This is a genomic window from Stenotrophomonas sp. STEN022, from assembly GCF_056760155.1.
Genome location: NZ_JBRREG010000033.1, coordinates 1 through 43,647 on the forward strand (window position 1 = coordinate 1; position 43,647 = coordinate 43,647).

38 protein-coding genes are annotated in these 43,647 nt (G+C 63.5%); 16 read left to right on the forward strand and 22 right to left on the reverse strand.

Translation table 11 applies throughout. The annotated features are described in order from the left end of the window. Nucleotides 1-215: 215 nt before the first annotated feature. The 6 genes from pstS to ACVOMF_RS09020 all read right to left on the reverse strand — a co-directional run bounded on the left by pstS (nucleotide 216) and on the right by ACVOMF_RS09020 (nucleotide 5,705). The gene (gene pstS, locus ACVOMF_RS08995; protein WP_481508972.1) at nucleotides 216-1,235 is read right to left on the reverse strand and encodes a phosphate ABC transporter substrate-binding protein PstS; all 1,020 of its coding nucleotides are present in this window, start codon (nucleotides 1,233-1,235) and stop codon (nucleotides 216-218) included. Between the two features lie 117 nt (nucleotides 1,236-1,352). After that, nucleotides 1,353-2,132, reverse strand: a complete 780-nt coding sequence (locus ACVOMF_RS09000; protein ID WP_481508973.1) for a PA3715 family protein — start codon at nucleotides 2,130-2,132, stop codon at nucleotides 1,353-1,355. A 266-nt stretch (nucleotides 2,133-2,398) separates the two neighbouring features. Then, the gene (locus ACVOMF_RS09005) at nucleotides 2,399-3,607 is read right to left on the reverse strand and encodes an OprO/OprP family phosphate-selective porin (protein WP_481508974.1); all 1,209 of its coding nucleotides are present in this window, start codon (nucleotides 3,605-3,607) and stop codon (nucleotides 2,399-2,401) included. Nucleotides 3,608-3,776: 169 nt separating this feature from the next. Beyond that, the gene (gene nth / locus ACVOMF_RS09010) at nucleotides 3,777-4,418 is read right to left on the reverse strand and encodes an endonuclease III (protein ID WP_481509006.1); all 642 of its coding nucleotides are present in this window, start codon (nucleotides 4,416-4,418) and stop codon (nucleotides 3,777-3,779) included. Between the two features lie 137 nt (nucleotides 4,419-4,555). Next, nucleotides 4,556-4,915, reverse strand: coding sequence for a hypothetical protein (locus ACVOMF_RS09015; protein ID WP_481508975.1), 360 nt, complete (start codon nucleotides 4,913-4,915; stop codon nucleotides 4,556-4,558). A gap of 7 nt (nucleotides 4,916-4,922) precedes the next feature. After that, a complete protein-coding gene (locus ACVOMF_RS09020; RefSeq protein WP_481508976.1) occupies nucleotides 4,923-5,705 on the reverse strand; it encodes an enoyl-CoA hydratase/isomerase family protein in 783 nt (260 codons plus the stop codon). Between the two features lie 168 nt (nucleotides 5,706-5,873). Here ACVOMF_RS09020 and ACVOMF_RS09025 point away from each other — a divergent pair, with 168 nt between their 5' ends. Further along, nucleotides 5,874-6,575 carry an FKBP-type peptidyl-prolyl cis-trans isomerase N-terminal domain-containing protein gene (locus ACVOMF_RS09025; RefSeq protein ID WP_313169427.1) on the forward strand — a complete coding sequence of 234 codons (702 nt, stop codon included), beginning with the start codon at nucleotides 5,874-5,876 and terminating at the stop codon, nucleotides 6,573-6,575. Between the two features lie 378 nt (nucleotides 6,576-6,953). On the opposite strand, the gene ACVOMF_RS09030 is transcribed toward ACVOMF_RS09025, so the two are convergent. Together ACVOMF_RS09030 and ACVOMF_RS09035 are read right to left on the reverse strand one after the other, a co-directional pair. After that, the gene (locus tag ACVOMF_RS09030; RefSeq protein ID WP_481508977.1) at nucleotides 6,954-8,639 is read right to left on the reverse strand and encodes a PA domain-containing protein; all 1,686 of its coding nucleotides are present in this window, start codon (nucleotides 8,637-8,639) and stop codon (nucleotides 6,954-6,956) included. After that, nucleotides 8,636-9,067 (reverse strand): post-PEP-CTERM-1 domain-containing protein, encoded by a 432-nt coding sequence (locus ACVOMF_RS09035; RefSeq protein ID WP_481508978.1) that lies wholly within the window; start codon nucleotides 9,065-9,067, stop codon nucleotides 8,636-8,638. The genes ACVOMF_RS09030 and ACVOMF_RS09035 overlap by 4 nt, the downstream gene beginning before the upstream one ends. 331 nt (nucleotides 9,068-9,398) lie before the next feature. Between ACVOMF_RS09035 and ACVOMF_RS09040 the strand changes: the two genes are divergently transcribed. From ACVOMF_RS09040 to ACVOMF_RS09050, 3 genes are read left to right on the forward strand one after another with little or no spacing between them, the layout of a single operon-like run. After that, nucleotides 9,399-10,202: a CoA pyrophosphatase gene (locus ACVOMF_RS09040; RefSeq protein ID WP_481509007.1), complete on the forward strand. Its 804-nt coding sequence runs from the start codon at nucleotides 9,399-9,401 to the stop codon at nucleotides 10,200-10,202. Beyond that, nucleotides 10,199-11,101 (forward strand): sulfurtransferase, encoded by a 903-nt coding sequence (locus ACVOMF_RS09045; protein WP_481508979.1) that lies wholly within the window; start codon nucleotides 10,199-10,201, stop codon nucleotides 11,099-11,101. Before ACVOMF_RS09040 ends, ACVOMF_RS09045 begins: the two co-directional genes overlap by 4 nt. A 59-nt stretch (nucleotides 11,102-11,160) precedes the next feature. Next, nucleotides 11,161-12,090 (forward strand): DUF1684 domain-containing protein, encoded by a 930-nt coding sequence (locus ACVOMF_RS09050; protein ID WP_481508980.1) that lies wholly within the window; start codon nucleotides 11,161-11,163, stop codon nucleotides 12,088-12,090. A gap of 19 nt (nucleotides 12,091-12,109) precedes the next feature. Here ACVOMF_RS09050 and ACVOMF_RS09055 read toward each other — a convergent pair whose 3' ends face one another. Next, entirely contained in the window at nucleotides 12,110-12,673 is a 564-nt protein-coding gene (locus ACVOMF_RS09055; RefSeq protein WP_481508981.1) for an N-acetylmuramoyl-L-alanine amidase, read from the reverse strand. Nucleotides 12,674-12,724: 51 nt separating this feature from the next. Between ACVOMF_RS09055 and ACVOMF_RS09060 the strand changes: the two genes are divergently transcribed. Together ACVOMF_RS09060 and rlmKL are read left to right on the forward strand one after the other, a co-directional pair. Beyond that, nucleotides 12,725-13,252, forward strand: a complete 528-nt coding sequence (locus ACVOMF_RS09060) for a hypothetical protein (protein WP_481508982.1) — start codon at nucleotides 12,725-12,727, stop codon at nucleotides 13,250-13,252. Between the two features lie 132 nt (nucleotides 13,253-13,384). Then, entirely contained in the window at nucleotides 13,385-15,523 is a 2,139-nt protein-coding gene (rlmKL, locus tag ACVOMF_RS09065; RefSeq protein ID WP_481508983.1) for a bifunctional 23S rRNA (guanine(2069)-N(7))-methyltransferase RlmK/23S rRNA (guanine(2445)-N(2))-methyltransferase RlmL, read from the forward strand. Between the two features lie 222 nt (nucleotides 15,524-15,745). Here rlmKL and ACVOMF_RS09070 read toward each other — a convergent pair whose 3' ends face one another. From ACVOMF_RS09070 to ACVOMF_RS09085, 4 genes are all read right to left on the reverse strand, one after another. Further along, nucleotides 15,746-16,075 (reverse strand): DUF3325 domain-containing protein, encoded by a 330-nt coding sequence (locus tag ACVOMF_RS09070; RefSeq protein WP_481508984.1) that lies wholly within the window; start codon nucleotides 16,073-16,075, stop codon nucleotides 15,746-15,748. Next, nucleotides 16,072-17,694, reverse strand: a complete 1,623-nt coding sequence (locus tag ACVOMF_RS09075) for a PepSY-associated TM helix domain-containing protein (protein ID WP_481508985.1) — start codon at nucleotides 17,692-17,694, stop codon at nucleotides 16,072-16,074. Before ACVOMF_RS09075 ends, ACVOMF_RS09070 begins: the two co-directional genes overlap by 4 nt. Continuing rightward, a complete protein-coding gene (locus ACVOMF_RS09080; RefSeq protein ID WP_481508986.1) occupies nucleotides 17,691-18,017 on the reverse strand; it encodes a DUF3649 domain-containing protein in 327 nt (108 codons plus the stop codon). Before ACVOMF_RS09080 ends, ACVOMF_RS09075 begins: the two co-directional genes overlap by 4 nt. A 109-nt stretch (nucleotides 18,018-18,126) precedes the next feature. Beyond that, nucleotides 18,127-20,349: a TonB-dependent siderophore receptor gene (locus ACVOMF_RS09085; RefSeq protein WP_481508987.1), complete on the reverse strand. Its 2,223-nt coding sequence runs from the start codon at nucleotides 20,347-20,349 to the stop codon at nucleotides 18,127-18,129. A gap of 525 nt (nucleotides 20,350-20,874) precedes the next feature. Here ACVOMF_RS09085 and ACVOMF_RS09090 point away from each other — a divergent pair. Both ACVOMF_RS09090 and ACVOMF_RS09095 read left to right on the forward strand, forming a co-directional pair. Next, nucleotides 20,875-23,262 (forward strand): TonB-dependent receptor plug domain-containing protein, encoded by a 2,388-nt coding sequence (locus tag ACVOMF_RS09090; RefSeq protein WP_481508988.1) that lies wholly within the window; start codon nucleotides 20,875-20,877, stop codon nucleotides 23,260-23,262. Nucleotides 23,263-23,264: 2 nt separating this feature from the next. Then, nucleotides 23,265-24,569, forward strand: coding sequence for an aminotransferase class V-fold PLP-dependent enzyme (locus ACVOMF_RS09095; protein ID WP_481508989.1), 1,305 nt, complete (start codon nucleotides 23,265-23,267; stop codon nucleotides 24,567-24,569). 163 nt (nucleotides 24,570-24,732) lie between these two features. On the opposite strand, the gene ACVOMF_RS09100 is transcribed toward ACVOMF_RS09095, so the two are convergent. The 4 genes from ACVOMF_RS09100 to ACVOMF_RS09115 are packed head-to-tail and all read right to left on the reverse strand — an operon-like array spanning nucleotide 24,733 to nucleotide 28,022. Then, entirely contained in the window at nucleotides 24,733-26,019 is a 1,287-nt protein-coding gene (locus ACVOMF_RS09100) for a DUF445 domain-containing protein (protein ID WP_481508990.1), read from the reverse strand. Nucleotides 26,020-26,022: 3 nt separating this feature from the next. After that, on the reverse strand, nucleotides 26,023-26,451 hold the full coding sequence (locus ACVOMF_RS09105) for a hypothetical protein (RefSeq protein WP_481508991.1): 429 nt from the start codon (nucleotides 26,449-26,451) through the stop codon (nucleotides 26,023-26,025). Further along, a complete protein-coding gene (locus ACVOMF_RS09110) occupies nucleotides 26,448-27,092 on the reverse strand; it encodes a DUF5671 domain-containing protein (RefSeq protein ID WP_481508992.1) in 645 nt (214 codons plus the stop codon). Before ACVOMF_RS09110 ends, ACVOMF_RS09105 begins: the two co-directional genes overlap by 4 nt. Before the next feature lie 51 nt (nucleotides 27,093-27,143). Further along, complete coding sequence (locus tag ACVOMF_RS09115) at nucleotides 27,144-28,022, reverse strand: ParB N-terminal domain-containing protein (RefSeq protein WP_481508993.1); 879 nt, start codon at nucleotides 28,020-28,022, stop codon at nucleotides 27,144-27,146. Between the two features lie 155 nt (nucleotides 28,023-28,177). Between ACVOMF_RS09115 and ACVOMF_RS09120 the strand changes: the two genes are divergently transcribed. Continuing rightward, nucleotides 28,178-29,680, forward strand: a complete 1,503-nt coding sequence (locus ACVOMF_RS09120) for an aldehyde dehydrogenase (RefSeq protein WP_481508994.1) — start codon at nucleotides 28,178-28,180, stop codon at nucleotides 29,678-29,680. Between the two features lie 199 nt (nucleotides 29,681-29,879). Here the strand turns inward: ACVOMF_RS09120 and ACVOMF_RS09125 are convergent, their stop codons facing one another. Further along, entirely contained in the window at nucleotides 29,880-30,314 is a 435-nt protein-coding gene (locus ACVOMF_RS09125) for a PepSY domain-containing protein (protein WP_481508995.1), read from the reverse strand. A gap of 580 nt (nucleotides 30,315-30,894) precedes the next feature. Then, nucleotides 30,895-31,530, reverse strand: a complete 636-nt coding sequence (locus tag ACVOMF_RS09130) for a hypothetical protein (protein WP_481508996.1) — start codon at nucleotides 31,528-31,530, stop codon at nucleotides 30,895-30,897. 172 nt (nucleotides 31,531-31,702) lie between these two features. Between ACVOMF_RS09130 and ACVOMF_RS09135 the strand changes: the two genes are divergently transcribed. Then, on the forward strand, nucleotides 31,703-33,001 hold the full coding sequence (locus ACVOMF_RS09135; protein WP_481508997.1) for an MFS transporter: 1,299 nt from the start codon (nucleotides 31,703-31,705) through the stop codon (nucleotides 32,999-33,001). Nucleotides 33,002-33,136: 135 nt separating this feature from the next. On the opposite strand, the gene ACVOMF_RS09140 is transcribed toward ACVOMF_RS09135, so the two are convergent. From ACVOMF_RS09140 to ACVOMF_RS09150, 3 genes are all read right to left on the reverse strand, one after another. Further along, a complete protein-coding gene (locus ACVOMF_RS09140; protein ID WP_481508998.1) occupies nucleotides 33,137-33,598 on the reverse strand; it encodes a bacteriohemerythrin in 462 nt (153 codons plus the stop codon). 121 nt (nucleotides 33,599-33,719) lie between these two features. Next, complete coding sequence (locus tag ACVOMF_RS09145) at nucleotides 33,720-35,048, reverse strand: GGDEF domain-containing response regulator (protein ID WP_481508999.1); 1,329 nt, start codon at nucleotides 35,046-35,048, stop codon at nucleotides 33,720-33,722. A 125-nt stretch (nucleotides 35,049-35,173) separates the two neighbouring features. Next, nucleotides 35,174-36,466 carry an NAD(P)/FAD-dependent oxidoreductase gene (locus ACVOMF_RS09150; RefSeq protein ID WP_481509000.1) on the reverse strand — a complete coding sequence of 431 codons (1,293 nt, stop codon included), beginning with the start codon at nucleotides 36,464-36,466 and terminating at the stop codon, nucleotides 35,174-35,176. 168 nt (nucleotides 36,467-36,634) lie between these two features. Here ACVOMF_RS09150 and ACVOMF_RS09155 point away from each other — a divergent pair, with 168 nt between their 5' ends. The 6 genes from ACVOMF_RS09155 to ACVOMF_RS09180 all read left to right on the forward strand — a co-directional run bounded on the left by ACVOMF_RS09155 (nucleotide 36,635) and on the right by ACVOMF_RS09180 (nucleotide 43,528). Next, nucleotides 36,635-37,399: a gamma-glutamyl-gamma-aminobutyrate hydrolase family protein gene (locus ACVOMF_RS09155; RefSeq protein WP_481509001.1), complete on the forward strand. Its 765-nt coding sequence runs from the start codon at nucleotides 36,635-36,637 to the stop codon at nucleotides 37,397-37,399. Continuing rightward, nucleotides 37,396-38,790 carry a glutamine synthetase family protein gene (locus ACVOMF_RS09160; protein ID WP_481509002.1) on the forward strand — a complete coding sequence of 465 codons (1,395 nt, stop codon included), beginning with the start codon at nucleotides 37,396-37,398 and terminating at the stop codon, nucleotides 38,788-38,790. The genes ACVOMF_RS09155 and ACVOMF_RS09160 overlap by 4 nt, the downstream gene beginning before the upstream one ends. Nucleotides 38,791-39,010: 220 nt before the next feature. Next, a complete protein-coding gene (locus ACVOMF_RS09165; RefSeq protein ID WP_481509003.1) occupies nucleotides 39,011-40,135 on the forward strand; it encodes a polyamine ABC transporter substrate-binding protein in 1,125 nt (374 codons plus the stop codon). A 497-nt stretch (nucleotides 40,136-40,632) separates the two neighbouring features. Then, on the forward strand, nucleotides 40,633-41,763 hold the full coding sequence (locus tag ACVOMF_RS09170; protein ID WP_481509004.1) for an ABC transporter ATP-binding protein: 1,131 nt from the start codon (nucleotides 40,633-40,635) through the stop codon (nucleotides 41,761-41,763). Continuing rightward, nucleotides 41,760-42,686 carry an ABC transporter permease subunit gene (locus ACVOMF_RS09175; RefSeq protein WP_481509005.1) on the forward strand — a complete coding sequence of 309 codons (927 nt, stop codon included), beginning with the start codon at nucleotides 41,760-41,762 and terminating at the stop codon, nucleotides 42,684-42,686. The genes ACVOMF_RS09170 and ACVOMF_RS09175 overlap by 4 nt, the downstream gene beginning before the upstream one ends. Beyond that, complete coding sequence (locus ACVOMF_RS09180; RefSeq protein ID WP_296253173.1) at nucleotides 42,683-43,528, forward strand: ABC transporter permease subunit; 846 nt, start codon at nucleotides 42,683-42,685, stop codon at nucleotides 43,526-43,528. Before ACVOMF_RS09175 ends, ACVOMF_RS09180 begins: the two co-directional genes overlap by 4 nt. Nucleotides 43,529-43,647: the final 119 nt, after the last annotated feature.

Sequence of the window (43,647 nt, forward strand, 5' to 3'; positions counted from 1 at the left end):
GGCCACGGGCGGCGGGGGGGGCGGCCGAGGCCCTGCAGGCCGGCGCATTCCGGGGCGGGGGTTTTCCCGGGGGCGCCGCCCCCTGGCTTGGCTCGGCTCTACATGGGCTTCTTCATTTCCGGCTTCGCGGCTGACGCCGTTCCTACAAAAAAAAAGCGCGGATCACCTGATCCGCGCTTGAGACGACGAGGGAGAGGGTCCCGCCGGCTCTTTACTCAGTAGCGCAGGTTCTGCTGCCAGTAGGTTTCGATCTGGCGGACCAGCGGGTCCGGCAGCGGCACGTAGTCCAGCTGACGGGCCTGGGCGTCGCCGTTGGCGTAGATCCAGCGGAAATATTCGACGGCGGCCTTGGCGCCTTCAGCCGTCTTCGGCTGCTTGCGCATCAGGATGAAGTTGGTGGCGGTGATCGGCCAAGCCTGCTCACCCGGGGCGTTGGTCATCACCAGGTAGAAGTCACGTGCGTTCGCCCAGTCGGCGCTGGCGGCAGCGGCCGAGAAGGTCTCGTCGCGCGGCTGTACGAAGTTGCCGGCGGCATTCTTCATGCGCGAGAAGGTCAGGCGGTTCTGCAGGGCGTAGGAGAACTCGACGTAACCGATCGAGCCGCGGATCTGCTTGACGTAGGCGGCCACGCCTTCGTTGCCCTTGCCGCCGATGCCGACCGGCCACTGGACGCTGGTGCCTTCACCGACGGTGGTCTTCCAGTCGGCATTGACCTTGGACAGGAAGTTGACGAAGTTGAAGGTGGTGCCCGAACCGTCGGAACGGTGCACGACGGTGATCTTGGTGTCCGGCAGGGTCAGGCCGGCATTGAGCGCGGCGATGGCCGGGTCATTCCACTTGCTGATCTTGCCCAGGAAGATGTTGGCCAGGGTCGGGCCATCCAGCTTCATTGCACCGGCTTCAACGCCCGGCACATTGAGTACCGGCACCACGCCGCCGATCACCGACGGGAATTGCACCAGGCCGGCCGCAGCCAGTTCTTCCGGCTTCAGCGGGGCATCGGACGAACCGAAGTCAACCGTGTTGGCCTTGATCTGGGCAATGCCGCCACCCGAACCGATCGATTGGTAGTTCACCCGCTTGCTGGTAGCGGTGTTGTAATCCGCCGACCACTTGGACATGACCGGGTAGATGAAGGACGCGCCGGCGCCGGTGACATCGGCAGCGTTGGCGGCGAACACGGACGACGCAGCGAGGATGGCAACGGCTGCGCGCGATTTGATGGCGTGGATCACAAGTGGCTCCTGGGAGGTGTGAATGTGCGGTGAGTTCCGCCCGGCGCCTATTCCATAACCATTTGATGACAATGCAGCGTCTGTCACATGACGTTCAAATGACAATGACGCCTGTCATCAGAATGTTGCTTTGATCTCGCTGGGTAGCGGGTAGCTGCGACCCTTCGGCTGAAGCTTGAAACTGCGAACGGGGTGGTCCTCGCGCGCTTCACTGCACGTGCCAGCGGCATCCTCGCGGTTGACGGTGCTGGCGCTGCGCTCGCGTACGGTCAGCGTGGCCCAGCCCTGCGCCGGGGCGGAGCCAACCTCCAGCGTGCGCTTTGTTTCATGGAACTCGCCGGCACAGCGGGTGTCCCATTCGCCACCGCTGCTGGAGGTGACGATCTGTTCGGTAATCGCCTCCAGCTTGCTTTCGTTGATCACCAGCAGCTGCAGGCGGGTTTCGCTGAAGGGGTTGGGCTGCGAAGAATTGCTGCGTGAGCTGCGGATACCAAACGCGCGCACGCTGGGTGAGAGGTTGTAACGTGCGGTATCCAGGCTGACGCTGTCGACATGGATGGCATCGCTGCTCATCACTTCGGGCAGGCGGATGCTCGCGCGTGGGCGCAGGCTGGTGCTGTCGACCACCAATACATCGAGGTCGCCTTGTTGCACCTCGCCGTTGAATTCTTCCGGGCCCAGCACCGGCACCGCGATCAAGGTTAGGGAGGTATCCGCCGGCCAGACGCGGCAAGCGCCACGCTCGGCGTCGATGGCCCAGCCGGGGCGGTCGGGCAGGGTGGCCGTGTTGCGTTGCTGGTACGCCTGGGTTATGCGTGCAACGGCATCATCGCCGCAGTCTTGGGCGAAGCTGGTGAAGGGTAGGCAGAACAGCAGTACGAGCAGACAGGTGCGCATGGGTCCGTCCAGTAGATGCGCCGCTGAGGTTCGTTGTGGGAGCGGCGTCAGTCGCGAAGCTTACACATCTTCAGCTTTTGGAAGTGCTCGTGCCCCGATGTTGTGGGAGCGGCGTCAGTCGCGAAGCCGACACATTTACGGGTTGAGGCAAGCGCTTGCGTACAAACGACGCCAACTTCGCGGCTGACGCCGCTCCCACAAAGAAAACCTGTTGAAACGACGAACGCCCCTTGCGGGGCGTTCGTGGTGTTGCATGCAGCCGATGTTTACCAGAAGAACTGCAGGCGCGCTTCCAGGATGTCCGGCTTATCGCTGACGAACTTCTTGTCCTTGGCGACGTACTTGTTGCTGTCGACCATCACATAGTTCAGCGAGGCCTTGAAGTTGGAGCGCCAGTACCAGTTGGCACCGACGGTCCAGATGTCCATCTTGCCACCGAGCACACCATCCACCAGCGGGGTGCCCCCGACCACGGCCGGGGCCTTCAGGCCGCCGTCGTTCAGATCGATGTGGTCGAAGCGTGCGCCCAGCTGCCACATGCCACGGCCCGGCTCATCCGGCAGACCCAGGCTCGGGGTGCCGCCCTTGTAACCCCAGGTCTCACCGGTCACGTTCCACACGCCGCTGATGTAGTAACCGTCGGTGCTGTAGTTGTCGTGGTCGTAGCGCTTGGCCTTGGAGCTGTAGTACTCGCCCTGGGCCTTGAACGGGCCGCGCACATACATGGCTTCGGCGCCGATGGTGCTCAGGCGGTCAGTGTCTTTCAGGTCGCCGCTGTCGACCAGACGCACGGTGGCCAGGTCGGCGTTCGGGCGGGCGCGCAGGCGAAGCAGGTCGGCGTCGGTGTCATAGTCGACGTAGCTCAGGCCCAGGTGCAGGATGTTGCCCTTTTCGTTGATCGGGGCGAAGGTACCGCGCACGCCGTAGCCGCTGCCATGGGCCAGGTCACGGGTCAGCTCGCGGCCGAAGGCCGAAGCGGTGACCGACCAGTTGGCATCGCCAACGCCGTAGCCGACGCCGAGGCGGCGGGCAACTGCGTAGGTGTTGGTGACGGTGGCCTTGGAGATGAAGTCGTTGTTCTTGGTGCTGGACAGTTCTTCCAGGCTGTTCGGCTGCTTGTACTGGCCGGCCTGCAGGAAGTGGTTGCTGTTGCCGCCCAGCTTGTACTTGACGTTGGTGTCCAGGAACTTGTCGGCCTTGGCGTCGTAGCCGACCACCCACTCGATGTTGCCCGGACCCTTGCCCTTCAGCACCAGCTCGGCGCGGCGCAGTTCGAACTCGCTGTCCTTGCCGTTCTTGGCGACGCCGTTCAAGTCGGCCTTGTCGTTGCTGAACCAGTTGCCGTCGGCCTGGACCAGGCCTTCAAACGTGATTTCGGAACCGCCAATAACGTCGATGGCGACTTCAGCGTGTGCAGCCGGCGCGAACAGTGCAGCAGCCACGGCCGCAGTGAGGAGTTGGCGATGCAGTTTCATTGGGTGGGTAGCCTTGCAGGCAGTTGGAGGTTGCTGCGAAGGCTAGGGCGTAAAGATTGCGTAAATGTGACAGTTCGGCGACCAGCTTCGGCCCTGTGGCACAAGGGCCTGCGTATTGGGCCTTGGAGCTGTTACCGGAAAGTGTCGTGCAGATGGCAGCCGCCGACGCTTACGCAGCGTCGGCGGTCTTGTCCTTGAAGTGGCAAAGGTCGCGGATCACGCACTGCGGACAATCCGGCTTGCGCGCCTTGCAGACATAGCGCCCGTGCAGGATCAGCCAGTGGTGCGCATCCTGCAGAAATTCTTCTGGAATCACCTTCATCAGGCCGTCTTCGACTACCCGCACATCTTTGCCAGGGGCAAGCCCGGTGCGGTTGGAGACGCGAAAGATATGCGTGTCCACCGCCATCGTCGGCTGACCGAAGGCGGTATTGAGCACCACGTTGGCGGTCTTGCGGCCAACCCCGGGCAGGGCCTCCAGTGCGGCACGCTCGGCCGGCACTTCGCCGCCGTATTTCTCAACCAGGATCGCGCAGGCGGCAATCACGTTCTTGGCCTTGGCGTTGAACAGGCCGATGGTGGAGATGTACGGCTTCAGCCCCTCTTCGCCCAGGGCAAGAATGGTCTGGGCGGTATTTGCCACCGGGAACAATTTGCGGGTGGCCTTGTTGACGCCGACATCGGTGGCCTGCGCCGACAAGGTCACCGCTACCAGCAGCTCGAACGGCGAGCTGTATTCCAGCTCGGTGGTCGGGTGCGGGTTGAGCTCACGCAGGCGTGTGAACATCTCCAGCACTTCGCCGGCATTCATGCGTTTGCTACCACGTGTGGACGTGGCTTTCACCGCTGCGGGCTTTTTTGCCGGGGCTTTCTTTACCGCGATCTTCTTGGCGCCGATCTTTTTTGAGGCGGTGTTCTTCGTCGTTGATTTTTTCACTGCCACTGCCTTCATTTACCCGGCTTTTCTGCGGCGCGCGCCTTGGCCCGCGCCAGGATTGCCGCCGCCGCCGAGGGCAGGGCAGGCTTGCTGTCTGCTACCGGCGGTGGCGCACGACGCGCTTGCCGCTCGGCATCGCGGCGTTCAAGTCGCGCGGCGCGGGCGCGATAGCGCTCACGTGCAGCCCAGGCTGTGCGCAGCTGCTGCTGGGCCTGCTGCAGTTGCTGTGGCAGCTGCGGGTACGCAGGGTCCAGCAGCTCGTCGCCGGGCTGTGGCAGGTAGTCCATCAGCCCGGCGCGTAGCGCCGCATCCAGATCATCGTCCAGTACGAATTGCAGCAGTTGGCGTGGCGTGGCGCTTGCGTTGGACATGGACAACTCAGCGATTCTTGAATTCCGGCTTGCGGCGTTCCAGGAAGGCGCTGGTGCCTTCGCGCATGTCGTCGGTGGAGAACACCAGGCCGAACTGTGCGCTTTCGTATTCCAGTCCTTCCTCGATAGCGCACTCACCGCCGACGTTGATCGCGTCGAGGATGCCGCGCAGCGCCAGCGGTGCCGCGGTCGCCAGCTGCTCGGCCAGCTTGGTGGTCTCTGCTTCCAGTTCGGCGGCCGGGACCACGCGGTTGATCAGGCCCAACTGCTGGGCGCGCTCGGCGCTGATCGGTGCGCCCAGCAGGCAAAGCTCCAGCGCAGCCGCACGGCCGGCCAGGCGCAGCAGGCGCTGGGTACCGCCAAAACCCGGTACCAGTCCCAGATTGATCTCCGGCTGGCCGACCTTGGCGCTGTCGGCGGCGATGCGCAGGTGGCAGGCCATGGCCAGCTCCATGCCGCCACCCAGTGCGAAACCGTTCACCATTGCGATGACCGGCTTGTTCAGGCGCTCGATGCGACGCATCAGGCGCTGCCCGACCAGCGAGAAATCACGGCCCTGAACCGGGGTCAGGGTGTTCATCTCGGAAATATCCGCCCCAGCAACGAAGGCTTTACTGCCTGCGCCAGTCAGGATCACCACTCTCACGTCTTCAGCCAACGCCGCTTCGGCAAATGCCGCATCCAGCGTTTCCAGGGTCAGCCGGTTGAGAGCGTTGAGCTTCTCCGGGCGCTGCACGGTGATGGTGCGGATGCCTGCATGGGTGCTGGTCGAAACCGGTGACTCGGACATGGGTGAAAGCCTCAAAACGTTAAAAAAAAGTAATGAATGGAACTCTTTCAATCGGCGACGGTCATAGCTGGGCGTCGTCAGTGGCGGACAGCCTTTGTGACGGCTATCCTAACCCGTCGCCTCAGGCGGCATGCTTGCCCTGAGACACCATTCCTGGAGAACTGTTTGATGAAGTTGCGTTCTATCGCGGTCGCCGTGGCCGCCCTGGCCGTCACCGGCACCGCTTTCGCCCAGGACATCGCGTCCGAAAAGGGCAAGCTGAGCTATTACTTCGGCTATGACTACGGTAACAACCTGGCTGAGCTCACCGGCCGTGGCGAGCAGCTGGACATCGCTTCGGTGGTGAAGGGTCTGCAGGATGCCTACGCCAAGAAGCAGCCGGCGATCACCGCCGATCAGCTGAAGCCGGCCGTTGAAGCCTTCCAGCGTCGCGAGCAGGGCCGTGCCCAGGCTGCCAAGGCTGAGTACGAAAAGGCCGCCGCTGAAAACAAGACCCGCAGTGACCAGTTCATTGCCGCCAACAAGGCCAAGGCCGGCGTGCAGACCCTGGCCAGCGGCGTGCAGTACCGCGTGATCGAAGCCGGCGCCGGCGCCAAGCCGACCCAGGCCAGCACCGTTGCATTGGAAGTTGCCGGTCCGTTCCCGTACGGCCAGCGTCCGACCGAAGCTCGTCCGGCACAGTCGATTCCGTCGATCAAGCTGAGCGAAGTGGAAATGGCTGCCATGCGCGAAACCCTGCTGCAGATGCCGGCTGGCGCCAAGTGGGAAGTGACCCTGCCGCCGGACAAGGCCTACGGTGCCGACCCGCGCACCCCGTTCCCGCCGAACGTGGCAGTGCAGTTCGAAATCAAGCTGGTCAGCGTCAAGTAAGCGTAAACCAGTGATGCAACAAGAAGCGCCGGTGGCAACACCGGCGCGTTCTTTTTGCCTGGAATGCGCACTCGATGCCGGTAGTGCCGAGCCATGCTCGGCAAGGGCTTTACCAGTGACACCAGCAGGAGCGCTTCATCAACGATCAGCCCAGTGCAGGCGCGCAACCGGCCAAGGCGGCAGTAGCCGACCATCGCAAGCTGGCTTGTTGCAGGCCAGGTAGCTTTCAGTGTTGTGCAAAAAAGAAGAGCCGACGCCATCAAGGCGCCGGCTCTTTGTTCACCATCCAGTGCTGTTTCTGGACGAGCTGCTGGTTTCGCTTGTAGAGCCTCTGCCGAGCATGGCTCGGCACTACCGGCAATCCCTGCTCGACTGGATTTACGGCGACGTCACCTTGGCAGCGCATGTGCGGATGCCAGCCTGCTCAACGGTGTTGATCAGGTTGACGGCTTTCAGCGAGGCAGCGGTGTCGTTCATGCAGCGCAGATAGAGCGCACGGTTGCCGTTGGCCGTCGTGCGGCACAGGCGGTCCTGTGCCTGCACATTGGCGCCTGCGATCAACCCAGGGTTCTTGAACAGCTTTACCCCCGTATCGCAGCTACCGATGCGTGCAGTGCCGGCATTCAATTCCCAGCCTTCATCGACAAACGCCGCCAAGGTGAGGTCAACCATGCGCCCCGCGTCGGTATTGGGGCTGTTGGCTGGCTCCATCAACGCATCGGGGATCAACACACTTTCAAAGTGTGAGAACGTCGAACCGCCGGCAACCACTGCTGGTGCGTAGAGCAGCGGCCGTCCGCTGGCGTCGGCACCAGCGTAGCGTCCGGCGACCTGCCCCAGCGCTGCGGTCAATGCTGTACCAGCCTGAGCCGCTGCCTTGATCAGGTTGGCATCGGCGAGATTGACGCTCAGGGTTGGGATGGTGGCATTGACGCTGGGATCTTCCGCCATGCCTGGTGCGGTACCCGGATCGCCGGAGCTGGCGACGTTGCCGATGATCGCCGCTACCGCGCCTGCTGCCTGGGCATTGGCTGCCTTGATCTCGAATGCGCAGCCGCCGCGGTTGATGTAGGCGACCTTGCCGCTGAGGCTGCCGGCGGGAACTGCCTGACATGCATCGGCGGTGTCGCCGCTGCCATCGTTGGCGATGATGACCGCGCCGGAGAAGTTTGCGGGAGTGGCCGGTGGTCCGAACGATGCGGTACCGAAGAACTGCGTGACCACGTTGCTGCCGTTGACTGACAGTACTACCGCAGGGTCAAGCCACAGTGGCGTCTGTGCCCTGGTGGTGGGGCCATTCCATGCCGGTGCGCCACGGGTCTTGATTGCGGTGGCACGCAGTGCGTTGGTCATGCCGGTTTCGGTGAAACGTTTGCCGGACAGGTTGTCGAAGGCGTTCTCGGTATAGACGTCCGAGTAGCCGTAGTACTGTGGAATGCCGATGCGCGCTCCCAGCAGGCCGGTGTTGTAGTCGACGAAGCCGGAAAAGCCCAGGCCATGGCCGATTTCATGCATCACCACGTCGAGGAAGCTGACCCGGTTGTCAGGTGCCTTGCCGTCCAGCCCGTAGTACCAGCCCGAGCCGGTCATGCACGGTGTGCCGTCCGGATTGCTGCCGCCCAGATTGTTGTTGAAGCGGCTGGTGATGTCGGTGCCGTTACTGGCAATGGTGATGCGGCTGCCATTGAGGGCGTTGGCCAATGGGGCGTGGTAGATCATGCCCAGCGCGGTCCCGGTCGGTGGCGTGGTAGCGATCCACGAGGCGCCGGCCGAGCCCAGGGTGCCGCCGGTAGCCGTGCAGGTAAGGTCCTGGAAGCTGGCACCAACGAATGTTTCTACGTCGCTCTGCAATACCGCGCCCCACAGATCGGCGGCGAACTGGTAGACGATGCGGCGTTGCTCGCCCACCGTCTTGCCGGGATTGCCGCCTTCCGGTGCACGCAGGGTGGGGTCGTTGAGTCCCTTACCAGCAGGGTCCTGGTTGATGGGAGTGATGATGGCGGCGTGCGCGGTGGCGCCGAGCAGGCAGGTGCCGATGACGGCCGAAAGCAGCAGCGTCTTCATTCGGACACCTCCTGTCTGCCATGGGAAAGCGGGTCGCCGTTCTCCAGGATCCGCACTTCGCCCGTGGCAGTGCGTTCGATGCTCAACGAGTTGAGCGCGGACAGGGGCAGGTCGGCCGTGCTCATGCCGTTGCTCTGCAGGCGCACGGTCTTGGCGGCATCGGTGCCGGTCTGTGGAATGCGCGCCCAGGCGGCATTGGCTCCGGCGGCGCTGCGGCTTGCCGAGGGCATTGCGTTTGCCTTGTCGGAAAGTGCGCGGATCTCGGTATCGGTGAGTTTGCGTAGCTTGCCGGTCTTGGCATCGATGCCGGCGACCATGCCGCTTTCGGTAGGGGTGCTTGGGTTGCCGTCCGTTGGCGGCTCATGGGCCTGTACAGAAAGGCTGGCGGACAGTGCCAGCGCCGATAACAACAAGGAGGGTTTTGCCATTCTCATTTCCGAGCTCCGCTTACAGAGTGAAAAGCGATAAGGCTCCATCCATATGCGTGCGAAGCAGGCGTCCCACAGCCACGCTGATCGAACGCGCGTCACGCGCATTGGATGGTTCGTGTTCCCCCTGCCGGCAACTGGAGTGTGCCCTTAGATGAACCTCCGCTCAACCATAGTTTGATGGGGGTCACATAATGAATGGGTATGGGAGTTGCCCGATCCGCTGAATCGGTCCCCATTGCCATCCGGACAATGCAACTTCCTTGCTGGCAAAGGCGGGTAACTGGTCCGGAAGTGCGCCTCGCGTTACGCTTACGTGATGTCGGAATTGATGGATGCACCTGCTCGTGTCATCTCCAGCCCCTGTATTGGCATCTGCGCGCTTGATGAGCAGGGCTATTGCCGTGGTTGCTGGCGCAATGGTGCCGAGATCGGTGCTTGGATGCGCATGAGCGAGGACGAGCGGCGGCGGGTAATGATGCAGGAGCTGCCAAAGCGCTCACGTGATGCGCTGGCATTTGCCGAGCAACTGCAGGGCCGTGATCGGCTGCAGCAGGCCTTGATGCCACTGACCAGGACACCAACCGGGCCAGGGTGGAATCGTTCGGAACTGGAAGACCTGCTGCCGCCCGGGCCGCCGGTGGAAGCGGCAGTATTGGCGGGCCTGGTGCCGCGCGCGCAGGGTACGCAGGTGATCTTGACTCGCCGTACCGAAGCATTGCGCAACCATGGCGGACAAGTCGGGTTTCCCGGTGGTCGCATCGAAACCGTCGACCGCAATCCGCTGGCAGCTGCATTGCGCGAGAGCGATGAAGAAATCGCGTTGCCGCGCAGCCAGGTATTGGCCTTGGGTTACCTGGACCCATTCATCACCATCACTGGCTTCCGGGTGACGCCGGTGGTCGCGGTAGTGGACCCTGCGTTCATCGCACGTCCCGAACCCGGTGAAGTGGCCGAGGTGTTCGAAGTGCCGTTGGATTACCTGATGGATCCGGCCAATCTACGCCAGGTGGATATCGAGCATGGCGGGCGTATTCGTCATGTCATGGAGTACAGCTGGCCCGGACAGCGCATATGGGGGGCGACCGCAGCCATCCTCTACAACCTTCGTCGTCGTTTGGAGCAGGTGGGATGAGCCAGGTTGGCGTTTCGTGGACCACGCTGGTGGATGTATCGGACCTGGCCAATACCCTGGCACAGCCCGAATTGCGCGTGGTCGATGCCACCGCCACCGCCAGCACCGCGGTGCGGGTGATGGATGCGCGCTATTCATTGGCGGACAAGCACGCAGGTGCCGCTGGCTATGCGGCCGCACATATTCCCGGTGCGCTCCATGCGGACCTGGAGAAAGATCTGTCGGACATGCGCAAGAAGGGGCATGGCCGGCACCCGTTGCCGGACAGTGAGGTTTTTGCCGAACGTCTGGGACATTGGGGTATCGCGCCTGATACCCAGGTGGTGGTCTACGATGCCGCCGATGGCAGCATGGCGGCGGCGCGCCTGTGGTGGCTGCTGCGCCTGATCGGCCATCACAAGGTCGCCGTGCTCGATGGGGGGCTGGCTGCTTGGCTGGCGGCAGGGCACGCGGTTGATGCGGCCCCGGTTGTGGTGCCTGCATTGCCGGCCTATCCCGGTCGGTTCGACATGACCCAGGTAGTCAGCGCCGATGAGGTGCAGTCGCGCTTGTCGCAGACGCCTGCATGGCTGCTGGACGCGCGTGCAGGTGAACGCTACCGCGGCGAAGTCGAGCCCCTGGACCGGGTAGCCGGGCATGTACCCGGCGCGCTGAACCGGCCGTTCGGCATGAACCTGCGTGATGGTCGTTTCCGCCCTGTGCAGGAGCTGCGCGCCGAACTGGCGCCGCTGTTGTCCGGGCAGGCACCGGCGCAGATGGCGGTGATGTGTGGTTCGGGCGTCACCGCCTGTCATCTCGCTTTGGCGTTTGCGCATGCCGGAATGCCCGGGTTGCGTGTGTTCAGTGATTCCTGGAGTGGCTGGTCCAGCGATACGGGCCGACCAGTCGCTACAGCTTGAGTGATCAGTACGCCGCGAGTGGGCGCGGTGCCGATGGGTATGAATGCTTCGGGGGAAGCGTGCGTTCATTGAAATGGCTGGGCCTGGCGCTGTTGATGGCGGTTCTTGGTGCATGCGATGCGCCGGGCAACGGCTTGTCCGGCGATGCAGCGCGTCAGTATCTGCGCGAGGTTGAACAGTGGCGGACGCAGCGACTGGCAGAACTGCGCGCGCCCGATGGCTGGCTCAGCTATACCGGCTCGGGCCGGCTCAAGGCCGGCGCTTACCGGGTCGGCAGCGCCGCGGCCAATGATGTGGTGCTGCCCAGTGGCCCTGCGGAGCTGGGTTTCCTGCAGGTGGACCGTGACGGCGAAGCCATCTTCACCGCAGGTAGCCGCGCGGGTGCTCGGATGAACGGTCAGCCGCTGCAGCGGACGGTCTTGGTTCCCGGGGTCGCTCATGTCAATGAGGCCAGCCGCGTTCAAACGGGGGATTCGGAGTTCTATCTGGTGCGCACCGGCAGCATCCTGGGCTGGCGATACCGCGACCCGCACTCGCCGCGGCGCTTGGCATTTACGGCTATCGAGCACTTTCCGGTCGACCCGAAATGGAACATCAGCGCGCAATGGCGGCCGTTTCCGGCGCCCAAGCAGGCAGTATTGTTGACCTCGATCGGTACCCCGCTGCCGGCCGTCGTGCCAGGCGAGGCGGTGTTTGAGGTCAATGGGCGCAGCTATCACCTGCAGCCGGTGCTGGATGAGGCTGCGCCGCCATCACGGCGCTTGTTCTTCCTGTTGTCGGACCGCACCAGCGGTCGCGAAACCTATGGCGGTGCACGTTATGTCTATGCCGCGATGCCCACCGACGGGGTGGTGCAGTTGGACTTCAATCGCGCCGAAAACCCGCCCTGTGCGTTCACCCCGCACGTGGTCTGCCCGATTGCGCCGGCCATCAACCGGCTGGATCTTGCGGTGACAGCCGGCGAGAAGTTCCAGTATCTGCCGCAATAAGCGGCGGCCACGGAGTTGCTCAGCCCGGCAACTGCTGCAGGTCGATTGCCCGCAGCACCAGTTCCCATGGGAACATCGGGCCCGGATCGAGCTTGCGCTGCACGCTGAGCCCGGGGTCATTGCTGGCCGGTTCCAGTGTGGTATCCAACTGTTCATGGCCGGCGATGTAACGCAATGACGGCACTGCTTGCGGCAGCCACTCCAGCAATCTCACCAAGGCGGCGATCTGTGCTTCCGGGTAGGGCTCGCTCATGGTCTGGTTGTTGGAGTCGAACCAGTTCGGCCAGCGCCCGCGGTTGACCAGCTCGATGCCGATCGAGCGCGGATTGATGCCGCGCACGTGGTGGGCGACGCGGTCCAGGGCGATGTATTGCTGGATGCTGCCGTCGCGGTCGATGTAGTAATGGCCGCTGTTGCCGCTGCCGTTGTCGTAGAGGGCGCGCTCCCCGTATTCGCGCGCCGTCGCCAGATCCGGCAATTCGGTGCAGTGGATCACCACCAGGTCGATATCGGCGGGCTTGCGCTGCGCCAACTGGCGTTCGTAGGGCAGCGGCTTGGCAATGATGGGGGGCGGCAGGTGCATGCGTGGATGCTAGCATTCACGCATGATTTCCCCCACGACTTGCCGCCAGCCATGAGCCGCGGCCACTGCATTCTGTCGCACGGCTTCGAGAGCGGCCCGGACGCCACCAAGGTCACTGCGCTGGCCGATGTGGCCGAACGTCTGGGCTGGAGCCACGAACGTCCGGATTACACCGACCTGGACGCCAAGCACGAGATCAGCCGGGTCGGCGACGTGCCGGCGCGGCTGCAGCGGCTGGTCGAACGCGCGGCTGAGATGGCCGCACGCGGCCCGCTGGTGCTGGCCGGGTCCAGTCTGGGCGCCTATATCTCGGCGATCACCTCGCTGCAGGTGCCGGTCGCCGGGCTGTTCCTGATGGTGCCGCCGACCACGATGGGGCCGATGCCGGCGTTGGATGCCGCGGCGGTGCCGATCAGCGTGGTCCACGCCTGGAATGACGAGCTGATCCCCGCCGCCGATGTCATTGCATGGGCGGCCGAGCGCAAAGCGCGGCTGCTGCTGGTCAATGACGGCCACCGCCTGATGCGGCATGTGGACGCCTCCTGTGAGGCATTTGAGGCCTTGCTGCGCGGTTTGTGAACGCGGCCGCTGGCTGAATCCGACGGCGCGACGGGCAACTGCCTACAATAGCGGCCTTGGATGCCCCGGGGCTGGCCACCGTGCCTGCCCGTCTGGCCGGCCCGATTCCCTTTCTGAAAGTTGATATCTCCCGTGAATTTCTTTGTTTCCTGCGCCAAGGGCCTTGAATACCTGCTCGCCGACGAACTGCTGGCGATGGGCCTGCCGCGGGCGACCGCCACCATTTCCGGCGTCAATGCCGAGGGTGAACTGCGCGATGCGCAGCGCGTGGTGCTGTGGTCACGCCTGGCCAGCCGCGTGCTGTGGCCGCTGCAGGAATTCGAGTGCCCGGACGAGAATTCGCTGTATCAGGGCGTGGCGGCGATGCCGTGGGACCAGCACATCACCCCCGAGCTGACCTTGTCTGTGGACGCGCATGTATCCGGTACCGCCATCACCCACGCGCGCTTTGCCGCGCAGCGGGTCAAGGACGGCGTGGTCGACAGCCTGCGTGACCAGGGGATGGAGCGGCCGTCGGTGAACGTCGAGTTCCCGGATGTGCGCATCAACCTGTCGCTGCGCAAGGGCAGGGCGACGATCTCGATCGACCTGGGCGGTGGCCCGATGCACCGTCGCGGCTGGCGCATGGCACAGAACGACGCGCCGTTGAAGGAAAACCTGGCCGCCGCTGTGCTGCTGCGCGCCAACTGGCCGAAGATCCACGCCGAAGGCGGTGGCTTGCTCGATCCGATGTGCGGCAGCGGCACCTTGCTGATCGAAGGCGCCTTGATGGCTGCCGACGTCGCGCCGGGCCTGCAGCGCCATGGCAGCATCCCGCCGAGTCGCTGGCGCGGTTTCGACCAGGCGCAGTGGAAGGAGCTGATGGCCGAAGCGCGCGCGCGTGAGCAGGCCGGTCGTGCTGCGCTCAAGCAGGTCATCCATGGCAGCGATATCGATCCGCAGGCCATCCGTGCGGCCAAGGAAAATGCCGAGGTCGCCGGCGTCAGCGAGGCCATCTGGTTTGGTGTGCGTGACGTGGCCGATGTGCAGGTGCCGCCGCAGGAAACCGGCTGCGTGGTCTGCAACCCGCCGTACGACGAGCGTCTGGCCGCCGATACCGTGCTGTATCGCCGTATCGGCGATGCGCTCAAGCGGGCGGTGCCGACCTGGCGCGCAAGCCTGCTGTGCGGCAGCGCCGACCTTGCCTTTGCGACCGGCCTGCGCGCGGCCAAGAAGTACCAGATGTTCAATGGCGCCATCGAGTGTGCGCTGATCGTCTGCGATCCGATTGCCGTGCCCGAGCGCGAGAACGCCGGCCAGCCGCGCGAGCTAAGCGAGGGCGCGCAGATGGTCGCCAACCGCCTGCGCAAGAACCTGAAGAAATTCAAGAACTGGCTGAACCGCGAAGGTATCAGCTGCTTCCGCGCCTACGACGCCGATCTGCCGGAATACGCGGCAGCCATCGATGTTTACCGCGAAGACGGTGGCAAGAACCGCACCTTCCTGCATGTGCAGGAATACGCAGCCCCGGCCACCATTCCGGATGTGGACGTGCGCCGTCGCCGCAACGAGCTGCTCGCTGCGGCCCGCGAGGTGTTCCAGGTGCCGGCCGAGCAGGTCGCGCTGAAGTCGCGCGAGCGCGGCAAGGGCGGCAGCAAGTACGGCCGCTTCGAGCAGCGTGGCGAGTTCATCCTGGTGCGTGAGAACAACGCGCTGCTGCGTGTGAATCTGTTCGATTACCTGGACACCGGCCTGTTCCTCGACCACCGCCCGCTGCGCACGCATATGGCGCAGGAAGCCCGCGGCAAGCGCTTCCTCAACCTGTTCTGCTACACCGGTGTTGCCAGCGTGGAAGCGGCGGTTGCTGGTGCCAGCTCGACCACCAGCGTGGACCTGTCCGGTACCTACCTGCAGTGGTGTGCCGACAACCTCGCGCTCAACGGCAAGGGCGGCAGCCAGCACACGCTGGTGCAGGCCGATGCGGTGACCTGGCTGGAAGCGGAGAAGAACCGCTACGACGTGATCTTCTGCGACCCGCCGACCTTCTCCAACTCGGCGCGCGCTGAAGACTTCGACATCCAGCGCGAGCACGTGCGCCTGCTGCGTGCAGCGATGGATCGTTTGACGTCCGATGGCGTGCTGTACTTCTCCAACAACTTCCGTCGCTTCAAGCTGGACGAGAACGCGGTTGCCGAGTTCGCCATCTGCCGCGAAATCTCCGCACAGACCATCGGCCCGGATTTCGAGCGCAACGCCCGCATCCATCGCGCCTGGGAACTGCGCCGGGTCTAAGCCTTGGCAATGCCGGCAGCCTCACCTGTAGTGCCGAGCCATGCTCGGCAGAGGCTTTCCAAGCAATGCGAACTGTAGTGCCGAGCCATGCTCGGCAGAGGCTTTCCAAGCAATGCGAACTGTAGTGCCGAGCCATGCTCGGCAGAGACTCTCCCGATAACGCCCCAGCCGAGCATGGCTCGGCTCTACCAGGCTCTTTCTTCAACCGAGCATTGCTCGGCCCTACAGGCTTGCCGCCGCCATTCCTACGACCGGCAGCGCCCACGCCAACGGCGCAATCCAGCGCGGCCGGTAAGGGTACAGCCCGAACGCCAGCAGCAGGCCGGCGAGTGTCATCGCCCCCAGCCACCACACCGGCCCCATTGCCCAGCCGTTGCGCCAGACGCACAGCACGAACGCCGCGGTCAGCAGGCTCCAGCCCAACCAGCGCCACAGCCGCATGCGTGCGGCGCTGGCGCAGGCCTTGCCGTGCAGCTCCAGCTGATGCTTCTCCATCGCCAACGACAAGGCCGCAAACGCAGCGAACGACAAACCCAATGCAAGCAGCATCATGCGCTTGCCTCCGCAGCGACAGTGGCTTGTTGCCGGCGCTTCTTTTCGGCGGCACTCAATGGCGGCTGCCAATGCTGCATGCGCCAACCGCAGTACGCCAACATTGCGCCGAAGGCGACCATGGTCAGGTCGAAGCTCGCCAATACCCAGTCACCTGCGGCAATGGTTGCGCCAAGATGCGCATCCGTGGTCGAGGCATTGAGCAAGGGAATCAGCGCGAACAAGGCTGCGCCGACATACAACTGCCAGGCCCACATCATCCGCTTGGGCCAGATGAACGCCGCCAGCAGGGCAGTGCCCCAGGCCCAGAAGAACACATTGGCCTCTGCAGCCGAACGTTCGGCCAGTTGCACAGGCAGCAAGCGATTGCCCCAGAAGTAAGCGGCGAAGGCAATCGGCAGGCCGGCGACGGCACCAATGTTCAAGGCATCGACCAGGCGCAGGCCGAAGCCGGTCTTGCCGGATTTGGCATGTTTGGGTCGTTCCTTCACCGCCCACAGCACCACGCCACTGGCCACCATCAGACAGCCGATCAGGCCAGACAAGAAGAACAGGGCGCGCAGGCCCCAGTCAGCAAAACGTGCGAGATGCAGGCCATACATCACGCCGCGCGTCTGCGTTGCGCCACCAGCATTGGGACTGGCTTCCAGAAGTTCGCCACTGACTGCGTTGTAACGCAGCGACGGCGTGTCTATGGACAGGCGTTTGCCATCGCGCTGCTGGATGTCCACAACGGCATTGGCAGCGCCGGGGCGGTACACGGTGAAGCCGGCGATATCGGCGCCGTTCCACTGTTTGCGCGCGCTGTCCATCAACTGTTGGATCGGCACTGGCACCGCCGTGCCTTGGCCCGGTGATTCGACGTCGGCCATGCGTGCGAAGGCTTCACTGAAGAACGCATCTTCATCCTTGGGATAGGCCGTGCTCACACCCCATGGCAGGTACATGAGCATCAAGGTGACGATGCCGGTGTAGGTGATCATGGCATGGTACGGCAACGCCATCACGGCGCTGACGTTATGGAAGTCCAGCCATGAGCGCAGACCTTTCTGCGGACGGAAGGTGAAGAAGTCCTTGAAAATCTTCTTGTGGGTGATGACGCCGGTAATGATCGCCACCAGCATGAACATCGCGCAGAAACCCACGATGTAGCGTGCCCATACCACCGGGATGTAGTGCAGGTCGAAGTGCAGGCGATAAAAGAAATCGCCGCCACGGGTTTCGCGTGCGGTGACTTCGTTACCGGTATTCGGGTCGACGCTGGCATCCCCGAAGCGGCCACCACCACGGCGTCGGCGCTTTTCGCCTTCGACTGGCGGCTTGACCATCGATTCCGGGTTACGCCAGAACATGCGCAGCGCCGGGTTGCGGGTGTCGGGCAGGGTGACGCTCCAACTCTCGGCCTGTGGTGCCTTGTGCTGCAGGAAGCTGAGCGCGCGGCCGGCGGCATCGTCGGCGCTGACCGTGCTGCGTGGCAGCTCCGGGCGCATCCAGCGGCTGATTTCCTCGCGGTAGTAGCTGGCGGTGCCTGCCATGAAAATCAGCAACAACAACCAACCGACCAGCAAGCCGGTCCAGGTATGCAGCCACGCCATCGACTGGCGGAATCCGTTCTTCATGCCGCAGCTCCAAACCACTGTGTGCCCAACCACAACAGCGCGGTCGGGATCAGGATGCCGATCCAGGCAAGCAAAGCGCTGCGGGTAGCAAACGCCCACAATGCGGCGCAGGCGCATAGCACGATGGCGACCAGCATGCCGGTCAGTACCGCTTGGCTGCGGGCGATGGGCAGGGCCACGGCGAAGAACATCGAGCACGTGGCGGCCAGTGCGTAGCCGCCGACGATGGCGGCAAGCGAGCGCGACAACACGCCCAGCCATGGGCGTGCGAAGAAACTGCCAAAACGGGAGTACCAGGGGCTGGCGAGAGGCGTGCTGTCCACGGGAACCTGCAAAGTCGGATCAATACGGACGCCACCGGCGTTGCCGGTGGCGAGGGATAGGTCGGCCTTCCTTGGCCGCCACTGCGAAGCAGTGGTTTCCCTGGAGGGATTACAGCTTCCAGCGCAGGCTCAAACGCACGTTGCGCGGCTCGCCCCAGTTGACGCCGTCATAGAAGCCGACGTTGCTGTAGTACTTCTTGTCGAGCAGGTTGTTGATGTTCAACTGCGCCGAGAAGTTGTCGTTGAACTGGTAACCGGCGAACGCGTTGAGCAGTACTACCGCGTCCTGGGTGATCGGCGATTTGTAGCGCTTGCCACTGGTGATGTAGTCCTCAGCGGGACGATTGCTCATGCGCCAGATCTCGCTCTGCCAGGTGGCGCCGCCGCCCAGCGACAAGCGACTCCAAGCACCGCCCGGGCGCCAGCTGGTGTTGAGGCGGAAGGTGTTGACCGGGGTGGTGGTGCTTTGGCGTACGCCATCCTTGTTGCGGATGACGGTGTGGGCATAGCCGGCCGAAAGGTTCCAGTGTTCGCTGATGCTGCCCTGGGCTTCCACTTCCCAGCCCTTGACCTTGTTGCCCTTGCCGGTTGAGCGGTAGGCGGTGGAGCCATCGGGCAAGGAGTTCTCCGGCACCGAATCATCGACCTCGGCGACGTTGTCCTTGACGCCCTTGAACAAGGCCGCCGATGCGTTCATCCGGCCGTCGAAGAGCTCGGCCTTGACGCCGGCTTCCCACATGTCGCCAACCACCGGTTCCAGGTAGTTGTTGTTCTTGTCGCGGTATTCCTGCGGCTGGAAGATGTCGGTGTAGCTGGCGTAGGCGCTGAACGATTTGCTGAAGTCGTAGATCAGGCCGGCGTAAGGCGTCAGCGAATCATCCGGCTTGTAACCACCTCGGTCGGTGCCCAGCAGCTTGCCGGACGCGTCGCGTTCGTATTCCCAGCTACGGGTTTCCCAGCTGCCGTAGCGTGCGCCGAGCACCGCCATCAGTGGATCGGCAAGCTGCAGGCGAGCAGCAACATAGGCGGCGCGCTGCTTGAGCTGATCCTGCGAGGACAGCCAGTTGTAACGATTGACCTGCAACGGCGCCACGTCGCCGGTCCAGTGGCGCCAATCCGGTACCTTGTCGTAGCCATCGGCGTAATCGAAGTCCGAGCCCGGCACTTCGCCCTTGCGCACCGACTGGCCAAGGCCGACCACCAGCTCGTGCTCGCGCCCGAACAGCTTGAACGGGCCGCCGGCATTGAGGTCGAATACCTGCATGTCACCGCGCTCGCCGAAGGCACCGATGTAGGCGGTTACGCCGGTACCATCCGGGCGCGGGTAGCCAGCAGCGCCGTACCAGACGTTGCCTTCGGTCTCGCGCTTGGAGCGGGTGTAGCTGGCCTTGATCGCCCAGTCGTGGCCCAGGCTTTGTTCGAGTCTTGCGAATGCGGTCTTCTCCACGATCGGCCAACGGCTCCAGCGTGCCGAGAAGTTTGTCGAGCGCGGCAGCTTGGCCGGTTTGCCATCGACGCCCCAATACGGGACCACGCCCCATGTAACGCCTGAGGTTTCCGGCGATTGGTATTCGTAGCCGACTTCCAGCAAGGTGCTGTCGCTCAGGTCAGCCTGGACGATGCCGTAGAACACATCTTTGTCGAGCCTGTAGACGTCGCGGAACGAATCGCTCTGCTGCTTGGCGGCGACGATGCGTGCGCGCACGCGGCCATCCAATGCGATCGGGCCACCGATATCCGCTTCAAGGCGCTGGTTGCCCCAGCGGCCGAGCATCAGGTTGGCGCTCATCGCGAACTCGTCGGTGGGGCGCTTGCGGACGTAGTTGATGGTGCCGGAGGGATCACCTGCGCCGGTCGTCAAACCGGTGGCACCGCGGACCACTTCGATGCGGTCATAGATGACGCTGTCGTTGTTGGTCTTGATGTAGCCGCCGAAGGTATTGAGCATGCCATCAACCTGGAAGTTGTTGATGGTGTAGCCGCGCGAGACGAAATTGATGCGTTCGCTGTCGGTGACCGCCACGTGCACGCCGGTGACCTGGCCCATCACGTCGGACATCGCATACAGACCCATGTCGTCCAGGCGCTGGCGGATAAGCACGGTGACCGACTGCGGAGTGTGCCGCAGCGACAAATCCAGCTTGGTCGCGGTACGCGCCTGCTTGACTGTGTACGACGTGGGGATATCGGCGTCGGCGACGACTTTCACCGTATCCAGATTGGTGGCGGCAGGCGCCGCGTCCTCCGCCCATGCGGAGGCGGCGCTGCAGAGGGCGACAGAAAGTGCGGCGGCCAGTAACGCGGGCTGCGGCAAGATGGGACGGGAGGACATGGTGGATTCCTGTTGGGCAAAAGGATTGCCAACCACAGGAATCGCCCACGGTGCAGTCCACGCCATGCGTGGATGCCCCGGGTAGTGTCGCTCCCGCCAGCTGGCCTGCATGCACGACGCAGCCGGCTACGGCCCGCGTGGCATCAGTTCGGATATCGGGGGTACACGGGGCGTGGCGGGATGGAGTGAAACATCCATGTCGCACGAGGCTGGGCGTACTGCCTAGGTGGTAACGATAATTGTTCGCATTTAATTAAGCAAGCGGATGTGTCATTGCCGCTCGCAGGCTTGTGCTCTCGTTGCCATGCGGATTCAACGAGTGCTACGGATCACGTCATGTGGTGTCGATGCGGTGGGCACACACCGATTGATGACGTTCGCAAGCAACAACGGCGAACGTCTGCTTGCTTCATTCCGCAGCGCTACGCGCTGTATCTGTCATCGCCGGGCAATACGTTGTTACGAGAATGCGAAGCTCCCCGCAGGCACTTGCCTGAAGCAGTCTTTCGAATTCCGGAGCAGCCAGTGAAGCGTTGTGCGTTGTCGATTGCAGTTGGATTGGTGGTACTTGGTGGCGTGGCAAGCGGAGCGCATGCGCAACAGGTGGAGGCAGCGCCAGCAGCAAAGGCGACCAACCTCGACGCGATGATCGTCACTGGTACGCGCGGTTCCAATCGCACCCAGTTCGATACGCTGGCACCGGTGGATGTGTTCTCGCAGGAAGAAATCCAGGGCATCGAGTCGTCTGATCTTGCCGACGTGCTGGCGCAGCTGGTGCCTTCGTTCGTGGTGCAACGCATGCCGATGAATGACGGGCAGGTGTTTGTGCGACCTGCCACGCTGCGTGGCCTGTCACCGGATCAGACCCTGGTGCTGGTCAATGGTCGCCGCTTCCATCGCTCGGCCTTGCTGGGCGCGCGTGGTGCGCAGGGGCCGGATCTGGCGCAGATACCGAAGAGCGCGATCCAGCGCATCGAAGTACTGCGCGACGGTGCCTCGGCGCAGTACGGGTCCGATGCGATTGCCGGCGTGATCAACATCATTCTTGATGACAGCGTTGGCACCGAAGTGAGCATGGGCCTGTCGCAGTACAGCGAAGGCGATGGCACCTCGCGTAACGTTGGAGCACGCACCGGCATTGCATTAGGTGATGCCGGCAGCCTGTCCTTGTTCGCCGACTACGACAATTCCGATGCGACCTCGCGCACCCGTCAGCGCGCCGATGCAATCGCTTTCCAGAACAAGCACCCAGAATTGAAAGTGCCAAACCCGGTACAGCGCTGGGGCCAGCCGGAGCTTGAGAACAAACGCGTAGGTTTCAACCTCAAGCACTACCTGGGCGAAACCACCGAGATCTACGGCTACGGCCTGTATGGCAAGGGCGAGGGTCTGAGTGATTTCAACTGGCGCAACCCGGATGGCACCGCCTCGGTCTACAACACCACGGCGGTGTTTCCGGGCTGGGATGTGCGCACGCTGTACCCGACCGGCTTCAGCCCAAAGTACGGCACCGACTATGACGATCTGCAGCTGCTGTTCGGCGTGCGCGGTCGTATCGGTGAAAATCTGGACTGGGATGTAAGCGGCAGCTTCGGGCGCAACCGCATCGAGTACGCGCTGGGGAATTCGATCAATGCCTCATTGGGACCGGACAGCCCTACCTCGTTCTACCTCGGTCGCCTGAGCCAGGAAGAGCGCAACCTCAACGCCGACTTCGTCTACAGCCTGCCATTGGCCGCGCTGGCGTCGCCGGTGAATGTCGCCTTCGGTGCCGAGTTTCGTGAGGAAACCTATGGTGTGGATGCTGGTGACGCGGCGTCGTACGCAATCGGCCCTGGTGCGGTCGCGGGCCTGGCGGGCAACTCCAACGGTGCGCCTGGCTTCAGTCCGGCCAACGCTGGCAGCTGGGACCAGCGCAGTTACGCCGCCTATGTCGACGTGGAAGTGCCGATGACCGCGCGCTGGAGCGTGGGTGCTGCAACGCGCTACGAGCACTTCTCAAGCTTTGGCCAGACCGTGGATGGCAAGCTGTCCTCGCGCTTCGAGTTCACCCCGGACTTCGCCCTGCGCGGCTCGGTGTCCACCGGCTTTCGCGCGCCGACACCTGGCCAGCTTTACACCACCAATACCCAGCAGGGCCTGGATACGGTGACGCTGCAGGTGTTCACCTCCGGGCGCCTGTCGCCCAGCGATCCGCTGGCACGCATGTTGGGCGCAAAGGATCTGAAGCCGGAGCAGTCACGCACCGCATCGCTGGGCCTGACCTGGCGCAACGATGCCGGCTTCTCGGGCTCTGTGGACCTGTACGACATCAAGGTCACCGATCGTTTCAGTCAATCAGCCTCATTCCAGATTCCGGCCGGCGTCGCCAATCCGATGGGTTATACCTCGGTGAGCTACTTCACCAATGACTTCGACACCACTACGCGCGGCATCGATCTGGTTGGAAGCTATGCCGCCGAGCTGGGGGCGGGCCGTTTGAACCTGACCGTCGGCTGGAACTACAACATGACCGAAGTCGACAAGGGCGATACCGGTGTTGCGACCAATGCCAGCCAGCGTGTGGTGTTCGAAGAGCGCCTGCCTCGGCAGAAGGGAACCTTCAGCGCAAACTACGACATCGGTAGCTGGAGCGTGCTGGGCAAGCTGCGCCACTACGGTGCGTGGACCGACTCCTCGGGCAACGCCACCGGCGATATCTTCCAGCGCTTCGGCGCCATGCAGTTCTTCGATCTGGCAGTGAGCTACCGCATCAATGCGATGCACTCGCTGCGGGTCGGTGCCGACAATGTATTCAACCGTTATCCGGACGAGGCGAGTTTCCAGGCCAGTCGCGGCCTGATCTATTCGCGCAACGCGCCGTATGACACCGACGGTCGCAATGTCTACGCCGAATACCGGTTGAAGTTCTAAGCATGGATACCAGTCGACGTCGTCTTCTGCGTTCGGCGGCGATGCTGCCGTTGGCGGGCACTGCCGCTGGTGCGCTGGCCTCGATCAAGCCATTAGCGTCACTGCCAAGCGCACCGGCAGACAGATCTGCCGCGCAGTTGGCCACGGATGGGGCGTACTGGGCGGCAGTCGCTGCCCAGTACGAGCTCACCGATGAGGTGGTGATGCTGGACAACGGCTATTGGGGGGCAATGGCGCGTCCGGTGTTGCAGGCCTATCAGCAGGCCACCGCGGAAGTGAATCAAGGCAATGCCTGGTTTGGTCGTGTCGAGTTCCCAAAGCGGGCACGCGTGGTGCAGCGGCGCTTGGCAGCCTTCCTCGGCGTGGGCGAGGACGAGCTGGTGCTTACCCGCGGTGCGACAGAAGCCTTGCAGGCAATGATCGGTGGTTACAACCGGCTGCAGCCGGGTGACCAGGTGCTGTATGCCGATATCGACTACGACAGCACTATCACCGCGATGTGCTGGCTGCAGCAGCGCCGTGGCGCTGAACCGGTGGCGATCGCGTTGCCGGAGCCATGCGATGCGGCGACGGTAGTGCAGGTCTATGCCGATGCGCTGGCCAGGCATCCGCGTCTGAAACTGATGTTGCTGACCCATGTGAATCACCGCAATGGCATGTTGTTGCCGGTCGCCGAGATTGCGGCGCTGGCCAAAGCGCGCGGTGTGGATGTGATGGTCGATGCCGCGCATGCGGTGGGTCAGGTGGACATGCAGGTTGGCGAGTTGGGGGCCGACTTTGTCGGTATCAATCTGCACAAGTGGATAGGCGCGCCAGTCGGCGTTGGTGCGATGTATGTGCGGCGCGGACGGGTGGCGGACATCGACCCGTATATGGGTGATCCGGATCGTGGTATTGCCAGTCGCGTGCATACTGGGACGGCCAATTTTGCAGCCTTCCTTGCTTTACCTGCGGCCCTGGAATTTCACGCCGCCATCGGTGTGCAGGCCAAGCGCGAGCGCCTGTTGCTGCTGCGCAACCGTTGGCGCGATGGGGTGCGTGAGGTGCCGGGGGTGCAGTTGCTGGGGAGTGACGAAGTAGTGCTGAGCAGCGCGATTTCCTCGTTCCGGCTGCATGGGCGCACATCGGTTGAGCAGAACGTGGGGATCGCGCGGCGGATGCTGGAGCAGCACGGTGTGTTCACCGTGCATCGCGACGGCCTGGCACAAGGCGCATGCGTGCGGGTGACACCGGGGATATTCACCTCGACCGCACAGATTGATCGGTTGGTGGATGCAGTGCGGGCGGTAGCAGCAAGCGCGGCGTAGCGCGCCGCTCGTGGGAGCGGCGTAAGCCGCGAAGCTCGCGTGTCTTCAATTCCACTGATCAGCTGCAATCGGGGGATGCGGCTGTCTCTTGTGTATTGCGGAAATGTCGCCGAGTTGAAGGAATACCGGCTTCGCGGCTTACGCCGCTCCTACAATAGCTTGGCTAGAACTTCAGCCAGCCGGTCAGTGCATGCAGCAGCAGGCCGATCAGTCCACCCACCAGGGTGCCGTTGTAACGGATGTATTGCAGGTCGCGGCCGACGCTGAGCTCCAACTGTTCGACCAGCTTCTTCTCGTCCCAGGCTTTGACGGTCTGGGCAATATGGCTGGTGACGCCGCTGCGCAGGCGATTGGTCAACTTCTCGGCGCCTGCCAGCATATGTTGGTTCAGGGCGTCGCGCAGGGCAGGGTCGTTGCCGATGGTGGTGCCAAGCTTGCCCAAGCTGCGCTCCAGATGGCCTGCGAGCGCGGAGTCTTCGCGTGACAGATCCGCGCGCAGGTAGTCGTGCACACGTTGCCACAAACCCTGCACGTAGTCCTGCACTGCAGGGTGGTCGATCACCTGCTGCTTGAGCGCGTCGACCTTGGCAGCCAACGCCGGATCTTCGCGCAGACGGCGGATGTAGTCGGCGAGCCATGAGGCGTAATCCTGCCGCAGTGGATGCTCGGGCTGCGACAGGATCGCCTGCAGCTCTTCCAGCCCGGCGCGAGCAAGCCTGTCGGCCAAAGAATCGCCGATCTCGTCGATGGGTTTGACCCAGTCCACGGTGCTGGCCAGCTTCGGCCATTCCTTGCGGATGTAGCGCACGATCAAGGCCGAGGCTTGTTGCCGCACCTTGTCGTTGTCCAGCCAATGGGCAATGCGGGTCAGTCCTTCATCGAGCACGCGCTGGTGGCGGTTGTCGGCAGTCAGCAGGCCAAGCAATTCACCGGCGGTTCCCGCCGCATTCCACTGCCGCAGCTGTGCCACCACGAAGCTCTGGATGGAGCGGCGCACTGCGGTTTCGTCGAGCAGGTCCAGCGCCTGCACCGCCCAGCCGCGTGCCATGCCCGCCAGCATCCTGGCCTGCGCTGGTTGCGCCAGCCATTCGCCCAGGCGGGTAGCGGGGTCGAATACTTTCAGCTTGGCAAGCAGCGCTTCCGGTTCCAGGAAGTGATCGCGGACGAACACCGCCAGACTGTCGGCGATGCGTTCCTTGTTGCGCGGAATGATGGCCGTATGCGGGATCGGCAGGTTCAACGGTCGCCGGAACAAGGCCACCACCGCAAACCAGTCCGCCAGAGCGCCCACCGTGGCCGCCTCACAGAACGCGCCCACCCAGGCCCAGATGCCGCGTTCGCCGTTGATGTGGCTGACGATGAAACCGGTCAACATCGCCAGCAGCATCGCCACGGCGTACAGCTTCAGTCGTCGCAGCTGCGCACGGCGCGGATCGTCCTGCGGGCCCACGATTTACTCGCTGTCCTTGGCGCTTACCGCCCGACGGAAGCAGTGGTTGCCCGCAGGGTGCGCCCATTCGCCGGCATTGCCGCGTTGGGGTCCGTCCGCAGTGCTGGTGTCGAACTGCGCACACAACTCGTAATGGGTGGCGTCCAAGGTCCGGTAGCTATAATCCGGCCCGCCGGCAGGGTCCTTATAGGTGAGGATCATGCCGGGTTGCGCCGCGAGGGCGAGGATGTTTGGCGGTAACGCGTCATTCTCGCGCCAGTAATTGCCGGCTGCGATCTCCAGCGTGCGCAGATGCGATACGCGCGCATCGTCGAGTCGCTTGAGCCGCTGTTGTGATGGTGAGTCGATGACCCAGACGCCGACTGCAATTGCGGCTGCAGTAACGATGCCGGTCGCCCAGAGTACGCGGGTGCCCCAAGCAGTGCGGCTCATGCCTCGACCTCCTCTTGGCGCAGGTCCCACAGGTAGTAACCGAACACTGTGCCGGCGATGACGGCGACCACCAGCACCTTGAGCAGGAAGCGCAGGCTCAGGTCACCACTCAGCAGGTTGTATACCAGTGCGGTGAGGTCGCCGATCAACACTGTGGCGGCGACGAACAGGGTCAGATAGGTCAACCAGCGGCGCACCGGCGACAGCCGTTTGATCGGATGCTTGTCCACATCGCGGCTGACGCGGTGGGCGGCGAACACGAATACCGGGAAGGCGATGACCAACGCCGAGATCGCCCAGCGGATGCCGCCACTCAGCCGCATCAGTTGCCAATCGGGATCGGCCGGGTCGGGCAGGGCGTACTGGATCAGCTGGAACAGCAGACTGCCCAGGTTCCATGCGAAGAAGTACAGCGTGCTGAACAGCACCAGATAGGCGAAGGCTTCGCGTGCCGACAGCGAGGCGCGCGGACGTGGCACCGGCAGCGGGAAATCCACTTCGGCCCAGCCATCGAGGACGCCGCTGATCTGCTGTTCGCTCCAGCCGGCGGCCAGCAGTGCGCTGCTGACCTGCTGGCGGCTATGCCCGCGCATCAAGGCGTCGCGGACAAAAACTTCAAGTTCGGGGGAGGCCGAGGCCATCACATGCTCCTTGCAGGGATGACCGCAGCCTAGGCGGCCGGCTCAGTGCAATCAAGCGTCGATGGGTTCTTCTGCCTGGGCGGCCAGCATGCGCGCGCGCAGGGCATCCAGCTCCATGCGCAGGGCCTGGTTCTCGGCGGTGAGCGAAGCTACGCGCTGGCGCAGGGCCTGCACTTCGGCGCTGTCGACGTTGCCGTCCAGGCCATCGGCTTCCGCCATGCTCAGCGGCTGTGCTTCGTCATCGGCGTCGTCACGCGCAGCCTTGGGCTTGCGCTTGGCATCGCGTACGCGCTTTGCGGCCTGCTTCAGTTCGTCCTTGCCGCCACGCGCCGCTGCGCGTTGCTCGTCTTCAGGCAGGCTGGCCACGGTCGCCGCAGCGCTGAGCGAGATCGCGCCCACACGCATCGCCTCGATCACCTCGGCGGTGGCGTGGTCGTGGATCTTCTCGATCATCGTCACCTGGCTGGGGCTGAGCTTGGCTTCGCGGGCCAGATCGGCCTTGGACAGCTTGGGTGCCGGGTCCCACGGCGGGCTGTCGTTGTCGGCGGTGCTGGGCGCAGCCTCACCTTCGCTCTCGCGGCGCAGCTGTTCCTGCTCGCTGCGGCGGCGGGCTTCCAGGATGTCGCGCTTGCGCAGGGCGAGCACGCCGCGTTGGTAGTCGGACACGCTGCGGCGGCCAAGGTGCTGCTCGATCATCCACAGATGAACGTCGTCCATCGACTTGAAGCGGGTGTTCTGCACGGTGTTGAACGGAATGCCGTGCCTGGAACAGATGCCATAGCGGTTGTGGCCGTCGATCAGCACGTCGCCCCACAGCACCAGTGCGTCGCGGCAACCCTCGGCCAGCAGACTGCGCTCCAGCGCGTCGTGCTCGTCCTGCGTGAGCGGATCGATATAGGCCTTGAGTTCTTCGTTGACGATGATGTCCATGAGCGCTGCCAGAAACGTGGAGCGGCATTGTGAAGCCAGCACGGGCCGGGGCCAACCCTTGTATTTGCGGAAAATAACAGGTCCGTGTCGGTGCCCTACGGTGACCGGCGTACCATGAACGCCAGCGACAAAGCCTACGCAACCGGGAAAACCTCATGAACCATCCCCAGATCCGTGAACAGTGGCAGAGCCTCGCCGATCGTCTGTCGCTGCGCACCCGCGCGTTCATGAATGGGCAGTACGTGGACGCGGCATCGGGTGCGACCTTCGATTGCATCAGCCCGATCGACGGGCGCGTGCTGGGACAGATCGCCGATGGCGGCCAGATCGATATCGACCGCGCGGTGGCGGCGGCCCGACGCAGCTTCAATGCGGGTCATTGGGCAGGGTTGAAGCCGGCCAAGCGCAAGCAGGTATTGCTGAAGCTGGCGGCCTTGGTCGAGGCCCACGCCGATGAACTCGCCTTGCTGGAAACGCTGGACATGGGCAAGCCGGTGGCACAGGCACGGCAGGTGGATATCGGTGGCGTGATCCGCTGCATCCAGTGGACGGCGGAGGCGGTGGACAAGTTGTACGGCGAAGTTGCGCCGACCGGGGGCAACGAATTGGGCTTGATCACCCGCGAGCCGCTGGGCGTGATTGGCGCCATCGTGCCGTGGAATTTCCCGCTGCTGATGGCCGCATGGAAGATCGCCCCAGCGCTCGCGGCTGGCAATTCGGTGGTGCTCAAGCCTTCGGAGAAGTCGCCATTGAGCGCTCTGCGCTTTGCCGAGCTGGTGAGCGAAGCCGGCGTTCCGGATGGTGTGTTCAACGTGGTGCCCGGCAGTGGCAAGGGCGCAGGTGAGCCGCTGGCCTTGCATATGGATGTGGACGGCCTGGTGTTCACTGGTTCCACTGCGGTGGGCAAGCGGCTGCTGCAATGTGCGGGTCTTTCGAACATGAAGCGTGCGTACATGGAATGCGGTGGCAAGAGTCCGAACATCGTGTTTGCCGACGCCCATGATCTGGACAAGGCAGCGGAGGCGGCGGCCAGCGCTATTTTCTACAACCAGGGCGAAGTGTGTACGGCAGGCTCGCGTCTGCTGGTGGAGCGTTCGATCAAGGACGCGTTTGTCGCCAAGGTGATCGAGCATGGTCGGCATATGCAGCCTGCGCATCCGTTCGAGCCGAAGGCGGCAATGGGGGCGATGGTGGATGAAGCGCAGACCCAGCGTGTGCTTGGCTATGTGGAGAAGGGCACGGCGGAAGGCGCACGGCTGTTGCTGGGCGGCAAGCGTTCGGATGTCGTTGCGGGCGGGTGTTATATCGAACCGACGGTATTTGATGAAGTCAGTCCGCAACAAAGCATCGCTCGCGAGGAAATATTCGGCCCGGTGCTGTCGGTGATCGCGTTCGATGGCGAGCAGCACGCCTTGCAGTTGGCCAATGACACCGAGTACGGCCTGGCTGCCGGTGTGTGGACGCGCGATGTTTCGCGAGTGCATCGTGTCGCACGTGGCCTGCGAGCGGGCAGCGTGTGGGTGAACTATTGGGACGGCGGTGATATGACCGCGCCGTTTGGCGGGTACAAGCAATCGGGCAATGGCCGCGACAAGTCCTTGCACGCCTTCGACAAGTACACCGAGATGAAGGCGACCTGGATCAACCTGGAAGGCTGACGCTCCCTCCCTTTGGCGTAAGCCAAGGGGAGGGCTGGGGAAGGGGGTGGCTGTTGAGCTTCGGTTGTTGCGTTTGAAGCCTAGCAAGCAACAGCAAAGCGACCCCCTCCCAACCTCCCCCTTGGCTGCGCCAAAGGGGAGGGGCGGTGCATGCAGCTCTGCCCCCTCCCTATGGCGTAGCGAAGGGGAGGGGCATTCGTCAGTCTTTCTCCTGTGCGACCACCGCGCCAGTTGCCGGATCCAGACGTACCTCGACCTTCTCACCACTGGCAGTTCTGCCCTTGGCCTTCCACATGCCGTCATCCAGCTTCACATCGCTAACGCCGGAGTAACCCGCGCTGGAAAGCTGCGCGCGGATATCCGCCTCGCCCAACTGCGACACGGCCTTGTCCGGGTAAACAGTGCCGTTGCGTGGATCAAGCTTCACGTCGACCTTCTTGCCATCAGCACTGGTCGCGTCGGCTTCCCACATTCCGTCCTCGAACTTGACGTCTTTGACGTTGGTGTAGCCCTGGGCTTCCAGCTGCGCGCGTACCTGCGGCGCGGTCAATGCATCCTGGGCCTGGGCGGTGCCGCTGCCAGCCAATACCAGTGCGCCTGCAATCAAGGCGGTACGTAGCGGTCGGTTGTTCATCGGTCTGCTCCTTCGGGTTCATCGCGCTTCTGGCGCGGAATCAACCCTAACGTCGTCAACCTGTATCGACCCGTGAATTGTCGCGGATTCAATGCGCGCCAATCGGATGCGGTTAACCGATGTGCAAGCGATGGCAAAAAGGTGTTTGCAGAGTGTTCAACACGTGAGCGGACGATGCTTGGGCCAGCGCGCAGCAACAGGCAATCGTAGTGCCGAGCCATGCTCGGCAAGGGCCTTCCCCGTGGACTGGCCGCGCGCAGGCGTGTGGGAGCGACGTCAGTCGCGAAGCCGATACATCATCTGATCGCATCGATGCTTATCTCTGATGCGATGCATGCTTCGCGGCTTACACCGCTCCCACAGCCCTCACCTTGGTTTGTGGTCAGGTGCCCTGCGGCACTCCACCAGGTTTCAGTCATCGCCCCGCTTGCGCAGCTGGCGGGCGGAGCGATCAAGCCATTGCGCCGCCTTTTCCCTTGAGCCCAGCCAGCTCCGCCTGCAAGTGCTCGCAGCGAGTGGGTTCGCCCTCGTGATCTGCATCGGTCCGGATCAAGACCGGTTGCGCGAAACAACATAGACGTCATCGCCGGCAACGCGCGCTTTCCTGCAGCAGCGCCGTGCGCAATGCGTCGCGGTCGCGCGCGCTCACTGCGTTCTGGAGATAGCTGACGTCGCGCCGGCTCAGCGTGCAGGGATCGACCTCGTAGCCCGGCGGCCAGAACCCAAGGTAGCTGGCCACACCCTGGATCATCTGTTTCGGGCTCATCTGCGGCTTCAGCCGGAAGTAGCGAGGAGCGTGCTGGAACGCAGGGTCTTGGTTGAGGCGTCGAAACGGTTGCTGGGCGAAGTTGTCGGCGGTCAGTGGATTGCCGCCGGCGGCGCTTTCGGCAAGGCTCAGATTCAAGGGTGCAGGCGTTGGGGCCGGTGTTTGCGGCGAGGCCAGGGGCGGTTGTTGGGTGGGCGAGCGCCGGGAGCGGATATTTGCAGACATTCCACTGCTGGTCGCCAGCGGGGACTTGTGTCCGGCCTGCGTGGCCGGTGGTGTAGCTGGAGGACGCGGCAACCAGCGCAGGCTGGTACGCGGCCCGGCGTCGGGCGAGCTCGGCTGGCGTGGCTGCAGCAGCCATAGCGCAAGGGCGGCATGGACGGCGACGACGGTAATGGCCGCGCTCAGGTGGGCGAGCGGGTGTCGGAAACGTCCGGAAAAGGTCGCCATCGGCAATGCATCCATGCGGGGGCCGATGCTGTGACCGCCATCTGTGCCAATAGTTTCCTGCTCTCAGGGAAATAACGACAGCGTCGTCAAGCAACGGTGTCGGCTGCAACCAAATAGCGGCCGGTGCGGCGCTGCATGGCAGACTGCGGCCAATATTTCCTCTGTTACGACCATGTCGACCGCCGCCAGCTCCGCCCCCCTGAATTCCCCGCGCCGCGTATTGGCGGCCAGCCTGATCGGCACCACCATCGAGTTCTTTGATTTCTACATCTACGCCACCGCAGCGGTGCTGGTGTTTCCCAAGCTGTTCTTCCCGGAAAGCAGCAATGACGCCGCGCTGCTGCAGTCGTTGGCGACCTTCGCAGTGGCCTTCATCGCGCGGCCGGTGGGCTCGGCGGTGTTCGGGCACTACGGCGACCGCATCGGGCGCAAGGCAACCCTGGTCGCGGCCTTGCTGACGATGGGCTTGTCGACGGTGGCGATCGGCCTGCTGCCGACGTACCACGACATTGGTGTGATCGCGCCGTTGCTGCTGGCCTTGTGCCGCTTCGGGCAGGGCCTCGGGTTGGGCGGTGAGTGGGGCGGGGCGGTGTTGCTGGCGACCGAGAATGCGCCGCCGGGCAAGCGCGCCTGGTACGGGATGTTCCCGCAGTTGGGTGCGCCGCTGGGCTTCCTGCTGTCGGCCGGCACCTTCCTGCTGCTGGGGCGGATTCTGGACGATGCCAGTTTCCTGTCCTGGGGCTGGCGCGTGCCGTTTGTCGCCAGTGCGCTGCTGGTGATCGTCGGGCTGTGGGTGCGTTTGAACATCCGCGAGACGCCGGATTTCCAGAAGGCGCTGGACCAAGGCCAGCGCGTGCGCCTGCCAATGCGTGAGGTGCTGGTCAGGCATGGTTTTGCGGTGGTCGTCGGTACCTTGGCGGCATTCGCCACCTTTGTGCTGTTCTACCTGATGACGGTGTTCACACTGGGCCATGGCACGTCGGTGCTGCGCTATGCGCGCGAGGACTTCCTGCTGTTGCAGATGGTCGGCATCCTGTTCTTCGCTGCCGGCATTCCATTGGCGGCGCTGTACGGCGATCGTCACGGCACGGTCAAGGCGATGTTGTGGGCGACCCTGGGCATCTTCGTGTTCGGCCTGCTGTTCCAGCCCTTGTTCCAGGCCGGGCATCCGTTGCAGGTGTTGCTGTTCCTGTCGCTGGGCCTGTTCCTGATGGGCCTGACTTACGGCCCCTGCGGCACCATGTTGGCCAGTCTGTATCCGGTGCAGGTGCGCTATACCGGCGCCTCGCTGTCGTTCAATCTGGCTGGCATCCTGGGTGCTGCGCCCGCACCTTATGCGGCAACCTGGTTGGCCGGAAAATTCGGCATTGCCGCGGTTGGCGGCTACCTGTGCATCACCGCCTTGGCAACGGCATTGGCCCTGTTGGCCATCAGCCGTTGGCAACGCAAGGGTGCCGCAGGGACGCCGTAAGTCGCGACTACTGCCGGTCCCACACAAGACCGGCGCCGTGCGCCTTGCGGCGTTCCTGCAGCGGTAAAGCGCAGGAACGACGGGGAGGGGATATCTGGGGGGATGTCTGCAGCCACGCCGTTCCTGCAAAGCGATTCAGCGGAACAGGCGCTTCAGCGTCCGTCCCAGCCAGCTGCCTTCCTGGTGATCCCTGGCGAACTGGTTGAGGTGGCGCTTGACGTGCTCGGCATAGGCCTTGTCGTCGCCGCGGATGTGGTTGAACAACCAGCGTGACAACATGTTGCGCAGCTCGTCGGTGACGTCTTCGCCGGACTGGAAGCGCATGCGGTACTCGGAGACGCGCTTGCCGAACACTTCATGCACGCGCTTGTGCGCGGCGCAGAACGGGTAGCCTGCCTCTTCCATCAATTCTTCTTCGAAGGCGAAGTGCGACATGGTGTAGTCCACCAATTCGTCGATGACTTCAGCCACGGCGACCTGTTCCAGACTTTTCTGGGCGACGTGAAGGTGGTTGAGCATCTCCACGATGCGCATGTGCTGATGGTCGATGACCTCGACACCCGTATTGAGATCGTCCTGCCAAACCAGTAGTGCCACCGCCACTTCTCCCTCGTGTGCTTTGAGCTGCACTGTAGGGAGCGCGCCGGACAGGCGCGTTGATCTGGATCAATGCCTGCAGCGAGGCAAGGATTTCATTCAGATATCGGAATGAGGGTTTTCAGTGCGTATCGGCGCTGCAAACGCGGTTGCGTCCAGCAGCCTTGGCCAGGTACAGCTGGCGGTCGGCTTCGGTGATCAGCTGGTGCAGATTGCCGCTGCGCAGTGGCATGCGGCAGACGCCGATGCTGACTGTCATGCTCAGGGTGTTGTCGCCGAACGGGAGTTGCAACGCAGCTACTGCTTGCCGCACTTTTTCGAAGTGCGCAGCGCTGGCGGCTGCATCCAGGCCGGAGACCATCAGGCAGAACTCCTCGCCGCCAAAGCGCGAGCTGATGTCCTGGCTGCGGGTATTGGCCTGCAGCACCGAGGCGACCGCGCGGATGGCCTGGTCGCCGGCCTCGTGGCCGAGGCTGTCGTTGATGTGTTTGAAGTGATCGATATCGACCATGGCCACGGCGACCATGCCACCGTTGTCGACGGCACTGAGCTGGCGCTGACTCTGCTCAAGGAAGCTGCGACGGTTGGGCAGGCCGGTCAGGAAGTCACGCGTGGCAAGATCCTGCAACGTGCCGATCAGTTCCAGCTGGTCCACGTTCTGCGAGACGCGGCAGAAGAACTCCTCGCGCGAGAACGGTTTGCGCAGGAAGTCGTTGGCACCGTTCTTGAGGAAGCGCGGAATCAATGACGGGTCCGAATTGCCGGAGATGCCGATCACCGCCACCTTGTCGCGTGCACGCAAGGCACGCAGCCGCCGGGTCAGTTCCACGCCCTGCATGCCGGGCATTTCCTCATCGACGATGACCAGTCGGATCGCGGGGTCGGCCTCGATGGCACGCAGCGCGGAGGCACCGTCATCGGCCTCGATGACGTGGTAGCCGTACATGCTCAGCAGAGCAGAGGCGTAGGCGCGGGCCGACGGTGAGTCATCCACGACCAAGGCGGCGATGCGGCGGTTGCGCTCCATGCGCTGCACCAGCCAGACCAGGTAGTCGATGCTGCCGGGCGTGTTCTTCAACACGTAGTCGATGATCTGCTGTTGCAGCACGCGCTTGCGCAGGTCCTCGTCGTAGACACTACTGACGACGATGGTCGGCAGGCCGCGATTGACGAAGTACTGCACCACCTGGTCGCGGTCGCCGTCGGCCAGGATCAGCCCGGTCAGGACCAGGAACCAGCCATCCTCACGATCCAGCAGCTCACCGGCCTCGGCCAGGCTGGAGGCCACGCTGACGGGCAGCTCAAGCCGCTGCTCGATGGCCTCGCGCAGCATCGTGGTAAAGGTGCGCGAGTTCTCCACCAGCAGGATGCGCTGGGGCAGGGGCGCGATCGACGGACTGTCAAAGGCGGCCTGTGGTGTGCTGGCAGTAGTGGCGAGAGTAGGGAGCATCGGAAGGTATAGCGGCCGCTGGCGTAAGAGCTTGAGGCTGTATGTAGCCGGGATTCGGGATTGGCAAGCGCCGCCCTGCACTCGTGGTGATCCGCGCTCTTCATCCCCAATCTCCAATCCCCGCCTCACCACAACAGGTCGCGCAGCTTGTACCAGGACATCGCCGCCACCAGCATCGGCATACGCAAGGCCTTGCCGCCGGGGAATACGCTGTGTGGAATGCGCTCGAACACGTCCAGCCGCTGGGCCTGTCCGGCAATGGCGGCGGCGATCACTTCACCGGCCAGGCCGGTGCTGGCGACGCCGTGGCCGGAAAAACCCTGCGCGAAGTACACGTTCGGGGTGATCCGGCCCCAATGCGGCGCACGGTTGCGGGTGATGTCGATATAGCCGCCCCAGACATACTCCATTTCCACGTCGGCCAGCTGCGGGAACACCCGCCGCATGCGCCGGGTCATGCTGGCGCGCAGCCCCGGCGGGGGCAATGCCGAGTAATTGGCCTGGCCGCCGAACAACAGGCGGTGGTCGCGGCTGAGCCGGAAGTAGTCCAGCGCCCAGTTCACGTCGGCCACGGCCATGTCATTGCGGATCAGTGCCCTGGCGCGCTCGGCGCCCAGGGGCTGGGTGGCGCCGATATAGGTGCCGACCGGCATCATCCGGGTTTCCAGCTCGGGTGCGATGTCCTGTAGCCACGCGTTGCCCGCCAGCACAACGAAATCGGCGTCTACGCGACCGTGGGCGGTGATCAACGCAGCTTGCTGCCCGCGCTCAAGCCGGGTGACCTTTGATTCTTCATGGATCGTGACGCCGGCGGCTTCAGCGGCCTGGGCCAGACCTTGCGCGTAAGCCAGCGGATGCAGGTGGCCGCTGGCGGCGTCATACACCGCGCCCAGGTAGCGCTCGCTGGCCAGCTCCTGTTGCAGGCGCGGGCGATCCCACCATTCCAGTGGGTAATCGTAGCGCTGCGCCATACGCTCGATGTCGCTGCGCAGGGCGCGTTCCTGACGCGGCTGGATCGGCACGCTGGCATGGCCGTCGCGCCAGTCGCAGTCGATGCCGTGCCTGGTGATGCGCTGTTTGAGCATGTGCATGCCGTCGCGCGAGAACTCGAACAGCAGCCGCGCATCGGCGTCGCCAACCAAGGCCTCCAGCGTGTCCTGCTCGCAGCCGTAACCGACGATGGCCTGGCCGCCGTTGCGGCCGGAGGCACCCCAGCCGACACGTTCGGCTTCCAGTACGGTGACCTTGTAGCCCTTTTCGGCCAAGGCCAGCGCGGCGGTCAGGCCGGTATAGCCGGCACCGAGCACGGCCACGTCGGCGCGCACCTGCCCATGCAGGGGGGCGCGCAGTGGAAGTTCGGGTTGGCTGGCGGCGTACCAGCTCGGGGGATAAACGGATGCAGCGGCGTCCACGGACATCAGGCCGAATCAGGGGCGGGAAGTGTAACGACACCGGCGTATGCGGGGTGCGCAGGCCGGTGAAGAACCTGTGTAGTCTGCCCTGTGTTACTTGAATGCTGGATGGCGCTTGGTTGCCTAATCAGCGGGGCAGGGGTAGCGTGCTGGCACGTCTCATGAGCGTTACCCATGGCCAGCCTGCCGCTGGTCGGCTTGCCTACCGACAGCAAACCGATCGGGTCCCATCCGTTTCTTGTCGTTGGTGAAAAGTACGTGCGCGCGGTTGTCGATGGCGCGCAGGCCACGCCACTGCTGTTGCCATTGCTGCAACCGCCGCTGCCGGCCGAGGCTTGGTTGGCGACGCTGGATGGCCTGCTGTTGACTGGCGCAACCAGCAATATCGAGCCGCACCACTACGATGGCGGTGACAGTTGGCCAGGCAATCCGCATGATCCGGCGCGCGATGCCAATGTGTTCGGGCTGATCCCGCAGGCACTGGCGCTGGGCATGCCGATACTGGCGATCTGCCGTGGTTTCCAGGAGGTCAATGTCGCCTTTGGCGGCAGCCTGCATCCCAAGGTGCATGAGGTGCCCGGGCTGGCTGATCATCGTGAAAACCCGGCGTCATCGTTGGAGGCGCAATATGGGCCGGTGCATGCACTGCAGCTGAGCCCTGGTGGTTTGCTGGCGGAGATTGCCGGCGGCAACGAGGTGATGGTCAACTCGGTGCATGGGCAAGGCGTTGCCCGGCTGGGCGAAGGCCTGCAGGTTGAGGCCCGTGCGCTGGATGGGCTGATTGAGGCGTTTCGTGGCAGCGGCCCATCGTTCCTGCTCGGCCTGCAGTTCCATCCGGAGTGGCGGGTTACCGAAAATCCGTTCTATCTGGGTATTTTCCAAGCCTTCGGCGAGGCCTGTCGCCGCTATCGGTCAAACAAACAAGTTGGTTCCCCATGACGTCGCGCCCCCGCACCCGCAGTCGTAAAACCGCCACCGCCGTCCAGGAAGAAAGCCTGTTGCTGCGCTGGTTGAAGGAACGGCACATCACCGAGGTTGAATGCCTGGTGCCGGATATCACCGGCAATGCGCGTGGCAAGATCATCCCGGCCGACAAGTTCTCGCACGACTACGGAACGCGTCTGCCCGAGGGCATTTTCGCCACCACGGTGACCGGCGATTACCCGGATGACTACTACGAGCTGACCTCGCCGGCCGACGCGGACATGATCCTGCGTCCGGACCCGGACACCGTGCGGATGGTGCCGTGGGCGACCGATCCCACCGCGCAGATCATCCACGACTGCTACACCAAGAGTGGCCAGCCGCACGAGCTGGCACCACGCAATGTGCTGCGGCGCGTCTTGGCTGCGTATGAGGAGCTTGGGCTGAAGCCGGTGGTTGCGCCGGAGGTGGAGTTCTTCCTGGTGCAGAAGAACACCGACCCGGATTTTCCGCTGCTGCCGCCTGCTGGCCGCTCCGGTCGCCCGGAGACGGCACGTCAGTCGTATTCGATCGATGCGGTCAATGAATTCGATCCCATCCTCGACCTGATGTACGACTATTGCGATGCGATGAAGCTGGACGTGGATACCTTGATCCACGAATCCGGCGCCGCGCAGCTGGAGGTCAACTTCACCCATTCCGACGCGATGTCGCTGGCCGACCAGGTCTTCCTGTTCAAGCGCACCATGCGCGAGGCGGCGCTGCGTCACGGCATCTATGCCACCTTCCTGGCCAAGCCGATGGAGACCGAACCCGGCAGCGCCATGCACATCCACCAGAGCCTGGTGCGCATTGCCGATGGCCGCAATGTGTTTGCCGGCCACGCCGAAGGCGAGTACAGCGAAACCTTCGACAATTACCTGGCTGGCTTGCAGAAATACGTGCCGGCGGCGATGGGTTTCTTCGCCCCGAACGTGAACTCCTATCGCCGGCTGGTATTCGGCGAGGTATCGCCGAGCAATGTGGAGTGGGGCTTCGACAACCGTACCTGCGGCCTGCGTGTGCCGATGGACAGCCTGGAGAACAACCGAGTGGAGAGCCGCTTTGCCGGCTCTGACGCCAATCCCTACCTGGCGATGGCGGCGACGCTGGCCTGCGGCCTGCTGGGCATCCGCGAGAAGCTGACGCCGACCACCCCGATCAGCGGCAACGCCAAGGAGCTGGGCTACGAACTGCCGCGCTCGCTGGGTGAGTCGCTGGATGCGCTGGAGGGTTGCGAAGCCCTGCAGGAGTTGCTGGGGCGACGTTTCTGCCGCGCCTATGTCTCGGTCAAACGCAAGGAATACGAGACCTTCTTCCGCGTGATCAGCTCCTGGGAGCGCGAGTTCCTGTTGCTGAATGTTTGATCGCGAGGCTTGTCTCCCTCCCGTTTGCGCAGCAAAGGGGAGGGCTGGGGAGGGGTAGCTGTGCTGTAGCGATTCAAGCATTGCCGGCTTCGCAGCTCACGCCGCTCCCACAAGCCCTATACCCATCTTCTACACACGAAGCCGCCGCAGATGGGACAATATGCCCACCTCCCGGCTTGGCCGGTCCCCCATACCGCTCCCGGATCACACTGGAGAACCCATGAATCTGCGCATTCTGACCGTTGGTGTCGCCATTTCCCTGCTTGCTGCCTGCGGCGGCAAGGAAACTGGCGGCAAACCCGCTGAAGGCGGCGAGGCCAAGGTCCTCAATGTCTATAACTATTCGGATTACATCGCCGAAGACACCATCCCGAACTTCGAGAAGTCGACCGGCATCAAGGTCACCTACGACGTGTTCGACAGCGACGAGATGGTCGAGACCAAGTTGCTGACCGGCGACAGTGGTTACGACATCGTGGTGCCGACGCTGAACTTCTTCGGCCGCCAGATCCAGGCCGGTGTGTTCCTGCCGCTGGACAAGAGCAAGATCCCGAACCTGGCCAACCTCGACCCGGCGGTGATGCAGCGTATTGCTGGCCAGGACCCGGGCAACCAGTACGGTGTGCCCTACATGATGGGCAGCACTGGCATCGGCTACAACGTGGCCAAGCTGAAAGAGCGTTTCGGCGGCAGCGCCGACATCGCCAACAGCTGGGACCTGGTGTTCAAGCCGGAAAACATCGCCAAGATGAAGGATTGCGGCGTGACCCTGCTGGACACCCCGGCCGACATGATCCCGGTGGCCCTGCATTACCTGGGCGAAGACCCGCATAGCGCCGATCCGGCCGTGCTGCAGAAGGCGGCGGACCTGCTCAAGTCGATCCGTCCGTACGTGCAGAACTTCCACTCCTCGCAGTACGTCGGTTCGCTGGCCAATGGCAGCACCTGCCTGGTGGTCGGCTGGTCGGGCGACATCATCCAGGCCCGTGACCGCGCCGAAGAGGCCAAGAACGGCGTGGAAGTTGCCTACTCCATCCCGAAGGAAGGCGCGCCGCAGTGGTTCGACATGCTGGCCATCCCCAAGGATGCCAAGCATCCGGGCAATGCCTATGCCTTCATCAACTACCTGCTGGAGCCGGAGGTAGCGGCCAAGAACACCAACGTGACCCACTACGCCAACCCGGTGAAGTCGGCGACCTCGCTGGTTGATCCAGCCATCCGCGACGACAAGACCATCTACCCGGCCGAAGACGTGGCCGCCAAGATGTTCACCTATGCGATCAACAGCCCCGAGACGGACAAGCTGTACACCCGCCTGTGGACCGAGGTTAAGACTGGTCGTTGATTCCAGGCAGGTTTAGCGTCTGAATCGTTACAACGCCTCCCTCCTGCAGGGGGGCGTTGTTGTTTGTGGCGTTCGCGGGGTGTCGGTTGCCAGCGGAGATGGCGGAGCCGGCGCTTGGCTCCCTCCCTTTGGCGCAGCCAAGGGGAGGGTTGGGGGAGGGATAAGCTCTTGGCGTGTTCACGCACTATCAGCTTTGCGGCTGACGCCGCTCCCACAGCGGCCCTGCCGAGCATGGCTCGGCACTACCGAGGGGTGTGCAGGCTGCGGCTTGGCTTGTCTCCCTCCCTTTTGCATAGCCAAGGGGAGGGTTGGGGAGGGGTGCTTTGCAGCTCTGGCAACTGCCACTGCGGATCCTCGAGCCGGAGCAAAAGCCACCCCCTCCCGACCCTGCGCCAAAAGGGAAGGGCGCTCCAACCGCCACAGCCAGCGGTGTCGCCCGCAAAATCAGGGGGCTACACTACGCGCGTTTGTTCATCTGCCTGCTTCCGGAGCCCTACATGCCCGTTGACGCCAAGCCAGAGGCCATCGCTTTGAACAGCGAGCCCGGCTACCTGTCCATCCGTGATCTGCGCAAGGAATTCGATGGCTTTGTCGCCGTCGACGACGTCAACCTGGACGTGCGCAAGGGCGAGATCTTTGCCCTGTTGGGCGGTTCGGGCAGCGGCAAGTCCACCCTGCTGCGCTGTCTGGCCGGCTTTGAAACCCCGACCAAGGGCTCGATCCTGCTCGACGGCCAGCCGATTACCGCGCTGCCGCCGTACGAGCGGCCGATCAACATGATGTTCCAGTCCTATGCGCTGTTCCCGCACATGACGGTGGAGCAGAACATCGCCTTCGGCCTCAAGCAGGACGGCATGGCCAAGGACGCCATCGCCCGCCGCGTCGGCGAGATGCTGGAGTTGGTGCAGCTGCAGAAGCTGGGCAAGCGCAAGCCGCACCAGCTGTCCGGCGGCCAGCAGCAGCGTGTAGCGCTGGCGCGCTCGCTGGCCAAGAGCCCCAAGCTGCTGTTGCTGGACGAGCCGATGGGCGCGCTGGACAAGAAGCTGCGCTCGAAGATGCAGCTGGAGCTGGTCAATATCATCGAGCAGCTCGGCGTGACCTGCGTGATGGTCACCCACGACCAGGAAGAAGCCATGACCATGGCCACCCGCATCGCGGTGATGGACCAGGGCTGGATCCAGCAGATCGGCAAGCCGGACGACATCTACGAGCAACCGGCCAACCGCTTCGTCGCCAGCTTCATCGGCTCGGTGAATTCCTTCGAAGGGGTGATCGACGAGGATCTGCCCGAGTACGTCACCGTGCGTACCGCCGACTTCCCGGCGCCGATCTACGTCGGCCACGGCATCACCGGCTACGAAGGCCAGCCGGTGGCGTTTGCGCTGCGTCCGGAGAAGGTGCATATCGCCAAGGAAGAGCCCGAGGGCGACACCAACAAGGCCTTCGGCGTGGTCGAGGACATCGCCTATTTCGGCAGTCACTCGGTCTACCACGTGCGCCTGCCCAGTGGTGCCAAGATCCTGTCCAACTTTGCCAACATGAAGCGTTGGGACAGCGACGGCATCACCTGGAACGACGAAGTCTGGGTGTCCTGGGACGACAACGACGGCGTGGTGCTGACCTCATGAGCGCGACCAGTCCACTCACCAGCGGTTGGCGGCGGTGGCTGCCGGGTGCACGCGCGGGTGTGATCGGCGTGCCGTACCTGTGGCTGTTGCTGTTCTTCGCGATCCCATTCCTGATCGTGTTGAAGATATCCTTCGCCAAGATGGCGGTGGCGATGCCGCCATATACCTCCATCGTGGAATACGTGGACAGCGCGTTCACGGTCAATCTCAACCTGGGCAACTACACCGCGCTGTTCACCGACAGCCAGTACATAGTGGCCTACCTGAGTTCGATCAAGATCGCGGTGATCTCCACGTTGCTGACCTTGTTGATCGGCTACCCGATGGCCTACGTGATCTCGCGCATGTCGCCGTCGGCGCGCAACATCGCGATGATGCTGGTGGTGCTGCCGTCGTGGACCTCGTTCCTGATCCGCGTCTATGCCTGGATCGGCATCCTCGACAGCAATGGCCTGATCAATCGGACCTTGATGAGCATCGGTGTGATCGACGAGCCGCTGCGCATGCTCTACACCCCGTTCGCGGCCTACGTTGGCATCGTCTACTGCTACCTGCCGTTCATGGTGCTGCCGCTGTACGCCAACCTGGTCAAGCTCGACCACCGCTTGTTGGAGGCAGCCTATGACTTGGGTGCCAAGCCTTGGCAGGCCTTCCTGCGGATCACCTTGCCGCTGTCGCGCAGCGGCATCATCGCCGGCTGCATGCTGGTGATGATCCCGGCGGTGGGTGAATTCGTGATCCCGGAAATGCTTGGTGGTCCGGATACCTTGATGATCGGCCGCGTGCTGTGGGGCGAGTTCTTCAACAACCGCGACTGGCCGCTGGCCTCGGCGGTGGCGATCGTGATGCTGATCCTGTTGTTGATCCCCATCATCATCTTCAACCGTTCGCAGCAGCGTGAGCTGGAAGGGAAGCTGGCATGAGCATGACCCGGCGTAGTTCCTGGTTGGGTTGGAGCATCCTGCTGCTCGGCTTTGCGTTCCTGTACCTGCCGATTCTGTTGTTGATGGTGTACTCGTTCAACTCCTCGCGGCTGGCGACGGTATGGGCCGGCTTCTCCACGCAGTGGTACGGCGAGTTGTTCCGTGATCGCCAGTTGCTGCAGGCGGCCTGGATCAGCATCAAGATCGCGTTCTGGACCGCCTCGGCTTCGATGGTGATCGGCACCATGGCGGCGATGGCGATGACCCGCTTCAAGCGCTTCCCCAGCAAGACCATCTTTGGTGCATTGGTGACCGCGCCACTGGTGATGCCGGAAGTGATCATCGGCCTGTCGATCCTGCTGATGCTGGTATCGATGGGAGGCCTGTTCGGCCTGCCATCCAAGGGGGTGGTGGCGATCTGGATCGCGCATGTGACCTTCACCATTTCCTTCGTGACGGTGGTGGTGTCTTCGCGCCTGCAGGAGCTGGACCGTTCGCTGGAAGAAGCGGCGATGGACCTGGGGGCGAACCGGCTCAAGGTGTTTTTCCTGATCACCTTGCCGATCATCGCCCCGGCGCTGCTGTCCGGCTGGCTGTTGGCGTTCACCTTGTCGCTGGATGACGTGGTGATCGCCAGTTTCGTCGCCGGCCCAAGCTCGACCACGTTGCCGATGAAGATCTTCGCCTCGGTGCGCATGGGCGTGAGCCCGAAGATCAACGCCCTGGCCACGCTGATGGTGCTGGCGGTATCGACGGTCGCGGTGCTGGGTTGGTGGATCTCGGCCCGCGCCGACAAGCGGCGCCAGCGCGACATGCAGCTGGCGCTGCAGGAAAACGGCTGAACAGCCCCGTAGTTGGGGGCCCGGCGGGGCGCGGGGGGAGACGCCCGACCACCACAAAAAAAATAAGGGCAGCAACCACGCAAAAGCGGTAATAAAAAAAAAAAACAAAAAAAAATGAT

Coding starts and splice junctions, on each gene's coding strand:
- ACVOMF_RS09000 (WP_481508973.1), bottom strand. CDS start 2,132: ATGCGCACCTGTCTGCTCGTACTGCTGTTCTGCCTACCCTTCACCAGC.
- ACVOMF_RS09005 (WP_481508974.1), bottom strand. CDS start 3,607: ATGAAACTGCATCGCCAACTCCTCACTGCGGCCGTGGCTGCTGCACTG.
- nth (WP_481509006.1), bottom strand. CDS start 4,418: ATGAATGCCGGCGAAGTGCTGGAGATGTTCACACGCCTGCGTGAGCTC.
- ACVOMF_RS09015 (WP_481508975.1), bottom strand. CDS start 4,915: ATGTCCAACGCAAGCGCCACGCCACGCCAACTGCTGCAATTCGTACTG.
- ACVOMF_RS09020 (WP_481508976.1), bottom strand. CDS start 5,705: ATGTCCGAGTCACCGGTTTCGACCAGCACCCATGCAGGCATCCGCACC.
- ACVOMF_RS09025 (WP_313169427.1), top strand. CDS start 5,874: ATGAAGTTGCGTTCTATCGCGGTCGCCGTGGCCGCCCTGGCCGTCACC.
- ACVOMF_RS09030 (WP_481508977.1), bottom strand. CDS start 8,639: ATGAAGACGCTGCTGCTTTCGGCCGTCATCGGCACCTGCCTGCTCGGC.
- ACVOMF_RS09035 (WP_481508978.1), bottom strand. CDS start 9,067: ATGGCAAAACCCTCCTTGTTGTTATCGGCGCTGGCACTGTCCGCCAGC.
- ACVOMF_RS09040 (WP_481509007.1), top strand. CDS start 9,399: ATGGATGCACCTGCTCGTGTCATCTCCAGCCCCTGTATTGGCATCTGC.
- ACVOMF_RS09045 (WP_481508979.1), top strand. CDS start 10,199: ATGAGCCAGGTTGGCGTTTCGTGGACCACGCTGGTGGATGTATCGGAC.
- ACVOMF_RS09055 (WP_481508981.1), bottom strand. CDS start 12,673: ATGCACCTGCCGCCCCCCATCATTGCCAAGCCGCTGCCCTACGAACGC.
- ACVOMF_RS09060 (WP_481508982.1), top strand. CDS start 12,725: ATGAGCCGCGGCCACTGCATTCTGTCGCACGGCTTCGAGAGCGGCCCG.
- ACVOMF_RS09070 (WP_481508984.1), bottom strand. CDS start 16,075: ATGATGCTGCTTGCATTGGGTTTGTCGTTCGCTGCGTTTGCGGCCTTG.
- ACVOMF_RS09075 (WP_481508985.1), bottom strand. CDS start 17,694: ATGAAGAACGGATTCCGCCAGTCGATGGCGTGGCTGCATACCTGGACC.
- ACVOMF_RS09085 (WP_481508987.1), bottom strand. CDS start 20,349: ATGTCCTCCCGTCCCATCTTGCCGCAGCCCGCGTTACTGGCCGCCGCA.
- ACVOMF_RS09095 (WP_481508989.1), top strand. CDS start 23,265: ATGGATACCAGTCGACGTCGTCTTCTGCGTTCGGCGGCGATGCTGCCG.
- ACVOMF_RS09105 (WP_481508991.1), bottom strand. CDS start 26,451: ATGAGCCGCACTGCTTGGGGCACCCGCGTACTCTGGGCGACCGGCATC.
- ACVOMF_RS09110 (WP_481508992.1), bottom strand. CDS start 27,092: ATGGCCTCGGCCTCCCCCGAACTTGAAGTTTTTGTCCGCGACGCCTTG.
- ACVOMF_RS09115 (WP_481508993.1), bottom strand. CDS start 28,022: ATGGACATCATCGTCAACGAAGAACTCAAGGCCTATATCGATCCGCTC.
- ACVOMF_RS09120 (WP_481508994.1), top strand. CDS start 28,178: ATGAACCATCCCCAGATCCGTGAACAGTGGCAGAGCCTCGCCGATCGT.
- ACVOMF_RS09125 (WP_481508995.1), bottom strand. CDS start 30,314: ATGAACAACCGACCGCTACGTACCGCCTTGATTGCAGGCGCACTGGTA.
- ACVOMF_RS09130 (WP_481508996.1), bottom strand. CDS start 31,530: ATGGCGACCTTTTCCGGACGTTTCCGACACCCGCTCGCCCACCTGAGC.
- ACVOMF_RS09135 (WP_481508997.1), top strand. CDS start 31,703: ATGTCGACCGCCGCCAGCTCCGCCCCCCTGAATTCCCCGCGCCGCGTA.
- ACVOMF_RS09145 (WP_481508999.1), bottom strand. CDS start 35,048: ATGCTCCCTACTCTCGCCACTACTGCCAGCACACCACAGGCCGCCTTT.
- ACVOMF_RS09150 (WP_481509000.1), bottom strand. CDS start 36,466: ATGTCCGTGGACGCCGCTGCATCCGTTTATCCCCCGAGCTGGTACGCC.
- ACVOMF_RS09155 (WP_481509001.1), top strand. CDS start 36,635: ATGGCCAGCCTGCCGCTGGTCGGCTTGCCTACCGACAGCAAACCGATC.
- ACVOMF_RS09160 (WP_481509002.1), top strand. CDS start 37,396: ATGACGTCGCGCCCCCGCACCCGCAGTCGTAAAACCGCCACCGCCGTC.
- ACVOMF_RS09165 (WP_481509003.1), top strand. CDS start 39,011: ATGAATCTGCGCATTCTGACCGTTGGTGTCGCCATTTCCCTGCTTGCT.
- ACVOMF_RS09170 (WP_481509004.1), top strand. CDS start 40,633: ATGCCCGTTGACGCCAAGCCAGAGGCCATCGCTTTGAACAGCGAGCCC.
- ACVOMF_RS09175 (WP_481509005.1), top strand. CDS start 41,760: ATGAGCGCGACCAGTCCACTCACCAGCGGTTGGCGGCGGTGGCTGCCG.
- ACVOMF_RS09180 (WP_296253173.1), top strand. CDS start 42,683: ATGAGCATGACCCGGCGTAGTTCCTGGTTGGGTTGGAGCATCCTGCTG.